Source organism: Haladaptatus litoreus (assembly GCF_900156425.1).
Lineage (GTDB): Archaea > Halobacteriota > Halobacteria > Halobacteriales > Haladaptataceae > Haladaptatus > Haladaptatus litoreus.
In genome coordinates this window covers 1,944,143-2,000,901 of sequence record NZ_FTNO01000001.1, presented here as the reverse complement: position 1 = coordinate 2,000,901, position 56,759 = coordinate 1,944,143, and the positions used below count along the sequence as shown (strand labels likewise).

Below are 56,759 nucleotides of genomic sequence, written 5' to 3'. Positions count from 1 at the left end.
GCGATTCCGTTCGCGGGTTCGACCGTCGTGAGATGTGAAACGCGGTCTGCCTCGTAGCCCGTCTCTTCCGTGAGTTCCCGGTGCGCTGACGCTTCGAGGCTCTCGTCTTCCGGTTCGACGCCGCCGACGGGCAGGCCGCGCGAAACGCGCGACACCGCTTGTCGCCACTCCTCGATGACGACGACGTCGCCACCTTCGGTGAACGGGAGGACGACGACGCTCTCGGATTCGGAGAGATAGTCGAAATCTGTTTTCGTTCCATCAGGCAATCGAACATCCTCGTGGCGAATGTCGAAGCCGGGGCAGGCGTAGGCGACTTCCGAGTCGAGCGTCTCCCACGCGAGTGGGTCGTCTTCGGCCATGGTGAATCCTTTTCGACCGGCGGCAAAGGCACTCCGGTCTTCGTCTCGTTTGTCACCTGTGGATTCGGTAGGTGTGACGTACCCAATCCGTGTCGGTTCGTTGACCCAGTAATCCGACGTTGCTACCGAGTCATCGGGTCGAACGATTCTCGCGTTTTATCCCGGTTCATCTCGAATTTGGATGAACGACTCATGGAATCTCGCGTCAGTCGTCGCGGCGTCCTCTCGGCGACGGCGGGCCTCGTAAGCGTCGGCGGAATCCGGACGAGCGGACAGCAGACGAACCACATCGTCGTTTTCGGTGGCAGTCCGCGGAACGTCATCGAATACGCGGTGACAGTGAGCGGTCGCCTCGAAAAAAGCGAAGAGAGCGGTGGTGCACCAATCAGCGGCCGCCACGTTACCGTAGACGACGAGGATACGATTTCCCGCGACGGAACTCACGCGAGCGGGGCGATTGCCGGTGGCGGAGACGCCTATCGGTTCACCGGCCGAATCGTCCGATTCCGGGTTTCTTCGTCGGCGAGTCGAACGAACGACGTTTCGGTGTTTCTGAACGGTCGGCGGGTCGCACCCGCCGACCTCGGAGACGCCCCGGAAGCGGACACGCCAATCGAATTTCTGAACTGCACTACCGCACGCGTGACGGGGAATTTCCGCAGCGTCCGATTACACACGAGTTTTTGGGACGAGGACGGCCTCGGAACCAACTGGCTGTTCGACGGCCCGATTCGCGGAACGACGCTTCTCAATCCGCGAGCGGAACACGAACCCTATCCGTTCGCCATCGACTCCGTGAGCGTCGATACGCGGACGTTACGGACACCCGGACAGGCCGCGAAGTTCACCGCGGACAACCCCTTCGCGGGGCCGTGGTGTCGGGAGCGAAGTACGCCGGAGAACTCGCCAACTGAACAACCGCCAAACGGCGGCCTGCCGAACCATCTCGTCATCGTCGGCGGAGTCCCTCGAAACCCGACCCGATACGAGTTCGTCGTCGGGGGGCAGGTAGAAAAAACCGGAGACAGCGGCGGTGCGCCAATCGCGAACCGCCACGTCACCATCGACCGGACGGACCGGATTTCGGGCCGCCGCGTCCGCGGTGCGGTCGCTGGCGGCGGTGATGCCTACCGCTTTTCCGGCCAAATAGAACGATTCAGAGTCGGTCGCGGCGCGAGGGTGTTTTTGAACGGACAACGGATGAACCCGGACGATTTTGAAATGAACCAAGATAACGACGAGCAACCGATGAACGACGGTGAACCGACGGAAAACGGCGACGAATCGACAGAGGGCGACAGTGAACCGACGGAAGACGACCAAGGGAGTCGTATCGAATTTTTCGCCTGCGACCGAGCGCGGGTGACCGGCGAGTTCGAACGAATCACTATCAGCACGACGTGGTACGCGCCGGACGGCCTTGCGACTTCCTACAACGAAATCGGGCCGGTGAGCGGTCAAACCGAAATCGACGAATCGAACGTCGGCGACGTGGCGGGAGTCGCTGGCTTCGCAATTACTGAAATAAGCGCGTTCGAAGCGAACGCTACCGAACCGACGATTTCGAAGCGACCGCCGAATCTGGACACCTGTTTGCAAGAAGTTCGCCCGGACGACGGAACCGAGACGACGAGCGAAACGACAGCAGAGCAGGGAGGGAGCGAGCAGACGACGGCCGCGACGGACGAATCCGCTCCGCAAACGGAACAATCGGACACGACAGCGCGCCAGCCAGAAACCACTGCGGAACCGCCTGAAGAAACGTCGGAACCCGCGACGGAAGCGCCAGCGCCGACGACGGAACAGTCTCCAGCGACTGAACAATCGGAACCAACGCCCGAACCGGAAACCGATGCTGTCGAGAGCGGTGAAAACGAAACTGCTTCGGGGAACGAATCGGAGTAACTTCTGTCTCAGTTTTGCTGGCAAACCAACAGGCGGTTTCGTCTGGGTCTTCGAACGTGACGAGGGCTGTAATAATCAAACGCTGTCAGTAAGGCCGCCGTCCACACGAATGTTCTGCCCGGTCACGTAACTCGCCGCGGGGGAGAGAAGATATGCGACGGTGTCTGCGATTTCGGAGGTGGTCGCGGGTCGCCCCATCGGAATCCGGTCTCTCGTCTCGGTATCCACTTCGTAGCTGTCTACAAATCCCGGTAGCACGGCGTTCATTCGAATCCCGTGTTCTGCGTATCGGTCGGCGTAGAGTTTCGTGAAACTGCCGAGTCCGGCGCGAAGAACAGACGAAACCGGAAAGTCACTGCTTGGTTCGAACGCCGAAAACGTGGAGATGTTCACGAACGCGCCGCCATTTTGCTCTTTCATGAGCGGAGTGACCAAGCGCGCCATTCGAACCGTGTTCAACAGCACGAGGTCGAGTCCGTCGTGCCACTCCTCGTCCGAAATGTCCAGCAGATCGCCAGTTGCCGGGTGGCCCGTGTTGTTCACTACGGCGTCGATGCGACCGTATCGTTCGTTCGCGGCCTCTACGAGTGCAGAGAGGTCGTTCGGGTCGGTGACCGACCCTTCGAATCCAACGCCGCCCACGTCTTCCGCGACATCGACCGCCGAACCGGACTTCGATAGCAAAACGGGCGTGTATCCGCCGTCTGCGAGTGTTCGAGCGCACTCCGCGCCGATGCCGCGACCCGCCGCGGTGACGATTGCGACTTTTTGTTCGTCCATATCGGTGAATCGGTGGATGTCTGCTTGTTCGTTCGGAAACGGGCGAAAATCGGCCGTTTCTGATTCTGCCGTTCGAATCAGAGAGAAACCTTCGACAGGTCGGCCTCCAACTCGTCAACGTGGTCGTTGTAGGCCTCCACGAACCCCCTGAAATCGTCCGCGAGTTCGCGAACGTCCGGCGCGGACGGCGGTTCGTACTGCGAAACGAGGTAGGTGCCGCTCTGCCCGCCGACGCGGAGGTAGGAGACGGAACTGTGCTCGCGTTTCAACTCCCATCGTTGGCCATTGACTCGCGTGGTGAAGGTGCCGTAATCCACGCCGTCGTATCGGTGGAGTTCGCCAGCAATCGTGTCGGCGATGTCGCGGATTCGACCGACGATATGGTCGCGCTCCGAAACGACAGAATCGGTCGTAGAAACCGGCGGAAAGTCGGTTTCTACGCCGTCCAGCACGCCCTCTTTCGATTCGACGTGGCGGTTGTACGCCCGCACGAACGCCTCGTAATCCAGCATCGCCTCCGCGAGGTCGTCCGGGTCTGGCGGTTGTTTAGCCGAGACGACGTATGTTTCGCCGCCCGATTTGCCCTTGAATCGCAGGTATTGGAGGTCGCCGGCCTCGTATTTTACCGTCCACTCCCCGGCGTTCGTGTCGAAGGTCGCTTGGCCGTAATCGCCGCCCTGCAAGAGCGCGAGTTCGCGCGCGATTTCCCCCGCGTGTTGCGTAACCGCCGAGACGACCGCATCTCGTTCCTCGGCGACGCGGTCGGTTTCCACGATGTCGAAGTCGATTCCCTCGGTCATTCTGTTTGGATAGGAACCTGCGGGAGATAACGGTGGTGTCTCAGGTTGGGGGATTCCTCGCTGTCGCTCGTTAAATAGCGTCGTGAGGTAGAAATGGGCCGGCGCGAATTCGAACTGGGCAAGACGTTCCTGCTCACTTCCCTTCGGTCGTTCCGCGGGCGTGCGTCTTGCTGGCTCGAATCGCGTGCGACCCTTTCCCGCAACGCAGACTCCTCTCTGTCGTTCGTCGTTGTTGCGTTGCGGGAAAAGTGGGCCGGCGCGAATTCGAATCGCGGTTACGGCCACCCGAAGGCCGAAGGATACCAGGCTACCCCACCGGCCCGCACGTTTGAAATGGCGATAGCCGCCTTTAACGGTTCCGGAATTATGGCGTCTGTCGCCGGTATCGACTAGTAGTCGGCGTATCCCGCGGTGTCGAGGTAGTTGTGGGCCACCGTCATCGCGTGATTTCCGTGTAGGAGTTTCGACCCTAATCGGACGCGCTGGTCTGATTGTTCCGCCAGCAGGTCGGCCTCCTCGTCAGTGAAATCGCCGTGGTCGGAGAGAACGAACAGCGGGTTTTCGGGCGGTTCGACATCGACCACGGGACTGCCGTCCTCGTGCAGTTCGATGACGGTGGCGTTTTTGCCGGCCGTGTCCAAAACCGCCTCGAAATCACGCTTCGAGATGTGGACGCCGGGCGTGCTCTCGGCTTCCATGTGGCCGATAGCTTCCGATTTCGCTTCCAACGCTTTCCGAATCAGGGCCGCGGTGCTTCGCTCGTCGGGGTTGAGCCGGCGGAGTTCGCTCCCTTCGAATCGAATCGTCAGTTCGTCTTGGAGGACGAGAAAGAGACGCACGTCGCTACGGAAATCGTGCGAGAGGAAAAACGCGCTGTTGACGCATCGACAGAGAGCGTCGAGTCGTCCTGCCGAACCGGCGAGGTCGTCCAAGGAGAAATCGGGTGTCGTCGGGGCGTCGTGGCCGAGAACGATGAACTGTCGCATGGTCGAAGCCTGAACACGACAGCGTAAGTCGCTTGCTGAATCCGGGCTGGAAAGCGATTCGCGTCTACCCGTCGTCTTCGCTAAAGTGCTCGTACACCCATCCTGCCGTGGCGGAAAGGCGTTTCAGGTACGCGATGAAAAAGAGAAGGAGAAGTTCGTGCCACTCCAGCGATGCCGAGGATGTGACACGTTGGTAAAATCGAATCGGATGCGGCGGAAGGTAGTTTCGCGGATTCAACAAACTCGGCTTTTCGACACGTTCGGGATGGTATCGCTGCATCTGGGCACGACCGCGACCCAGTCGGAAATGTTTTTTCAGCAGTTCGGGAAGCGACGACCGGGCGGGATGGTACATCGTAATCGCAGGCTGATAATGCTGGTCGAATCCGGCGTCGTACACCCGATTGCCGAACTCTTGGTCTTCGCCGGAGAACAGTCGTTCGTCGAAATCGCCGACTTCGTCGAACACAGTATCTCGAACGACGAGACAACCGGTTCCGGAAAAATGCTGGTCTTCGATATACCGCCGAATCGGGAAGCCGAAAATCTGGTTGTACTTTGCAGTAAGCGTATCCTTGCCGTCTTCGATGTAGATTTCGACGTTACAGCCCATGTAGTCCCAATCGTTCGACTCCATCGACGCGACGGCGTCTTCGAGCCACGTCTCCTCGACGGTCATGTCGGCGTCGATGAACGCCAACAGCGACCCCTTCGCTTGCGGGATTGCGGCGTTGCGTGCGGCCGCAGGGCCTTGTACTTCGTCTTCGACCAGCAGATGAACGAGGTCGGGAAACCGTTCTGCGTATTTCCGAACGACATCTCTGGTGTTGTCAGTAGATCCGTTATCGGCGACCAGTATCTCGTACCCCTCGGAAGAATACGTCTGATTCGTGACAGCATCGAGAGTCATCCGAATCCCCCTTGGGTCGTTGTATACGGGGATGATGACAGAGACAAACGGCCGCTCGGAAGCCATATCATCAGACTGTTCTAGCACGCTTATAGCCCCTTCGGTTCCGCAAACACGCTACTCGTGACGCCTGATACGTGTCCTCTCGGCACACTGTCGTCCGAATGAACGTTTCGTGATATGCTGTCGTGTTCCTGTTGCTCATCGTCGATACGCTGGTTCCCGATTCGTCCGTCCTGTGTTCGTATCATGTAACACGCTACTGCACCGCAGTCGCTCTTCGATACCCGATTTCGACCCAATTCAGACCTGATTGTAGACGACGCTACTCCGGAACCGAGTATAAAAATTGTGGCAGGTAGCGGTCACTAATTGATGACTGTCGCCCGTTCTTCTACGGTTCCAGACACCGAAACTCCGGTGCTGATACGCACGCCAGACCCCACGAGCGTCCCCGGTTCGAAGCTTGCGTTGCCTCCGACGTGGACGCGGTCAGCGAGGAGCGCGCCGAGTTGTTGGTCTTCGTAGATGTTACCGTTCAAGCGAACGTCGGTGGGGCCGCCGGGTATCGTACATCCTGCACCGAGACGGACGCTGCGGCCGGTGACACAGTCTACGAGGGTTGCATTCGCACCAACTCGGGTGTCGCTATCGAGTACGGAATGGTGGACGACGGCGTTCGAACCGACTATCGAATGCTGCCCGAGCGAGACGAATGGACCGACGACTGCACCGGGACGAACGTCACAGTCGGAACCGACGACGACCGGCGGTTGAAGCACCGCCGAATCGTGAACTCGTGCAGTGTCCGCGACCCAAACGCGTTCGTCTCGGCGCTCTCCGTTTTGCGGGTCGCTCATCCGTTCGTGAACGAGCAGTTCCCTGTTTAGGTCGAGCAACTCCCACGGATGGGTTGTATCGACCCACAGACCGTCGGTTCGGACACCATGGATTTCGACATCCACGTCGGTGAGACGGGAAAGCGTGTCCGGAAGCGACACCTCGCCCGCGACGGTCGGCGTGGCTTCGATGGCGTCGAAGATTCGCTCGTCAACAGCGTAGACGCCCGAATCGAGTAGACGATGCTCGTTTCCCGGCGATTCCGCAATTTTCCGAACGCGCGTTCCATCCAGTAAAACGGCATCGTGTTCGCCGATGTCGTTGCGTTCTACGACGCCGACTGCAGCAGTCGAGTCGGCGCGCTCGAATGCATCGCGAACATCCGAAACGGTCTTCGAGTCGATTATCTTGTCTCCCGCAACGACGAGGAATGTGTCCTCGACCTCGTCGCGGGCGGCGAGAAGCGCGTGCCCACTTCCGAGCTGTTTGTCCTGTTCGACGTAGTTGATTCCCACTCCGCGATGTTCCGAACCGAAGTGGTCGCGCACACGATTTCCGCGGTATCCCACGACGAGATGGATTCGTCTCACTCCCGCCTCCACGAGCGCGTCGAGGACGTGTTCCAGTATCGGACGAGTCGCCGCAGGAAGCATCGGTTTCGGTCGATGTCGAGTCAGTGGTCGAAGTCGTTTCCCTTCCCCCGCCGCCAACACGACAGCAGAACTGGCTGTCATAGAGAACAACGTCAACGACCTCCGATTTCAGCGTTCGGGGCGCTCTCTCTCCGTGTTCGCGTTAAGATGGCATTAGAACGAGCGAAAAATCACGCCGCGACGATAAGCCCGCCCAACACCGCCAGCGTTCCGAGGCCGACACAAACACCCAGAATGCGAGTTGTTCGACCACCCGAAGCAGGCCGCCGATAGTGAGATAGCCGACGGCGGCACTGGAGACGATTGCGGCGACCGCTGCGGATGGGGCAATCGTTGGAACGCCGGAATCCAGTACCGCCAGCGCTCCTGCGACGAACGCGGCAGGAATCGAAAGGAGGAACGACAGCCGAAACGCCGACCCGCCGTCGAAGCTCCGGAAGAGGAGCATACTGGTGGTTGTCCCCGAGCGCGAAATGCCGGGTAAGATGGCGATTCCTTGCAGTCCCCCGACAAATACTGCATCAAGGAACGTGGGTGATTCGCGCTCCGGGGTGTGCCCACCACGATGCAGGTGGTACAGGTTCGGCTAAGGACGATTTCGGACCGAAAGCGAAGCGGACGGGAACGAAAACAAAATAGCGAACGAAAGTAGTCCAATCCGTCCAGATGACTGTCGTTTGCTAGTTCTTTTATAGTCGATTACGACTATTTCTCTGAAATGGACACTCCACACCACGCCGTATCCGTCGGACCTACTCGTCGTTTCGGGTCAGTTCGCTCGCGTCCAACTCGCCCGCGAGGTACGCTCTGCCCTCGTCGGTGACCTGATAGAGTCCGTTGCCGAGGTTCCGTAGGAGGCCGTAAGCCGCGAGGGTGCGACAGCGCCGCCCGACGTATTTCGGGTGGTAGTCCATCTCCGGGCCGAGTTCGGCCAAGCCGTCGGTAATCTGCGACGGTTGGTGGTTGCCGTAGTCGGCGAGAAACTCCACGATTCGCTCGTCGGCGTGTGCCATCCACTCCGCGTGTCGTCGCATACCCTCGACAGTGGGTGGCGGCAGTATCACTGTACCGACGGGGAATGTATAAGTTCCTATAAGTAATCCATAAGTTACCAACCTGTGAACAGTCGAATGCGGAGACAGGTCGTCGAGAGACGACATGGGAATGCACCACCACACCACTCAATCACAATCGGTGTCTGTCTCCGCGCGTGTCGTCTGTCCACCTGTCCATCCGGTACAGGAACAGACCGCCACACCCGCATCGGTTCGGTCGATTGAGGGCCGAGCCAAGCGACACTCGATGCGGGTACTTTCCTTGTGACGAACTATTTGACCAAGACGCCGATCATTTGAAGGCCAACTGAATCGGAAACCGGTTTATCGCGTGACTCCCACGGAAGCAACATGGACGTACTTTCCGCGGCGCGGCGAGTCATCGACGAGGGGCCGGTGTGCGACGCCTGCCTCGGTCGCCAGTTCGCAGACCGGAGTTTCGGCCTGTCGAACACCGAACGCGGCCACTCGCTCCGCATGGCGGTCGCGCTGGAGGACGACGAGGATTTCGAGGGCTTCGATGAATCGGGCGAAGAGTGTTGGGTTTGCGAAGGACTCACGAACGATTTCGAAAAATACGCAGAGCAAGTCGCAGCGGCCCTCTCCGGAATCGACTTCGAGACGTACCAAGTCGGGACGCGAACCCCGCCACTCATCGAGGAAAACGAGGCGCTGCTCCGTAATTTGGCCGACCTGCCCGAGGATACGGGCGAACTGTTCAAATCCGAGTACAACCGGGAAGTCGGCAAGCGCGTCGGCAAACTAACGGAAACCGAGGTCGATTTCGACCGCCCCGACGTGCTCGCCCTCCTGAATCTGGAACGCGGCGACGTGGACGTACAAATCAATCCCGCCTTCGTCTTCGGGCGCTACCGAAAACTGGAGCGCGACATCCCACAGACCGAGTGGCCTTGCCGAGAGTGCGGTGGGTCGGGCAAACAACTCGCCGAAGGCGGCGGCGAGGAACCCTGTGACTACTGCGGCGGCGACGGCTACCTCTACAGCAAGAGCGTGGAGGAACTGACGACGCCCCCGGTTCTCGACGCGATGGAGGGCAAAGAGGCTCTGTTCCACGGTGCGGGCCGAGAGGACGTAGACGCCCTGATGCTCGGAACGGGCCGCCCGTTCGTCATCGAAATCAAGAAGCCGAAACAGCGTACCCCCGACACAAAGACGCTCGAAACAGAAATCAACGAGTTCGCTGACGAACAGGCCGAAGTCGAGGGGCTTCGCCTCGCTACGCACGAAATGGTCGAACGCGTGAAGGAACTCGACGCGAGTAAAACCTACCGCGCGCAGGTTGAGTTCGACGCACCCGTCACCGAAGGGGAACTCGACGACGCAATCGCAGAACTGCGGGGTGCAACTATCGAACAGTACACCCCGAACCGGGTTGACCACCGCCGAGCGAACCTGACTCGCGTGCGCGAAGTGTACGACATCGACGGCCATCTGGACGACGAAACCCACGGCGAAGTCGAGATTCACGGCGAAGGTGGCCTCTACATCAAGGAACTCGTCAGCGGCGACGACGGCCGGACGGAACCGAGTTTGGCGGGGCTGCTCGGTGTGGATACCGAAGTGACCGCACTGGACGTAATCGGTGTGGAAGGCGAAGACGAGGCGTTCGACGAGGACGAATACCTTCGAGAGTAGTCTAAAAGACAAAAAGAAAAATTGGGTCGATTCCGGAACGAACGGTCTTCGACGTGACCTACGTCGTTACAGTTCGTTGAGTTTTCGGAGCAGTTGGCCTTCGTACTCGCGGTCGCTCTGCACGCCTTTCAGTTCGAGGACGTTGCGTTCGAGCGTATCGCGGGCGACGTTGAATCCCTGTTCTGCGCCGTAGCCTTCGCCCGACCCGGCGACCTGTCCGCGGTTGGTTCGGAGGCGAATCTTACATTGGATGAGCGGCGTGCCACGGAGTTTCTCCTTGTGTTCGTGGAATCGAACGTGTGCGTGGCGCACCTGCATATCCTGATATTTGTTTGTGATTTCCTGGATGCTCTCTCGGATGGTCTGTCGGGAGATCGTGTCGAGGAGGTTGATGTTCGTGATTTGCACGTCCATGTGGTCTTCCTCGGTGTAGGTGAGCGCGCGAAGCACGTCGGTTTTCGTGACGACGCCGCCAACCACGCGGTCGTCGTCCGGCGTGACCACGAGTCCGGCGTAGTTCATCTCGAACATCTTCCTGACCGCGTCCTCGACCGTCGTATCGAGCGAAATGGTTTCGACGGGACTGTTCATCACGTCGTACACCGGCAGGTCCAACATTCGGTCGCTGTCGCCGGTTCGCTCGCCCGTCGTCGGCTTGTCCTCGTTTCGGGTGACGAAATCCACGATGTCGTGGGTCGTCACCATCCCGGTGAGGAAACCGTCGTCGTTCACGACCGGGAGGCGGGAGACGCTGTGTTCGCGCATGAGGTTGATGACGCGCCCGAGGGTTGCGTCCTCCGGAATCGTGACGGGGTTCTCGGAGTAAATTTGCTCGACGGTGAGCGCGTCTAAGTTGTCGAGAACGCCGTTGAGAATCATGTCCTCGTCGATGATTCCCCAAAGTTTGTCTCCCTCGAAGATAGGTGCGACCTTGCTCCCGCCTTCGACGAGGGCGCGAGCGACTTCGCGCACGTCGTCGTGTAGGTCGATTTTCGGTGCGGGTTTCGTCAGCGTCGCCACTTTGGTCTGGTCTTCGATATGTGACTGCAAAAGCTGTTTCTGCGTAATGACGCCTTCGTACTCTCCCGCTTCGGTGACCACGATGCCCTTCGGGTTTTCTTCTTCGAATATCGAGCGCGCTTTCCCGAGTCGCTCTTCGGCCTCGATTTCGAAGTAGTCAGTGGTCGCAATGTCAGAGATATCCATCGGCAGTTTCCATGACGCGGTCATTGCTCTTGAACTTTGTCGCAGAACGGCCATTTCTGGTGGCTTTTTGGAGATACAACGCGTAGGGATTTCCTGTGTTTCCTGACATTGGTGCGGTGTTCGGTTCGTACACCTACCTCGCCACCGAGGTCGTTTTCGGGTCGGTTGCGCTCTGGTTACTCCTTCGGGCCGACGCTCTGTCCCGTGCAGGCAAGACGGTTATCGCGTTGTATCCCCTCGGCTACGTTTGGGACTGGTACACGCTAACCATCGGTGTCTTCTCCATTCCGCTCCGAACTGGCATCGAAGTAGCCGGGATTCCGCTCGAAGAACATCTGTTCATCATTGTAGTGCCCGCGCTCGTCATCGGCGTCCACGAAAATCTACACCGGGTAACGGAACGGGGAGAAACCGGTCAGTAATTGGTGGTTACCGCCAGACTGCGGCGAGATACGAACGGAATGCTGGCTTTCGTAACCACCCGTTTACGGCTGGTAAATGGTGAATAACAAAGAACAAACCCGGCAATGTTCTAATCCATGCTGGGTTACGAGCAAGGGGTGGCGAAGTAATGAGCACAATCGGTGACTCCTCTGGCACGGGGAGCAGTGACGCCGATAATCAATCGAGCGAATCGGACTCAACGGTGGCCGAACACGTTTCAGACATACTCGAATCGAACGGGTCACGGGAGCAACGGGATGCTCCCCTCTCCCGCGATATGGTCTTCGACGTACTGAAAAATCAGCGCCGACGGTACGCCCTGCACTATCTGAAGCAGGCCGAGGAAACCGTCCAGTTGAGCGACCTTGCGGAGCAGGTCGCGGCGTGGGAAAACGATACCACAGTCGATGCCATTTCCGCCGCCGAGCGAAAACGAGTTTACACTGCTCTTTACCAATCCCACCTCCCGAAACTGGATGATGCAGGAATCGTAGATTACAACCAAAACCGGGGAATCGTCGAACTCGCCACTGCCGCCGAACAACTCGACCCCTATCTCGAAACCAACACACGGGACGACATCTCGTGGTGCAAACGATACCTCGGAATCGCAGTCGCCGGATTTGCCGTGCTTACCGGAGCATGGCTCGAACTACCGCTTCTCGCCGGAATCGCCGACATCGCCCTCGCCTTGCTCGTGGTCGTCGCATTCACGCTCGTCGCAGTTGCCCACACCTACGACGCCCGACATGCGCCCTCGACAGGCGAACAGGCACCGGATATTTCGGGCGAATAGTTCCTCGAATCTCTTTTTATAAAATCGTGTCCGGAGAGCGGCAGCTATTGCCTGAGTGAAGTGTAGCCTAAACGACTGTCCAGAATGGAAACCACTCTGCAAAATCGTGCTCCCAGTGAACGCTAATAATCAGTAGTGGAATTCTCACGATTCGGCGATATATATTCGATTGTACAAACGACTTGCTTCGCTCGTCGGTTAGTAGCGCGGAAAAGTATGGGTTTGGGCAGATTTGAACTGCCGGCCTCCTCCATGTCAAGGAGGTGTCATAACCAACTAGACCACAAACCCAGTCGGCCTCTGTGCGCATTTCTTCGTTGGCCGCATGGGTAATTGAAGGTTTCGAAATCGAACGCCGTAACCCGGTTTTATTTCGCCCACGGCTGGCGACAGCTTTAAGTGAGTGTACGAATTTGTGCATTACAACACGAATCAGTTCATTGGTGTTCCACTATGCAGGACTACATCGAACACGTCACCACCGGACACGACCTCACACTCACACAGGCCCGAGACGCGGCGAGCGCCGTCTTCGGCGGCGCGACCGACGCCCAAATCGGCGCGCTCCTCACCGGACTGCGCGCGAAAGGGGAGACAGAAACCGAAATCGCGGGCTTCGCGCAGGGCATGCGCGACGCCGCGCGGACGATTTCCCCCGACCGAACCCCGCTGGTGGACACCTGCGGCACGGGCGGCGACGACTACGATACCATCAACGTCTCCACAACCTCCGCAATCGTCGCCAGCGGCGCGGGCGTCCCGGTGGCCAAACACGGCAACTACTCGGTTTCCTCTTCGTCCGGCAGTGCTGACGTGCTGGACGAAGTCGGCGTCGTGGTTGATTCGGAACCGCCAGCAGTGGAACGCGCAATCGAAGAACAGGGAATCGGCTTCATGCTCGCGCCCGTGTTCCACCCCGCGATGAAGGCCGTCATCGGCCCGCGAAAGGAACTCGGCATGCGAACCCTGTTCAACGTCTTGGGACCATTGACGAACCCCGCCGGGGCCGACGCGCAGGTCGTCGGTGTCTACGACCCCGACCTCGTTCCCGTGCTAGCCCGTGCGCTCGCTCACATGGACGTTTCCCACGCTCTCGTGGTTCACGGGTCGGGAATGGACGAAATCGCCATCCACGACGAAACGACGGTCGCGGAGGTCGAAGGCGATGAAATCAACGAGTACACGCTCACGCCCGAAGACCTCGGGGTCGGTCGCTACGACGTGTCTGCGGTTTCGGGTGGCACGCCCAAGCAGAACGCCCGCGACCTCCGCGGCATCGTGGAAGGCACAGTCGGCGGCGCGAAACGGGACATCATTCTGGCAAACGCCGGGGCCGCGGTGTACGTCTCCGGCCGCGCCTCGTCCTTGGAGGACGGCGTCGAGCAAGCCGAGCAGGCAATCGACTCCGGTAGCGCGGCGGAAAAGCTCGACCTGATGACGAGGGCCGTCTCGGCATGACTCGAGCGAAAATCTGCGGTCTGACGGCGGAAGACGACCTGCGCGCCGCCGTCTCCGTGGGCGCGGACGCAATTGGTTTGCTTGTAGACGTGCCGGTCGATTCGCCGCGGGAAATCGACCCACTGCAGGCCGCCGAACTCGCACGGGAAGTTCCGCCATTCGTGACGACGGTGCTCGTGACGATGCCCGAAACGCCCGAACGAGCGGTCGAACTGGCCGAGATTATCGAACCCGACGCCGTGCAGGTTCACGGGATGGGCGTCGGCGACCTCGCCTATCTCTCGTCCAGCATCGACGGGAACGTCATTCGCGCCATCGACGCGAAGACCGAAAATCCGGAACGCTACGACACGGTTGCCGACGCACTCCTCCTCGACGCCGGGAAAGCGGGCGGAACTGGCGAAACCCACGACTGGGAGCGCGCACGGGAGTTCGCGAACTCTCTCGATTCTCCTGTCATTCTCGCGGGCGGGTTGAACCCCGACAACGTCGCCGATGCGGTTGAGGCGGTCGAACCGTTCGCCGTGGACGTTGCGAGCGGGGTCGAATCGGGCGGCGGCCAGAAAGACCACTCCGCCGTCGAATCGTTCGTCAGGAACGCGAAACTCCAACAAATGAAATCGGGGCCAGTTCTACAACGATGAATCGAGACGAGTTCGTTGCCCACGCCGACAGCGACCGGTCGGTCGTGGTTCACGTCGAAACCGAACTGGACGTGGACATCGACCCGCTGACCGCCTACTCCGCACTCGGCGGAAACGAGTACGATTTCCTCCTCGAAAGTGCCGACAAGGTCGCGTCCTCCGACCCGGACGGGGCGTTCGAACCCACCGGGACCGCAACCGCGGACCGCCGTGCACGCTATTCTTTCGTCGGCTACGACCCGAAAGCGGTCGTGTCAGTCGAATCGAACGAAACAGAGATGCAGGTGTTGGACGAGGACTGGAACGATGTGGTTGCCAGCGGCCGAGATGACGAGGGCGATATTCTCGACAGACTTCGGAACTCGCTCCCCGACGTTGAACGACGAGGATTCCCGAATCGGGACGGCTTTTCGGGCGGTCTGGTCGGTTTTCTGGCCTACGACGCGGTGTACGACCTCTGGCTGGAAGAACAGGGAATCGAGCATCCGGAGACGGAACTGCCCGATGCGCAGTTCGTCCTGAACACGAAAACCCTCGTTTTCGACCACGTCGAAGACTCGCTCTCGCTAGTGTGTACCCCCCTCGTCTCCCCGGAAGACACCTCGGGCGAGGTGTACGACGAACTGGTTGCGGAAGCGAACCGCATCGCCGAGACGCTCGAATCTGCGTCTAAACTGAACTTCGGCGGGTATCGACCGGAAGAAGAGACTGCCGGGGCACAGGACGAATACGAGGACGCGGTTCGCCGGGCAAAAGAACACGTTTCCGCTGGCGACATCTATCAGGGTGTCATCTCACGAAAACGGGAAATCCGCGGCGAAATCGACCCGCGAGGGTTGTATTCTGCTCTGCGCGAAGTGAACCCCTCGCCGTACATGTACCTTCTCAGCTACGGGGACAGAACCGTCGTCGGTGCGAGTCCGGAGACGCTGGTGTCGGTTCGGGACGGTAAAATCGTCTCGAACCCCATCGCCGGAACCAGTTCGCGCGGCGGGAGTCCGATGGAAGACCGGCGACTCGCGGGCGAACTGCTCGCGGACGAAAAGGAGCGGTCGGAACACGCGATGCTCGTGGATTTGGCCCGCAATGACGTTCGACGGGTGGCGGAATCCGGAAGCATCCGCGTCGAAGAGTTCATGAACGTCATCAAGTACAGCCACGTTCAGCACATCGAAAGCACCGTCACGGGAACCATGGCAGAGGACTGTGACGCCTTCGACGCAGTGCGGGCGACCTTCCCCGCAGGTACCCTGACCGGCGCGCCGAAAATCCGCGCGATGGAGATAATCCACGACCTCGAAGAAACCCCGAGAGGCGTGTACGGCGGCGGCGTCGGTTATATCTCGTGGACTGGTGACGCCGACTTCGCTATCGTCATCAGAACCGCGACGATTGAGCACGGGCAAGCGGGCGAGCGGGATACAGTCACGGTACAGGCGGGCGCGGGAATCGTCGCGGACAGCGACCCGACCGCCGAGTTCGAGGAAACCGAACAGAAGATGGGCGGCGTGCTATCCGCGCTGGAGACGATGGAACGCGAGCCGGAATCCCAACAAAAAATGGAGGTGTCCCGGTGACTCGCGTACTGTTCGTGGACAACTTCGATTCGTTCACCTACAACCTCGTAGAGTACGCCGAAGAAGCGCTCAGGGCACAAGAATCCGGTGCGGATTCGGTTTCAGCAGTCGAAACCGAGGTCGTGAAAAACACGACCTCGCTTGACGATATTCGAGACAAAAATCCGGATGTAATCATCATCAGTCCCGGCCCCGGACATCCGGAAAACGAGCGAGACGTGGGCGTTACGAACGACGTTCTGCGCGAACTGTCGCCCGAAATCCCGACGCTGGGCGTCTGTCTGGGCTTGGAAGCCGCAGTACACGTCTACGGCGGGACGATTGGACGCGCCCCGGAACCGATTCACGGCAAGGCGTTTCCGGTCGAACACGATGGAATCGGCGTGTTCGACGGCATCGAACAGGGATTTCAGGCGGGACGATACCATTCACTCGTTTCGACCGCCGTGCCGGACTGTTTCGAAGTAAGCGCGACGACGACTCACGACGGCGACGAACTGGTGATGGGTGTTCGCCACCGCGAACACCCAATCGAGTGTGTCCAGTTCCATCCGGAGAGCGTTCTCACTGCGTGTGGGAGGGAAATAATCGAGAACTTCCTCGTGCGTTACACCAACACGCCCGCCGCGTAGAGCGCGGCGACGACGAGGAGGGCGATGACGCCGAGACGCCAGATGAGCGCGACGGCGAAGCGAACGGCGACGATGAGGAGAATGATTCCGATGACCACAGCGGCGACACCGACTGGTTCGATTGCGAGAGGTATCATATCCGAAATGACTGCGTACTGAGTGGTAAACGTATCGGTGGTGTCTGGTTCGATTGTAGTGGAAAATCACAAGACTGCAGTTGTGTAGGCACTCCTTACTATGGGAAATTCAATCATATCGGTCACTTTCGCTCCGGTCTGAACACTCTTATAGTCCTTGGCGTCTTACTCTGTAACAGGCGAAAAACGGAGTGTAGAGGCGTCACTATGCAAACAAACTTGGGATAGGGAAAGTAAAGTTAATTGGGGATGGGACAAATGGATTCTTCGTTACGAATGAAACGGTTCTACGCACACGACGAGTGGCGAATCGCCACGCAGAGTAGTGAAACAGCGGTGGTGACGCTCGTATGAGCGGCGCGCACGAGACGGACGCCGACGAAGTCACCCTCCCGGTCAAACGAACAAAGGGCGACACCCTCGAAGACCGAATGACGGGGAACGCGTACCAGAACATCCTCCCGGCGCGCTATCTCCGCAAGGATGCCGACGGCAATCTCGTTGAGTCGCAGGAAGACCTGTTCCCGCGCGTCGCGAAAAACATCGCGCTCGCGGAAGCAGTCTACGAGGCCGAAAAGCAGGACACCGAAATCACGGTTACGCCCGAGCAGTTGAAACCCGGTCACCCGCGCCGCGACGAACTCGCCGCCGAAGTGTTCGGCAAGGGAACGACCACCGAGGACGACGCCGAAACGGCGCTCTCGGTCTACAACGTCAACAAGTTCGCCTACGAGACGGTCGTTCCGGAACTTCCTGAGGACATCGCGGAGCACGTCGAGTCGGTGCGAGACGAGTTCGACGACCTGATGGAAAACTTGTCGTTCATCCCGAACTCGCCCACGCTGATGAACGCTGGCGACGAACTCCAGCAGTTGTCGGCCTGTTTCGTTGACTCGCCGGGCGACGACATCACGGACATTCACCAGACCGCGAAAGAGGCCGCAGAGGTCTTCCAGTCCGGCGGTGGCATGGGCTACGCCTTCTGGAAACTCCGACCGTACGGTGACGCAGTCGGTTCGACGGGCGGTATCGCCTCCGGCCCGATTACGTTCATGCGCACCTACGACCAGATGTGCGAAACCATCGCGCAGGGCGGTGCCCGACGCGGCGCACAGATGGGCGTCATGCGCGTTTCACACCCCGACGTTATCCAGTTCATTCACGCCAAAAACAAGGACGTGAGCCTCGCCAACACGCTCCGCCTGAACGACCCCGACGACTACACGCACACGTCGTTTAAGGACGCGCTGGCGGAAGCCCGCGAACTCATCGACGAGGATGGACGCGTCCCGAAACACCTCCGCAACGCCGCCGAGGGCCATCTCTCTAACTTCAACATCTCCGTCGGCGTCACGGACGACTTCATGGACGCGCTCTACAACGACGAGGAGTTCGTCTTCACCAATCCGCGCACGGAGGAACCGCACGTCGCCACCGCACACACCGAGGAAATGTACGACATGTTCGGCCTCGGCGACTACGTCACGCCCGGCGAAGTGCTCTCGATTCCCGCCGACGTCATCTGGAACCGCATCGTGGAAGGGGCGTGGGAGAACGGCGAACCCGGCGTCATCTACCTCGAACGGGTGAACAAGGAACACTCCTTCGACGTGGAGGAGCATCCAGACCACCGGATTCTGGCGACGAATCCGTGCGGCGAACAGCCGCTCGAAGAGTACGAAGCCTGCAATCTCGGCCACATCAACCTCTCGACGCTCGCCGACACGGACGCCCCGGACTGGCGCGTCTGGTACGAGCAGAACGGCGACAGCTACGGGTCGCTGTCGGAAGCCGTGGACGCCTTCCTCCGCGACGCCATCGACTGGGACGAGTTCGACTACCGCATCGACTACGGCACACGATTCCTCGAAAACGTCGTCACGATGTCCGACTTCCCGGTCGAGAAAATCGAACAGAAGGTTCGAGATATGCGGAAAATCGGACTGGGCATCATGGGACTCGCCCAGTTGTACATCCAACTCGGCGTTCGCTACGGAAGCGACGAGGGCAATGAAATCGCCCAGCAGTTGATGACTCACATCAATCACGAATCGAAGTGGGCCTCCCACGAACTCGCCGAGGAACGCGACTCGTTCAACGATTGGGGCGATTCGAAGTACGCGAACCCGACGGAGTACCCCGAGTGGTTCGAAAAGCAGACCGGACTCAATCCAGAAAAATGGAAGGACGGTTTCTCTGTTCGGAACCACAACACGACCACCATCGCGCCAACAGGAACCACCTCGATGGTCGGCAACACCACGGGTGGCTGTGAGCCGATTTACAACGTCGCCTACTACAAGAACGTCTCCGACGACGTACAGGGCGACGAGATGCTCGTGGAGTTCGACGACTACTTCCTCCGCACATTGGAGGCGAACGACATCGACGTGGATGCCGTCAAGCAGGAAGCCCAAGAGCAGATGGCGACCAACCAGTTCTCGGGCGTCGAGGGACTCGAAACCGTCCCGAACGCTATCGGCGAACTGTTCGTCGTGACGGGTGACCTCACCGGCAAACAGCACGCTGCGGTGCAGTGTGCCTGCCAGCAGGGCGTCGACTCGGCAATCTCGAAGACTTGTAACTTCCCGAACTCCGCCAGCAAGGCGGACATGGACGAGGTGTACCGCTACATCTACGACCACGGCGGAAAAGGCGTCACGGTGTACCGCGACGGTACGCGCTCGAAACAGGTTCTCACCACGCGCGCCGACAACGCCGAGTTCGCCGACGAGGACGAGGCCGCGGAAACCATCGCAGAGCAGATTGAAGCGGTCTTCGGCGGCATCGAAGGCTTCATCGAGAACGAAGAAGTGCAGGCCGCACTCGGCGACGAACTGTCCAGTCTGACCGAAGACGGTGTCACCGGCGGAGCCTACGCCAAAGAGCGTCCGCGTCCGGACGTACTTCACGGCGTCACGCAGCGCATCGACACTGGCTACGGCAAGATGTACGTGAACATCAACGAGGACGAATCCGGCGAACCGTTCGAACTGTTCGCAACCATCGGCAACTCCGGTGGGTTCACCAACTCCTTCACCGAGGCGCTGGCGAAGGTCATCAGCTACGCCCTCCGGAGCGGCGTTGACCCGAACGAAATCGCGTCCGACTTGCAAGGCATTCGTAGTCCGAAAGTTGCGTGGGACAAGGGCGAGCAAATCAACTCCATCCCGGACGCAATCGGCGTGGCGATGCGGCGTTACCTCGACGGCGAAATCGAGCGCACGAGCATCCCGCAGCAGAAGACGCTCGAAGAGACGGCGGACGAGGGTGAAACCGACGGCGGCGCAGTCGAGACGGAAAAAGACGCCTCTCAATCGCTCATCGACGCGGGTGAGAGTCCGGAATGTCCGGAATGTGGGTCGCTCTCGCTTTATTTCTCCGAAGGCTGTAAGACCTGCGAGTCCTGTGGCTGGAGCGAGTGCTCGTAAACGGCGTGTAGGGTCTTTCTAACCGATTTCGCGTATTCTGCTGTTTCTGTATTTTACCGGTTTGGGTGTATTCGAGACGGCCGGAACCCACAAGTGTAGAGACATTGTCTGAAAGAGAGTTACACGGGGGACGAATGCAGGGGAACGGAATGGATGATATTTCGAAGACGGTGTCAGAAGCGAGGAATGTGGAATGAAATCGCGGAGTGATTTCCGGAACGGCCTCTTTCTCGTCCTATCTGGCGTTCTACTCGTCGGATTGGCGTTCGGGGCGAGTTGGGCACTCGCCCCGAACACGAGCATAACAGCTCCCGATTCGAACGCGACGACGACGCTCGTCGGCGTGCAAGGGCCGGGATGGGGCGGAAGTGTAGTCGAACTCGACAGCAACGGAACGAGACTGTGGCGAATCGGGAACGCCATCAGCTATCAGGACGTGTCGATGCTCGACAACGGAACTGTGCTGGCGACCCACGCGGACGGCAATTACCAGCGGTGCGGTCAGTTTCCCGCACCCTGCAAACGAACCGGCGTCAGGTTCATCGACCCAGACCCAAATCCGAAAATCGTCGGTGAGTGGAGCTACCCGGTTCGAACCCGGAAAGACAGCGAGGTTCACGACGCGGAGATGACTCCATCGGGTGAACTGCTCGTCGCGGATATGGAGTACGAAAGCATCTACACGTACAACTTCTCGACCGGAAAGCGGTCGTGGACCTGGAACGCGAGTCAGTACTACGACGAACCGCCCGACCCGACCAGAACCGACTGGCTCCACATCAACGACGTGGATAGAATCGGCGACGGGCGCTACCTCGTTTCGGTTCGAAACACGAATCAACTGCTCGTCATCGAACGCGGAGAGGGCGTGGTCGAAGTAATCAACAAAAACCGCGACCCGGACGTGCTGAACAAGCAACACAATCCGCAGTGGCTCGGGGACGGTGCAGTTGTCGTCGCGGATTCCGAAAATCACCGCATCGTCGAACTGCACAGAAACGAATCGACCGGCGAGTGGGAAACAGCGTGGATAGTGTACGAAGCGGGCGGGATTCACTTCGACTGGCCGCGCGATGCCGACCGTCTGCCGAACGGGAACACCCTCATCACGGACAGCCGGAACAATCGCGTGGTCGAAATAACGCGGAACGGAAGCGTGGTTACTAGTTACAACGTTCCAAATCTTCCTTACGAAGCCGACCGCATTCCGTTCGAGGAATCCGCGGGACAACCGTATCAAAGCGGGAGCAGAAACGTGCTCGGCGACCGCAACGCAGACGTTCCAGTTCTCTCCACGCTTCTTACGGGAGCGCGACACGCTGTCGCGCTCCCGTTCTGGGTTTCGGAACTCCACGTTCTCGTCGTCCTCGTCGCAGTCATCCTGTGGTGTGTTGGCGGTCTGCTGTTAATCAAATCTCGATGGTCATCATGAGGGGAAACAGTCAAATCGGTCGAATCCGGTAGTTCTCCTATGGCAGAAAAAGCGAACGGACGACCCTGCCCGCTCTGTGGCGAGTCGATGTCCCACCGCCACTGCAAGTACGTCTGTCCGCAACACGGCGTCGTCTACGACTGCTCTGACACGTTTTACTGATTTTGCGGTTTCACGGCGTTCATCCGGCATCTCTTCATTTATCCTTGAAATGCCGGTACGCTGGCCCAGCCAACAGGAGGAGCGCGACGAGTCCCAGCGCCGCAACGAGGGGCCAGTTCTTCCCGAGTTCGTTCACCGAAAGCGAATCCAAGGAACTTCCGGCGAGTACCGCCGCAATCATCCACGGCGCTTCTCCGATTGTCGTCCCGATGACGAACGCCCGTGGGGAGACGTTGGACAAGCCCGCCGTCGCCGAGATAGCGTCGGCGGGCACTGGGGAGAGTCGAGAGACGATTATTCCCCGCAGGTCGCCGGTCGTCTCGAAAAAGCGGCCGCCGGACTTACCGATGCGTCCGAACATTCCGCCCTCGATGCCGAAATACCGCGCACCTACGAACGGAACGCAGGAACTCATGGTCGCGCCAACGAGCGCGACAGGAATCCCGACGACCGGCCCGTAAACGTAGCCGACCGCCGCCGCAACCGCCGTCGTCGGCCACGCGAAAAACGGGCGGACGAGGTAGACGACGAGAAAGAATCCGCCAGCGAGGAACGGGTTTTCGGTCACGCGCTCGACCTGCTCGAAGACGACCGTCGGCGAGAGCAAAACGCCAGCCAGAGCCACCAGCCCGACGACTGCGAATGCAGTGAGATGCCGACGACTCTTCGTGAATGCCATTCCCCCGTAGGTAGCAAGGGAGGGGGCTAAGGTCTTTCCACCCGAGCGCGCAACGTTTAATCCGCTTCGTGTGGGATTCGTAATCGATGGACGAGGACACCGTCGCGCTGGGGGTGGAACTGTTGAGCAAACTGGAACATCCCGAACTGTCTGTTGCGGAAGCGGTAGACCGCATCGAGACGGTGACAACCAATCCCGCCCTGACCCGGACGATTTTGGACGAGGCCGAAAAACGCGGCGTCATCGAGCGCGAAAACGGAATCATCCGACCGCAAGGCGGTGGCTACCTCCGATTCGAGAGCGACGTGGTGACCAAGGAAGGTGACTTTTCCTGTCGGCGCTGTGGCACCGGGATTTCGACGGGCTACTTCATGAAACTCGATGCAGGCGAACACGGGCCGTTCGGCTCGTCTTGCATTCGAAAGGTGACGGGCAGGGAGTGAGTTTTCGCGACAAAGAACCGTTATCGACCGTGAGACAGTTCCTCGATGAGTTGCTCGATAGTGTGTTGCTGTCGTTCGAGCAGTTCGTTCTGTCGCTCGACCACTTCGGTGAGGGCTGTTAGTTGTGCCTCCACCGGGTCGTCCAACCGCTCGCTCGCGGATTCGAAGCCGGAGTCGGCAAAACCGGTCGTGGCTTCGGCTTCCTGTGTGGCGGCTCCGCCGGATTCGGATTCCTGCGTTCGAGCCTCTCGTTGTTCGATTTCTAGCGCCTCGGCTTCCGGTTCGGCGACCGATTCGGTCGCCGAACCGGAGGAGGCTGGTCGTGACTCCGTCGTCGTTTCCGTCGATGCGACTCCCGATCCGGGCGTCGTGTGGTCTGTATCCTCCAACTCAGCGGAAACTCGTTCAGCTTCGCCCTCGCCGAGCGGGTCTTCGACGATTTTCCCACTGTCGTCGAGTTCGGGTGGATTCGCGTTGAGCGGTTCGACACCGCCCCCGAACACGTCGTCGTCCTCGGTAAACGAGACGTTTTCGTCGGCTTCCGGTTCGGGTTCCTCGGCGGGGGCGACCGTCTCCTCGAACTCGGCGTAACTGCCGACGTCGTGGTAGGCGAGAAGTGACTGTTCGATACGCTCGCGGACTTCTCGGGTTCGGTCGCTCGGGGTTTTGATTCGCTGTGGGCGACCGTTCGCCTCGATGATGATTTGGGAGGAGACGGTTCCTTCTTCGACATCGAGGCTGGTCACGTCGGCGAAGTGGAACTGCTCGAAATCTTGGTCCCAAATCGCTTCCCCGACGTGTTTGACGACGCGCGCGCTGGTAAGGACGAGAGTGAGTTCGCTGAACTGGTAGGTCTGGGTGACTTGTTCGTTCGCGTCGGTGATGCCCGCACCGTTCAGCACGCCCGCGATGACGGGATGCAGTGCATCGTGAAGTCGTTTCGACGGGATTTTGAAGGAATCCTCGCCGTCGATACCGTAATCGAGGGTGATGGTTGATTTCCGTCGTCCTTCGGCGACGGAAATCCGTTCTGCACTGTGTGGATACTCTTCGACCGATTCGTCGCTCAGCAGACCGTCGGCGCGGTAGATAAGTGTTCGAGAGGGCGTGACGAAGAGGGTATCCTCTCCGCCAAGCGGTACTTTTGCGGCGACGTGTTCGTCTCCGAGACTGGACTGGACGATTCCCGGTACGCTCATGCAGGGAACTGGTCAGGCCCGTATCTTAAAACCGCCGGGTGAACACGACACAGACAAAACCAGTAATAAATGTATCATTAAATGTGGCGCAAGTCGGGAGACGGTGTCGCCGTCGTGGCGTGTATCCCCGTGCCATCCGTCGGTCAAGATGAGAACTTTAAAGAGTGGCACATCCCTACCCGTAATTGAGCCCGGGTGGCTTAGCTGGACATAGCGCCGCACTCATAGGGTTCTGAGATTTGGCGCTCAGGCCTTGGAAGCCTCCCATGCGCCCGTGAGGCCCCGCCAGGCCTCGAACCTGGGACATGCGGAGATCGAGGGTTCGGAGCCCTCCCCGGGCATTTTTCATCCATTTAGTTCGATAGCAACGCCAGTATTTGGATATTCGGCGAGCGAACTGAGTCGAAGGCAAAACGGAAGTTCCTGCGGTAGAACTGCCACCTGTTTCTACTCCGACGGTGCGACTCTGCTTGTATCGAGGTTCGTGTCGGGGCGTATGTCGAAGAGAGTGAACAGACAACTAGGTGGCCAATACGAGAACTCCTCGATAATCCGAAATTGGAAATCCTGATTTTGGGGTCATGATACGCTGTCAGACACGTTCGAACCTTCCGTGTGAGAAAACGGCATCAAAATCGTTTGTAAAAGGTCTAAAGGTTTCTAAATGATTTATAAAATGTCGGCGAACCGAATCGGAGTGGTAAAATCGCGTGAATTTCACTGTATACTCTCCCCGTTATATGTCCCCTCCAGTCGTAGCGAGAGATACATCCCAGAGTAATCATGTCGGGTCCTCCAACGATACAGAACGACCGCGCATCGGATTTCGAACTTCCAGTCCCCCGCAACGCCGTCGAGAGTACGGCCCGAAAGCTGTTCGCCCCGGTTCAGTTCCTAAGCTTCTGGACTGCGGTGGCGCTTCCGTTCGCCTACCCACCACTGCTGTACCACGGTTACGTGTCCGCGACGACCGCAACCTTCGCCCTGCTCCTTGCCCTGAATATGGTCGCCATCGTCGTCGGCCACGGCTACAACCTCGACTGAGTCCCCGATTCGAGAAACCGCGTCGAGCGGAAGTCGCCCTGAATCCCCAAAATTCGTCGGCTGAAACCCGCGTTTTCGTTTTAGGTAGGCCAAAATAGTAGTATTTATGATAAGAACTATCTCCGCGCATACCCAACGACGACCATGGGCGTACTCGGAAACCTTTCGCTGGTGTTCGTTGCAGGGCTTCTCACGGCTTTCGCGACCGGCATCGGTGCTCTGCCTTTTTTTCTCGTCAGGGACGTGAGCGACCGCTGGAACGTCGTTCTCTGGGGACTCGCGTCGGGAATTATGCTCTCCGCGTCGGTTTTCGGTCTGATATTCGAGGGCATCTCGAACGCGAACGGCGGCAGTTTCGTCGGTGTCGGGGTTGGCTTACTGGTCGGTGCTGGACTCGTCGTCGTGAGTCACCACGCCATCTCCGGTATGGAAGTCAATCCAAGAAAGTACGAGGAAGCGGATTTCAAGAAACTGGTGCTCATCCTCGGTATTCTCACCGTCCACAGTTTTCCGGAAGGCGTGGCAATCGGCGTCTCGTTCGCCGATTTGAACCTCGGAACCATCGACGGAATCGCCTTCCTTGGGTTTTCGGTACCGCTCCTCGCCATCTTTATGACCGTCGCCATCTCGATTCACAACGTTCCGGAGGGTGTCGCAATCTCGATTCCGCTCCGTTCGATGGGGGTGAGCAACTGGCGCATGGTTTGGTGGTCGGTTTTTTCGAGTTTGCCCCAGCCAATCGGTGCAGTCATCGCGTTCTATTTCGTTCGAACCGCACGGGAGTTTCTTCCTATCGGGTTTGGCTTTGCGGCGGGAGCCATGATATATCTCGTCGTCTCCGAGTTCATTCCGGAAGCGCTCGAAGTCGGCAAGGAATTGCCGGGTGACGGCTACCGTGAACTCGTTTCGGGACTCTCCGCCGGGATTCTCCTGATGGTTCCGCTCGCATTCGTCTGAATTTCATTCTCCAAACTTATTCTGAATTTATCCCACATTCCGAAGAACCGACTCCAATTAAACGGCCTCAAAAACGGTTTTGAATCGTTTTGATGGTTTTTAGCCTGTGATGACCGAACGAACAGGTCTGTTCATTACCCGTGAACGATGTGAATTCATCCTAACGCTCTCTACGGTATAAGGTCGTCCCTGTCTACGACTTAGTCGGGCACGGGTGTGCTACAATGTCGGGAACTACCTCATTCGAAAACGACGGCGACGGTATCAGTCGCACCGCTGTTGGACGCGAGAAACTCACTGCGCTCCACGCAAAGTATCGAGAACACACGCTGACGACACCGCTCCAGTTCGTCAGTTTCTGGTCGGCAGTCGCACTGCCGTTTCTCTACGTTCCACTCCTGATGGACGGTCTCGCTGGCGCAGAAATCACGGTTTTCCTCTCCCTGCTCGCCTGTCACGTCGTCGCCCTCTTCGCCGGACATTCCTACGGACAGGAGTAGTCGCTCTACTTCGATACTTTTTCACTCTCTGTCTATTTTCGCCCCCTCTTCGGTCGATTTAACCTCTTCCTCGAAAACGAGTACACATGGGACTCGAAACAGTGTCGCTCGGCAGTACCGGCACGAAGGTAAGCCAAATCGCGTTCGGAACGTGGCGGTTCGGCCGGGAAAACGACGAAGGCAAAGTCGAAATCGGCGAGAAGCGCGCCCACGAACTCCTTTCCGCTTACGCCGACGCTGGCGGCAACTTCATCGACACTGCCGACATGTACGGCGACGGCGAGAGTGAGCGATACATCGGTAACTGGCTCGCAGACCGCGACCGCGAGGATTTCGTTATCGCGTCCAAAATCTACTGGCCGACCCGGAAAGACGACCCGAACGGAGGCGGTCTTTCGCGTAAACATCTGCGCAGGCAGATGAACCTCATTCTCGACCGTCTCGGAACCGACTATCTCGACCTGCTCTACATCCACCGCTGGGACGACGAAACGCCCGCAGAGGAGTTCATGCGCACGCTCGACGGCTTCGTCCGAGACGGAAAGGTGAACTACATCGGCACCTCGACGCTCGAACCGAACGCGTGGAAAGTCGTGAAGGCGAACGAGATGGAGTACGAACCGTTCCGCCTCGCCCAACCGCGATACAACCTCGTCAACCGCGAAATCGAGTCGAACTACCTGCCGATGTGCGAGGACTACGACATCGGACTCATCCCGTGGTCGCCGCTCGCGGGTGGCTTCCTGACGGGCAAATACTCGCGAGACGAAAAACCGCCGAAGGGAACTCGCGGCGCGAGCGACCAGCAGTTCCGCGATTCCTACCTGACCGAAGAGAACTTCGACGTGCTTGAAGAAGTCGAAGCCGTCGCGGAGGAAGTCGGAACGACTCCTGCAAAGGTCAGCCTCGCGTGGTTGCTGAACCACGACGCGGTGACGGCACCGATTGTCGGGGCACGGACAGTCGAGCAGTTGGAAGAGAACCTCGCCGCAACCGACGTTTCGCTTACCGACGAGCAGTTCGAACGACTGGCCGACGCGAAGTAAACGACGGTCTCGAACTTCCACCGCCGAGCCAAGCGTTTTTGACGGATTGCGAACAACCTCCTGCATGGACGAAATTTCACTCGTGGTTCCGGAGGCTATCATCGACTCACTTCCCGAAGACGGCGACAGCGCGGCGCGCGACATGCAAGAAGCCGTCGCGGGATGGGAGGCACGGCTGAATAGACTCGCCGAGGAAGAGTCGGACGAGGACGTTGCCAGTGCTGCGGTTGACGTTGTCGAGCGGTTCGAAACCCGCTGGGAGCAGTACGACGATTTCGTCGCCGAACTGCGCGCGTGGGGCCAATCGCCCATCTACGCGATGGCGTGGCGCGACCTCCACGCCGCGCTCGTCCAGCAGTTGTACGACAACGACGACCTCTCCACGCACATCGACCGGGAGCGAAACGCCCGCATCGTCAACGACGGCATTCGATTCGGGAGATGAGCGGCGACGACCCGCCGCTGTCCCGCGTTCGACGGGCGAAAAGTCAGCAGTCGGAAACCTCCCGCATCGACAGCGGCGCGATTGCGGTCGGAATGGTCGTCACGCTCGGTGCCCATCTCGTCCCGGCCCTGCTGTTGCTCCTCGAAACGTCGGCATCTTTCGTTCGTCTGGCCGCACTTGCCAGCACGATTGTGTTCCCGTTCGGGAGCTACATGGCCGGACGCTACGCCGGAACCGACTGGGAACGCGGCGGACTTCACGGCGTGTTTTCGGCGGGAGCCTCACTCGTCGTGCTCGGCGCGTCGGCGGTCGTCCTCGTCGGCGCAGACCGGGCAGTGGCCGAGTTCAGCCGAATGCTGGTCGGCGCACCCGAGGAGGGATTCGGGCTAATCGCCGGTTCGCCCGTGCTCGCGGGAATCGTCGTTTTCCTCCTGTTCGCCGGAATCGTCGGCGGGGCGTTCGGAGCGAACTGAACACGTCGAAAGCGTTCCGCAGTCTGAGCGTTTATAATCACAGCGGGCTATTTTCGCGTATGGAACTTACGCTCCGATTCTTTGCGAATTTCCGCGAAGACGTCGGACAGAAGGAACTCGAACGGGAGTTCTCGTCCGGGTCGAACGTTGGCGAGGTATTGGAATCCCTCTCTAAGGAGTACGGAATCGACGTGTTCGAGGACGGAGAGTTGCGACCGCACGTCTCTATCATGAAAAACGGAAAGGACGTTGTTCACCTCGACGGCACAGAAACCGCGCTCGCGGAGGGCGACAGGCTCAGTATCTTCCCGCCGGTCGCAGGAGGATAGATGCGACGCGAGAAATCCTTCCGGGGCATCAACGAACGACTCGCGCGCGTCTACCTCGAAAACCTCGGCGGCGAGGTGGGGGAGGACGGCGACGTGTCGGGCGACGACTGGCAGGCCTCGCTTTCTTCGGAGAAGGTCAGCATCGGGCCGACCGTCGAACTAACCGAAATCACGGTCGTGTTCGAAGGCGACGAGGAAACCCTCGATTCGCTCGTGGACGATTTCTCGCAGAAGGCGATGCGTGCGGGAGGATGACGCATTAGGAGATGCAATGACCGACGACGAACCGACCCATCCCATCGAAGGACAAATCGTGCTGATGGCGGGCGCGAAGGCCAGCGTCCCGCTCGAACGCCTCTCCGAACTGCTCGCCGAGACGCAGGCCGACCTCAGCGGGCGGATTGACGAGTACCGACAGCGGTACGAGTGCATCCACGAAACACCCGAGGAACGCGTCTTTCTCGTCGAGGAGGGTCACTGGGAAACCGTCGGCAATCGGCTTGGGTTTGGGCGACGAGAGTGGGATGGGATTCGGCGCGCACACGAACAACAACTGTACCGAATCGGGCGGCGCGAACGACGCCGGTCGGAGTTCGATAGCGCGCTTGAGATTCGGGACGCCGTCGTGATTGGAACCTGCGAGTAGCGTGTGAGTAGGGTTGTGTTTTTGGCGGGTGGTGTGCTCCGGTTGTTTAACTCTTGATGTGTTTTCTGGGTTTGGTAGTAATTGAGTCAACAAATCCCGACACCAATGAAACCGCAACCGCACCGCCACTGCACCCGACCACATTCCTCCCCAACCGACTGCGTTTCTCGGTCGCTTCACTCCCTGCGATACTCATCCCTCGCGTGATAGTTGACAGGCCTTCGAGACGCTCTCAGGCCTGTCAACTATCACGCGCCGAAGGGTTTGTTGTGATTCGTGCAGCACACCACAGACTCGAAAACAGTAGTCGAGGCACAGCACGCGAAAAGCAGTACTCAAAATACAAGACGGTCGTTTTCAACAGCTCCCTACTCCAAACTCTCGAAGGCGGATTCCAAGTCGGCGAGCAAATCGCGGGGATGTTCCACACCAACCGAGACCCGCAGGAGGGAATCAGAAATCCCGATTTCCTCGCGCTCTTCGGGCGTGAGCGGCGAGTGGGTCATGCTCGCGGGATGTTCGATGAGGGACTCCACGCCGCCGAGACTGACCGCCAGCGCGAAGTGGTCGAGTTCGGCCACGAATCGCTCTACGTCCTCCAGTTCCCCGTCGAGTTCGAAGGAGACGACGCCGCCCCCGCCGTCCATCTGGCGCTTCGCGAGGTCGTACTGGGGGTGGGATTCGAGGCCGGGGTAGTACACTTCCGAAACCCCTTCGTGTTCGTCCAGATAGGCCGCGATTTCGGCGGCGTTGGTTTCGTGCTGGCGCATCCTGAGCGGGAGCGTCTTCAGACCCCGAAGGGTCAGGAAGGCGTCGAACGGCGCGAGCATGTTGCCCATGCCGACCTGCTGGAGGAACCCGATTTCGTTCGCCAGTTCCTCGTCGCTAGTGACCGCCACGCCGCCGATGGAGTCGCTGTGGCCGTTCAGATACTTCGTCGTGCTGTGGATGACCACGTCCGCACCGAGTTCGAGCGGTTGTTGGAAGTAGGGCGATAGGAAGGTGTTGTCCACGCCGAGAGTCGCGCCGACCGATTCCGCGACGGAGGCGATTGCCTCGATGTCACAGAGGCGGAGGAGCGGGTTCGTCGGCGTCTCCATCCAGATGAGGGCGGTGTCGTCGCGCACGGCGTCCGAAACGGCGTCGGTGTCCCGAGCGTCAACGAAATCCACGGCCACGTCCAATCGCTCGCGGAACAGTTCCTTGAGCATCGTCTGGGTTCCGCCATAGAGGTCGTCGAACGCGACGATGTGGTCGCCGGGCGAGACGGAGGCGGTGATAGTGGCCACGATTGCGGAGGTTCCGGAGGCGAAGGCCATGCCGTAGTCGCCGCCTTCGAGCGCCGCGAGTCGCTTTTCGAGTGCGTGTCTGGTTGGGTTCGAAAGTCGCGAGTAGAGATATTGGTTTTCGTCTGGGTCCAAATCTTCGAGGGAAATATCGGGGTCGATGCCGCCGACCTCGTAGGTCGAAGCGAGGTGAATCGGCATCGTCACGTCGCCCGCTCGGTCGTCGTGAGATGGTTGCTCCGCGTGGGTCACGGCCATCGTTTCGAATTTGTCTGTGTCGCCGGGGCGGTCAGTCATGCCACCTTCACGTTCGATAACCATAGTTAGAAGCTTTCGATGCGACAGGCGTTGCCATGCGCTCAAAGAATGGTAGTCTTCGGGAAATTATTGTGGAACATTCTGATGAAATATTTCGAAGATGTTTCGGCTAAACTCAGGGTAAAAGCGGTGGGTATTGGGAGCAATTTTGCTCGCGCGCGGTCAGCGGCGGCCGAACGTGGATGAAGGGGGGGGTTGGAATAAAACTAGTTCTACACTGGCGGTGACAAATATCATACGAATTAGAACTATATTTGGCGATATTTTCGAATCGGCTTTGAACACGAGGGCTTTGTTCGGTTCTCGACTTTCAGTGTTTCTACGAGATGATTTCGGTAGCCGACTCCAATGAGACCGCACCGGCCACACGCCTCCCCACCTGACTCGCTCCTTTCAGTCGCTCATCCACCGCCAGAGACGAGCTCTGCCGAGCCGTTCGCTCACTCCTGCGTCGCTCACGAAGACCTCGCGTGATACTCGGCAGGCCTTCGGGACGCCCGCAGGCCTGCCGACGCACGCGCCAAAGTGTTTGTGTCAGTTCACGAAAATCCAAATTCCACATATGGCGCGCGCTGGCAGAGCGCCCGAGGATAACGGTCATTCGAGGGCGTGTGCTGAAGTCGCGCGAGGGATGATTGAGGAACGAAGTGACGAGGGAATCGGTTGGGGAGGGTGTGGTCTGCGGGGGCGGTGCGGGAGCGGCTATGTGGAGTCGTGATTTGCGAACAGCAAAACGATGGAAGCACAGAACACGGACAGTTCTCGCCAAGTTGTGGTTCGGTCGAAATCAACAGTAGCTAACGAGCAGATTCAAAAATACGAAATTCCGATCGTTCGGCTTAGTCGTCGCCCGATGCCGCGGCACCGCCGGAACTCACGCCGGTTCCCGGTCCGATGTCGATGCCGAGGTCGTCCAGTTTCTCGTCCGGAACCACGCCGTCTTCCCAGCCGCGAACGTGGTAGTATTCTTCTTTCATCTCGTCCAGTTCGGCGAGCTGGCCTTCCGAACCGCCCTCTCCGGGGATAGCGTCGGGGTGGCCCTCTACGAACCGCACGGGGAGGCTGTCGTCGTCGCCGTCGAAGCCGACGAGGTTGTTGTAATAGCGTTCGAGGTTGTAAATTCGCTCGCCCGCTTCCATCAGTTCGTCCTCGGATACGTCGAGGCCGGTCATGCCGTTGTACTGGAGGACGTACTCCTCGACACCCTCCGCAAAGGCGTTGAACTTGCAGATGTCGAAGGAGTCGCTGATGGCGTGCATGTCTTGGAAGGTGGCACAGAGTTCGCCCTTGCCTTCCCAGTCTGCCGGGTCAACCTTCTCCGGAATGCCGAGGAGTTCCGCGGCGGGGGTGTAGCCGCGCAGGTGACAGGCACCGCGGTTGCTGGTCGCGTAGCCGATTGCCATGCCCTTCATGGCTCGCGGGTCGTAGGCGGCCATCGTCTGGCCTTTCACGTCCAGCGCCATCTCCTCGTCGCCGAGTTCGGTGGCAGCGCGGGCCGCGCCCTCCGCGAGCAGGTCGGCCAGTTCGTCCTCGCGGTGGGCCACACGGTCTATCATATCGACCATCGTGTCCACGTCGCCCCATTCGAGTCCCTCGTCCAATCTGCCTTCCTCGGTGGCTTCCATCGCCATCGCCATGGTGTTGCCCATTTCGATGGTGTCGAGGGCAACGTCGTTACAGCGGTCTATCATCAGCGCGACCTTGTCCCGGTCGTCGGTCATCGAGTTCGGGCCGAGCGCCCACGCCGATTCGTACTCGTAGGACTCCATCCGGACGTTCATGTCGCCGCCCTTATGGTGAACCTGCACTTCGACTTCCTTTTTGCAGGCAACTGGGCAGGAGTGACAAGTCGGTTCGTCTACGAGGATGTTCTCGCGGACGTTCTCGCCAGAGACGTTTTCCGCGTCGATTTCGGGCTGTGAGTGTCCCGCCTTCGCCTCGCTGCTGGTGCTCGTGTGCTGTGCGTTCCGGGTCGGTAGGCCGTCCATCTCGTTGGTGACATTCATCAAGACGTTCGTGCCGTATAGCGACAGACCGCCCTCGTTCGGAGCCGTCACGTCGGATTCCTGAATGGCCTGCATCGCCTGCTTGTGGCCCTGCTGGAACGTCTCTTGGTCGGCGGGCTTCTGCATCTTCGTCGTGGATTTGATGACGATTGCTTTGAGTCCCTTCGACCCCATTACGGCACCAGTCCCACCACGGCCGGACGCCCGGTCGTCCTCGTTGATGATGCAGGCGTATCGAACTTCGTTTTCGCCCGCTTGTCCGATTGCCATCATCGAGAGGTTCTTGCCGTAGGCACCGTCGATTTCTTCTTCCAAGGTGTCACGGGTTTCGTGAACGCCCTTGCCCCAGAGGTGCGAGGCGTCGCGGAGTTCGACTTCGCCATCCTCGACAACCGCGATAACCGGGTCGTCGGATTTGCCTTCGAACAATAGACCGTCGAATCCGGCCCATTTCAGCCGTGCGCCCGACCACCCGCCGTGGTGCGAATCCGTCACGGTGTTGGTCAGCGGCGACTTGGTACAGACAGCGATTCGCCCGCTCATCGTGACTTGCGTCCCGGTGAGGGGACCGTTCATGAACGCCAAGAGGTTGTCCGGACCGAGCGGGTCAACGTCCGCCCCTTGGTCGAACACGTACTTTACGCCGAGGCCCCGCGCCCCGATATATTTCCTCGCGTCGTCGTCATCGACGCTCTCGTAGTTCACCGAACCGTCCGAGAGGTCGACGCGAGCGACGTGGTCGTGAAAACCGCCTAAATCGGTCATGGTAAGCTCCAACGTTTATATTAGGTCGCTATCGTGTTAGCGGTTGCCACAAAGATGTAACTGGTTTTGGTTACGCCATTGGAGAACGACGATGCCGAAAACGGAAGTCAGACAAAAAAGTCGGAGGAGTCGACGGGTTCAGTCGTCGCGACGGAACGAGTACACGTGGCCGCTTTCCGCTCGTTCACTGTACGGTGGGTAGATGAACGTCGCGGCGCTGGCGTAGATAGCGTCGTCCGTGATTGCCGGTTTGGCCCGCACGGTTCCCATCACTTCCCAGTGGTCGAGTTTGGTTCCGTCGTCCGTCGAGTAGGCGTTCACGCGTCGGTTGCTGCCGATGTAGATAGTGTCGTCGTAGACGACTGCCTCGGAAACTCGCAAGTGCGAAGTCGGGGAAATCGTCCATCGCTCGTCTCCGGTTTCCGCCTCCAGCGCGACGAGACGAGGCGGTTTTTCACCGAGTTCGCCCGAGTCATCGATGACCGAGGCATAGAGGGAACCGTCCGCGACAGTAAGCCCGTTCACATCCGTCGTATCCGGGATTTTCTTCGACCACAGCGTCGTTCCGTCACCGGCGTCGAAGGCGAAAATCTCGGCTGATTTGTCGCGGTTCTGTGTGAAGTATCGCTCGGTTGCGTAGACGATGCCATCGGACACGACGACCCTTGAGTCCCGCGTGAATCTGCCTTCGGAAACCTGCCACTCGACACAGCCGTCGCTCGCGCCGAGTGCCCAGAGGTTTTCAGTTTCCCCGAGGTACGCGATTCCGTTCGAGACGGCGACGGAAGTGCCCCTATCGCCGGTCGAATGGTCGCTACCGAACGTCCACTCGATGTCACCCGTCTCCGCGTTCAGCGCGTACAACAGCGTTCCCTCGGGCGCATACTGCTGTGAGACGTAGATGGTTCCATCGGCAACTTCGTAGTCGCCGACGTTTCCGTTGACTGCGGTTTTCCACTCGATGTTTCCATTCTCGCCGTCCACCGCGACGATGTGACGTTCCCGGCCGTCCCGGCTGTACGCGTAGACGGTTCCGTCTACGTAGGTCTGTTCATCGTACGAACCATCGATTTGCCACGTTTCTTCTCCGCTTTCGGGGTCGATGGCGTAGAGGCTCCCGCTTTCATCCACAACGTATAACGTGTCGTCACCGACCGTCGGTGCCGATTCGACAGTTTCGTCTGTAACGAACCGCCAGTTCGTTCGCTCGTTTGTCGCCGAAAAAGCGTAGAGGTAGCCGTTGTTGTCCCCAGCGTAGACGGTTTCGTTGACGACGGTCGGCGCGAATTCGACAGTACCACGAGGGTAGTACTGCCACTGAGCATCGCCCGAGGATGCGTCGAAAACGCGGACGGGGTCGCCACCCGTATAGATATTTCCACCTGCAATCGTGAGTGTCGCGGTATTTGCGAGGGTTTCCCACGAGCTCCAAACCTTGCTTCCATCGTCCGCATCGTACACGTATATCGACCCCGAGCGTCCGGAACCGGCGACGTAAACCTTGCCGTCGGCGACGGCAGGCGTACTCCCCCTGTCTAAACTGCTCTCATCGACTTCGACAGTCCACTGTTCGTTTCCGTCGTCGGTCGAGTAGGCGTGGAGTTCCGTATCGTTCACGATGAAAATACTCCCGTCTGCGACTGCTGGGGAACCACCGGATCTGGAGAGTCCGTCTATCCGCCACAGTTCGGTGCCATCTTCGGCATCGAGGGCGTAGACTGCGTTTCTTCCACGGAAATACGCGACTCCGTCGGCGACCGCCGGAACGTTTGCCCGCGGCTCGTTCGGTTTGAACTCCCAGCGAACAGACCCATCTGCGAGGTTGAGCGCGTAGCATTTTGTTCCGGTTCGATGTGCTGTCGCGTATACAGTACCATCGACGACAGTGACCGAAGGAGTACGTTGTGAGTCAGCCTCGAACTGCCACAGGTTGCTTCCGTCTTCCGCATCTTGCGCGAAAACCATTCCTTCAGCCGTCGTCAACACCGTTCCATCTGCGACCGTTGGCGGAGAACCATAGGAGTACAGCTCACCATCTGCATCGGGAGTCGCTCGCCAGAGTACTTCGCGTGTCTCAATGTCGAACGCAATGGTTGTCGCAGTTGCGTCAGCAACGTAGGCAACGTCGTCAACGACAGCAGGGTTCGAAATATCCTCCTCGCTCAACCGTTCGCTCCACCCCAATGGTGGTTCGGGAACGCCGTCTCCCGGCGGGTTGCTCGTATTCGCGGCGTCGTACAGGAACGTAGACCAGTCCTGTCCGGCGAGTGTGGAGGGGTTGTCGGATGCGGTTACGTGCGTGCTATCAAGTGCTCCAGATGCACCTGCGACGCTCGCGCCACCGACGGCGAGACCGACCGTCTTCAGGAACGTTCGTCGTGTATCCTCGAACATGCGACTATGCAATGTGAGGGGACGGTATTTGCTATCAGGTTTCTAATTCGTTTTCGCTTATTTTCACTGGTTTCATTGGTCATACAACTAACAATTGAAGGGCGGAATTTTGAACCAAATTGTGTCTAACTACCGGCAGGTGTGACTTTTGTGGACGTATCCGTTTTCATCCATTCAGAAAATCAATTTACACTGACTAATTTTCCGAATCGAAATTCGCTTTGAACGAGTTGACACGATTCTGTTCGACGCAGACTCAATTAGTTATCCGATAAAATAGAATAGTTGGGTGGGAATTACTCGTCGCGGTCGAACGAGTAGACGTAGCCGTACCGATTCGTTCTGTCGTCGAAGGCACTGTCAGCGTAGACGGCATCTTCGGTCACTGCAGGAGCCTCGATTATCGGGTACTCCGCGTCCCAACGGGCACTGACGCTCCCGTCGTCGCCATCCAACTGGTACACGCTCCGATTCGCACTGAAGTAGACGTTGCCGTCGTAGACCGTGTGAGAGTGTTCGATGACTCCCTGTTCCGTTGTGTTCGCCACGCCGGTTTCGTCCACTTCGAACGACCAGTGTTCGGTACCGTCGTCCCCATTGAGCGCGACGAGACGGGTCGGGTCGTGGACGTAAGAGACGACGTAGACGCGACCGCCACCGACTTCGATTTCGTCCGCCGTCGAGAGGCCGGACACGTCGGTAGACCACCGTTCGGTGCCGCTGGCGGCGTCGAGTGCGACGAGGTTGCCGTCCGCTACGCACGACGACCCGTCGCTGAGACCGACATAGACGGTGTCGTCCGTCACTGCGAGTGCATAGAGGCTGAACTCGTTGGGACGGAGCGCCCACTCGACGCCACCGTCGTCGGCGTCGAGTGCCCAGAGATTGTTCCCGTCAACCACGTAGGCGTTTCCGGCGGTGACCAACACGTCGTCCCGTGGATGACCGAGCGGGTCGCAGTCGCCTGTGAACGTCCACTGCACGTCGCCAGTGTCCGTGTCGAGGGCGTACGTCGTGCTGTGGGTGAACGACGCAAAGTAGAGCGTTCCGTCCTCGACGGTTGGTGTCGTGCGGACGCCGCCGGACACGAAGAACGACCAGCGTTCCTCGCCGGTCGCCGCGTCAACGGCGTACAGTCGCGTGTCGTCGCCCGAATTTCCTGCCACGTAGACCGTCCCGTCGCAAAGGACTGGCCCGACGGTGCCCGCTGGATCGTCGTCGCCAGTGACCTCGAACCGCCACCGTTCAGTTCCCGTCTCTCGGTCGATAGCGTACAGGTATTCGCCGTCTTCTCGTGCGTACACGGTCTTCTCGCCGACCGCTGGCGTATGTCGGAACGGCGAGTGCGGTCCGAACCGCCAATTCACGTCGGACGTGGTCGCGTCGTCGCAGTGGTGAGACTCGTCACTCTCGGCGAACTTGTCAGTCTGGCGTGCGCTTGCACCAGCGACACCGACGCCACCGACTGTCAGTCCGACCGTCTTGAGGAACGTTCTGCGTGTATTCTTCGACATGCGGATAGAAAATGTGACACAGTTATATTCACTATCCGTTTCATAATATTCTTTTTAGCCGTTTTTCGTGATTTCATAGGTCAGAAAGACCACATCACGTCCAAGCGACCAATATCGCTATAGCAACCCTAAAGATGGATTTCGGTCCTCTATATGTCGGATAATAAATTATTTAATGAGTAGATTCTGTACTGTATTTCATAGAATTATATCCGGTCAGCAAGCTTCGTGATACTGGACATACCACTGTCAGACAATCGGCAACCGTCGCCCTTTACGCCACCTGCAACAATTTGGCGAACGAATGTCCCTCTCCCTCGATAAACCGACCATGCGAAACTGGGCCGCCGTCCTCGCCTTCGCGGTCGGTATCTGCTACTTTTCCGTGTTCTCGACTCCCGACGCTGGCGTTTCCTCCTTCGGCCCGCTCGGAGTGGTCGGAATGGACAAATGGTATCACGGGATTGGCTACGGCGTTTTCAGCGTGTTACTCGCGGTCGCGCTGTCGAGTGGGACCAAGGAGGCTGATAAAGCCACCAGCGCGATTGCAATCGCGCTGGTGGCCATCGCGGGGGCGACCGGCTTCGGACTCCTGATGGAAATCGCTCAGACGTTCGTTCCGGTTCGCCACGGCGGAATCGGGGACGCAACTGCGAACGCGTTTGGGGCGACGATTGGCGTTGGACTCTGGTGGCTCGTCGCCGGACGAGACGAAGGCGATTTACGCGCGTAACCGCTTGTTCCGAACAATGAGTACGCCGACTCCCGAGAGCTACGAACGGGGCAAGGGGATGGACGCCCACAACTCCGTGATGCGCGATATTCGCGCGAAAAAGGAGAAGCATTACGACCCACACGAACCGACGCGTGTGTGGTTGGACGAGGACAATACGCCTGACGGCGTCTACAAAAGCCTCACGATTATCCTCAACACTGGTGGCTGTCGCTGGGCGCGGGCCGGTGGCTGTACGATGTGCGGCTACGTCGCCGAATCGGTCGAAGGCGGAAGCGTCGGCCACGAAGCCCTGATGGACCAAATCGAGGTCTGTCTCGCCCACGAGCGCGAGAATGCGGACGAGAAGAGCGGCCTCATCAAAATCTACACCTCCGGGTCGTTTTTGGACGAGCGCGAAGTCGGTGCCGAAACCCGACGAGCAATTGCGGAGACGTTTTCCGACCGCGACCGAATCGTCGTCGAGAGCCTACCGGATTTCGTAGAGCAGGAGAAGTTGGAGGACTTCACTGGCATCGGTCTGGAAACCGACGTGGCAATCGGGCTGGAGACGGCGAACGACCGCGTTCGCAAGGACTGCGTGAACAAGTACTTCGACTTCGAGCAGTTCATCGAGGCCAGCGAACACGCCGAATCGGTCGGTGCGGGCATCAAGGCCTATCTGCTGATGAAACCGCCGTTCCTGTCGGAGGCCGACGCGGTGCAGGACATGAAGGAGTCGATTCGGAAGTGCGCCGAGTACGCCCACACGGTGTCGATGAACCCGACGAACGTTCAGCGATACACCATGGTAGACGACCTCTACTTCCGAAACGGCTACCGACCGCCGTGGCTCTGGAGCGTTTGTGAAGTGCTACAGGACACGGCCGACGCACCTGCAATCGTCATTTCCGACCCTGTCGGCCACGGCTCCGACCGCGGCGCGCACAACTGCGGCGACTGCGACGACCTCGCTCAGAAGGCAATCAAGGATTTCGACCTCCGGCAAGACCCCTCCGTGTTCGACGAAGTGACCTGCGAGTGCGAACACACGTGGGAAGCCGTCATGGAGCGTGAGAAGAGCTATAGTCTCCCACTGGCGCGGTAGTCAGGCCGGTCTTATTTCGGCTACGGCGCGGATAACTAAGGACGTATCCGGCAATCGGACGGGTAGGGTGAATGGACACGGACGACCGTCCCGAGCGATGACGAACGCATGGGGGCAGTGCGAGACGATACTCTGTCCGAATGGGTGGGTCGAGATTCGGAATCCGGAGCGTGCGGACCAGTGGATTGCCATCGACGCGCCGACAGAGGTGCGTCGATGACTGTCGCAGGGAAACTGGCAGTCGTCGCGCCGGTTGCGGTTGCTGGCCCTGTCATCCTCTGGCCGCTTCTCCTGCTGTTTCTCGGCGGCTTGTTGTTGAATGCGATGTGGTCGCTACTTCGTGGACGACGCGGAAGCGAGTGACAAAAGGGGTTTCGAGAGGTGATAATTTCTAGTTGTGAGCAATGGCAAAGGATGCGACTACCGTGTTTGCAGTTGTCGAATCCACGTCACGCCCGAACGCGGTCAGTCACTCGTGGTTTCGCCACTCGTTCTTCCCACGGCCGCTCGTTCCCACCGGAAGAGACAAGCTTTTCCAAGCTTCAAAATCGCGGAGCGATTTTGAAACAGCCAAATCCGCCAAGTAACTGGACGAACTGGCCACAGCCTTCGGAACAATGAACTTGCATTCAAAACCGGCAGGCCAAGTTTGGTTTGGGCGGGCAGACCACTGGCCTGCCCGCCCCGTGGTTGGGCCGGGGGAAATCGAAGATTTTCTCGGCCGCGAAAGACGCCGTCTTTCGCAGGCGTGGCCTGCGACTCGTGTTAGTAACCGACTCTTCCACCGATTTCAGTAAATTGAATTTCCACCCAAAACCTCCGGTCAGCACGTCCCAGAAATCGGTTTCGCGGAAAGGGTACAAAGAAATGGCGCTGTTAAACTTATTGGAATTTAACAAATATGGTGTGCTGAAGAGTGAGAGTGTATTCATCCTGCTCATCAATCACGAAATTTCAGATATATGTGCGAACCTCACGCTCTCGGTTCGGTGTCTTCTGGCTATGAAATAGCAGTCGCTCGTCGTTGTTAGAGTGACGGGGTAGGCCAGCCAGCGGTAACTACACGTGGAAACCACGTGAGTTGAAAGGTAGCTGACTGACCGTGCCGTCTTCTCTCTGTTTCTGCTATCGCTATAAAACCTCTCCGGTACTCAGATACGGCGCATATCGAGATGTTTGAGAAATATCGATCTGTGAGCTACGTCTTCCAGGTCAAACAAATTCTGCCTCGGTTCGCAACCGATACACGCCCGTATTCAGCACGATTTCGTAAATTGTCAATATAATGGCGCAGTGAGTTCAGAGAAACCAAACACCCGAAAACCCTCCCGTTAGAGCTTTCGAGCCATCATCACTTCGTCAACGAACTCGTCGCCGACGAGATAGTGGTCGTTTCGAACGGCTTCAGTTTCCCAACTGAAATCTTCGAGGAGGTCGATTGCCGTCTCGTTCGTCTCGGGAAGACTCTGGTAAACTTTCTGGTATCCGGCGTCGTTCGCCCACGCCATCGCGCGTTCCAGCAGTCGGCTTCCGATGCCGTGTTTGCGGTACGGGCCGCGGACGCCCACGGTCAGTTCGGCGGTGTGGCGCAGTTTGTCGAGTTCCGGCGCGTCCAAGTGAACCCATCCGATGACTTCCCCCTCGTTCTCGCTACCGCTCACGGTTGCCACGTAGAACATCCGCGAACGACGGTCGTTGTTGCGGAGCAGGGCACCCTCGTCGTCGATGTCGGCGGCGACTCGCTCCGCGGAAATCGACGCGCCCTCGTCGGCGACTTCACGAATCGCGGTTTCGATGCCCCGGCGGTCGAACTGGTGGGCTTGTCGGATTCGGTACGAGAGGCCGTCTTCTTCGTACTCCTCCACGTCGTTGTCCAGTGCGAGGTGTAGTTCGCCTTCCTCTTCGATGAGGTGGCCCGCGTCCAACAGCGCGGAGACGTACTGCTGGAACTCCTCCGGCGGAATCCGAACTTTCGGTTCCGCGGTTCCGGAGCGCGCTGGTTTCGACCCGGACGGTGAGTCGATTCTGACTTGGTCGCGGACTTCCTCGACGGAGACGGAGCCGTTGCGTTCGACTTCGTCGTAGATGCGCTGTTGAATCGCGTCGTCGAACTCGATGGTGGCGGGTACTCCCATACTGGTGTGTACCAACGCGGAGAAGGTTATTATTTATCGCCTAATTTCGCCCCACGGCAGAGCGACTTCGGATTTCGAATTTATCGGGTGGGTAATTTCGTCGTTGTCCGTAGTTCAGTGGTGTCCGTATTTCACCGGTGTCCTTACTTTTCCTCGACGTGGCGCACGTCCGCCGAGACGCCACGCGTCGATTCTACCATCTCCGGCCCGGACATCTCGGCGCGACCGATGGCGAACGCCTTTGGCCCTTCGATGACCACTTCGTCGCCGACCCGAATGTCGTCGTCTGCGTCCACGATTCCCGGCGCGAGGACGCTTCCGTGCGGTGCGAAGGCGTCGATTTCGACCCGTTTTTCCGGCACGTCGCTTTCGACCCACTGGTGCGCCCCGGCGAGGGTGAACGAGAGTGTTCCGTACTGTGGAACCATCGCGGCCAACTGCTCGCCGTCGTCGTCGTGAACCCGGAGTTTCGGGTACCTGCTCTCGATGTTGATGGACGAGAAGAGTTCGTCGCCCGCACCGTCGCCGAACTGGTAATCCGCGATACCGCGAACCGTGTTGTGCTGGCGTTCTCGCTTGCCGTACTTCAGTTCGCCCGAGAGCGTACTGGCGAGGTTGGCGAGCGATTCGGTATTCGTCGGATGCCCTTCGACGGTGTACTCGAACTCCATATCGAGGGCGTCTTCGACTCGCTGGCAGACGTCGCGGTAACCTTCCTCCGGAACGTGCGCGATGACGCGGGGATACTCGTTTCGCTCCAGATAACGACGCAGAACTTCGGCCACGAACTGTTTTTCATCCTCGCTCCAGCGACCCGTGACGACGGAATCGTAATGCTGGGCGGGGTAGGTCAGTTCGAGTTCCTGCGGCACGACGCCGATGGGACTCGTCATCGAGACTTTGTGCGCGCGGAACTGAATCGCGTCGTGATATTGGCCGTGGCTTTGGGATTCGCTGTAGGGCTTCTTTGCCGAGCAAGGGAGCAGTACCAACGGATTGTCGAATCGACCCTGATAACGCGTCGTCACGCGGTTGGCGAACCGCTGAATCTCGACCCTGCGCAGGGAGTCGGATGTCGCGGCGGCGAGTTCCGTGTTTCGGAGAACCGGGGTTCGTTCTTCCACGTAACTCCACTGTTGGTCGAACTCGCGGAACGCGGCGGTAAGCCACTGCTCGTGGCGGGTTTGGCCCTCGATGTAATCCCGAAGTCGGCCCGCACGGATTCGCTGTCGGACGACCGCCAACTCGGCTTGGAGCGCGTTCACGTTGTGGTCAACGCAGTCCTCGCGGGTGAACTCGTCCACCGGACGCTGGCAGGCCGGACAGGAACAGGGAAGTTCCCGGAGGTCTTCCAGATGATATTCGCCTTCCGTCGTCAGGTACTTTCCTTGGGTTCCCTTGACCACGGCGCGGTCTGCGTCCACGAGGTCAACCCCCGAATAAACGAGCGTAGCGACGTTTTTCGGCGTGGCGACACCCGACAGAAACAGCGCGCTATCGGACGGAATCGCCTCGCGCGTTTCGATGATTGCGTCCTTGAACCCTGCGCCGTGGCCGACGACGCCCTGTGCGCCCGAGAGGACGTAGGCGTCGGTGCCGAAATCCTCCGCCGTCTCGGGTGCGATTACGGCGGCGCTCGGAAAGTCAACGTCTGGGTAGTCCACCGCGAAGGACTCCATCACTTCCTCGTCGGTGCCGCGCGGAAATGCCCGGTGGGGTAGAACGGTCAACTGCGATTCGTCGCCCTCGGGCATCTCGCGCTCTTTGAACCAGAGACTTCCCGCGTCGGAGACGACGTCGCCAGCGAGTTCCGGCGTGGTCACGGATTCGGAAAGGCGGAGTTCCCCAATTCGGGCCGCCCCATCCCGGTCGTGAACCTCGAAATAGTCGGTCATACCCGTGTTTCGGGGGAGCGGATTCAACTATCTTGCGTAACTCCGTGAGTTTCGAAATGGAAAATTGGGGTATCGTTGCGAACTCGGCGGGCGAGTGCGCCGCACTCGCCCGCCCGGTGATTGAGTACCACCCTTCGCTCAAGAACATGGACGACGGTCACAGCAATTCCGAACCGAAAAATGAATCCTTAAATTCTCCCTCAAACCGTCTCTTCCGTGCCTTCCAATCCGGAGTCCGTGATACGGAACTGGGCGCGTTCCCCGGCGGGTTTCGACCGGTGCTTTTCGAGGGTTGCCCGGCGGTTGCCACCGCGGAAGCGGTCTACCCGGAGGACGACGCCAGTCCAGTGTTCTAGCGTGTGCCCGCCGAGTGGTCGGGTGCCGTCCGAATCCGGGTCGGTGTACACCTGATTCGTCAGGAGAACCCCGAGGTCGTGCTTTCGCGCCAGCGAAAGCAGATGGGTCACTTGCCGGGCGACGCTTCTGAGCGCTTCCCCACCTTTCGTGTCCTCGCTCCGTTCGAGGCGATAAAATCCGGTCGCGCTGTCGAGGACGACGAGGTCGGCGCGGTCGGCGAACTCGCTCACATCCTTGACTGCGGCCTCCTGCTCCGCGAAATCGAGGGCTTCCTTGATGATGATTCGGGACGCGACTTCGTCCACGTCGCTCACCCTCGCCTCGGCGACTTGCTCGAATCGCTCGACTGAGAGGCCCTCGGTGTCGATGTAGACGACGGTGCCGCCGTCCCGCGCGGTTTCGACTGCGGTTCCAAGCGCGACGTTCGTCTTTCCTGCCGCGGGCGGCCCGTACACCTGCGTCACGGTTCCCCGTTCGAGTCCCCCTCCGAGTAGGTCATCTACGGGCGGACACCCGGTCGTCAGTTTCTCGGCGTCGGTCACATGCAGTCTTGACCCTTCTCACGCAAAAACTTCCGGTTTTAGCCCGACTGTGACGCGCTTTCGACCGTGGCGATTTTGTTCCACCCCTGCGAAGGGGAAGAAGTGACAGTCGTCGTTGCGACAGCGGATTTCGAAGTGTACCACGACGTGGTGAACGAACTGCGCGATAGAGGCGTCCGATTCACGACCATCGAACCGGACGACGACCTTCCCGAGCACGCCCGAATCTGTATTCGGGGAGAAGGGGACGACATCAATCCGGAGGCCGACCTTCCCGTCGTCGTCGCGGAGTCGGAACATCCCCGAAAGGCGGTCGAGGAGGCGCTCGCCATCCTTCGCGGCGAGTCTGGGAGAACCATTATCGGTATCGACCCCGGAACGCGCCCCGGCATCGCGGTTCTCTCGGGCGACTTCGTCATCTCCGCGTTTCACGTCCCACTGGCCGACGCCGCCGAAATCGTCCGCGAGGAGGTCGAGGACGCCATCGATCCTGTGGTTCGAATCGGCGACGGCGCGCGCCTGCAAGGCGCGCACCTCATCCGCGAACTCGAAGACGTGCTGGTCGAACTCGTGGACGAAACCGGAACGACGCCCTACCTCGGCACCGGCGCACGCGGCATGGGTGACGTGCTCGCGGCGGTCAACATCGCGCGATTGGAGGGCGAAGTCGTGGAAGAACGCGACATCGAACCGACGCAGGGTGAACTCGGCGTCATCAAACGTCGCTCGCGCGAATACGCGGAGGACAACCGCGAAATCGACGAAGAACTCGCCCGCCGTGTCGCGGCGGGCGAGTTGACTATCGAGGAGGCGCTTGCCGAGCATCGCGAGGAATAGTCAGAGTTCTACTAGCACGGTGTACTGGTGCATCTCGTCCACCGGACACTGGAGATGTTCTTCCTTGACGATTGCCCCTGTCATTAGCTGTTTCCCGACTTTCTGAAACTTGTCGAGTTCGACGTAGCCCTTCTCGCGGGCGACGACTTCGCCTTCGGGGTCGGTTTCGAACTCACCCATTCCGTCACAGTCGTCGAAGGGACATTGAACTCGGACGAGAACCATAGTTTTCCTACGATTTGTCGTTAGTTATAGATTTTCGTGTATCTCTTTCTCCGCCCGGCGCATCACTTCACGAACCGCGACCCCGGTTTCCTGCGCAACCGAACCAGCATCATCAAATTCCGCACTCACGTCGTACACTGACCCGGATTCGTCGCTCGCGATTTTTACGGTCACGTCGTACTCCGATTCTTTGATTTCCAGCGTGACTGTCTTGAACTCCCGGCGAGCAATCCAGCGATGGCTTGCTCCCGAGGCGCGAACGCCGAGGGTTCCGGTTTCTTCGGCCAATTTCCGAGCGACTCGCTCGGCGTCCTCCGGTTTCGTGATGACCTTCACGAGATGACCCGGACGTGATTTTTTCATCGTCGCCGGGAGAACCGACACATCGCGCGCGCCTGCATCCGCGAGTGTATCTTGAAGTGCACCGAGCACTTCCGGCGGCGCGTCGTCCAGATTCGTTTCGAGAACCGTGATGTCGTCGCGGATAAGACCGCCGTCCTCCCCAGATTCGCCAGCAAGGACGCGGAGGACGTTCGGGTGTTCTGGGAAGTCGTACCCTCCTGCACCGTAGCCTGATTGTTCGACGTTCAGCGTTGGAACCGTTTCGACGCCCTCGGCGAAGTGTGCGAGAATTGCCGCACCGGTGGGCGTCAGCAGTTCGGCCTCGACCGGGCCACCAGCGAGCGACCAGTCGGCTTGTGTCGCAACCTCGACCACGGCGGGGGCGGGAATCGGGTAGATTCCGTGGCTCATTTCGATCTGTCCGCCGCCGGTTGCCAGTGGCGTCGTCACGATTCGTTCTGCCTCCACGTCGGCGAACAGCAGGCAGGAACCGACCACGTCCGCGATGGCGTCGTCCGCGCCGACTTCGTGGAAGTGCGTCGAGTCGAGGTCGGTGTCGTGCACGTTCGCCTCCGCTTCGCCTAAAATCCGGAAGACGGCTTTCGCGTCGGATTCGACCGCGCTATCGAGTTCCAGCGATTCCAGCAGGTCGATTACCTCGCGGTAGGTTCGCGCCGGGCCGGAACCTTCCGCGTGCTGGTGGTCGTGGGAATGGGCGTGAGAATGGTCGTGGTGGTGTTTGTGCTCGTGGTCGTGCTGATGTCCATCCTCGTGAGTATGCTTTGGACCGTGTTCGTGTTCGTGACCGTGTTCGTGGGGGTCGTGCTCGTCCCCGTCGTTCGGCGATTCGTCGCCCGGCGAATCGCCGGCCAACAGCACGCGAACCCGAGTCGAAGAAATCCCGTTTTTGACGGTTCGTTCGACCGAATACTCTACATCGAGCGCATTTTCGACTGGGTCGAGCGCGCTTCGATCCGCTCCGGCGTCGAGCAGTGCCCCGAGAATCATGTCGCCGCTGGCCCCCATTCGTCCGTCGAACGCAAGCGTCCTCATACGTCCCAAGGAGTGCCGGAACGCGAAAATCCCACCGGTCGTGTCGGCACCACTATCCCTTTGTACTGTTATCCCGTAGTGTCAACCATCGCACGCGGGCACCGCCCTACAATATCGGCAGACAGCGTGGCCGAAAACCCCGGTAGCAAAGGACTTATGCCCCGCGAACTATCACCCATAACCATCCCCGTGACTGAACAATCATGAACGAAGTGCAACTGGAGGTCGCGAAAGCGTATCCGAACGATTCGGGACGCGGCATCGCCCGTCTCGACCCGGACACGCTCTTGCATCTGAAGCTGAGCCCCGGAGACATCATCGAAATCGAAGGCGGCGACACAACGGCTGCGAAAGTCTGGCGCGCCGACCGGCAGGACTGGAACACCGACACAGTCCGTATCGACGGTTTCACGCGCCAAAACGCCGATGTCGGTATCGGCGAGCGTGTCGAAATCCGAAAGGCCGAGGCCGAAAAGGCCGACAAACTGGTGCTTGCTCCCCCGGAGGAAGCGAGCGTGCAGTTCGGAAGCGACGCCGCAGGTATGGTCAAGCGCCAGATTCTGAAACGCCCCGTGGTCGAGCGCGACATCGTGCCCGTCATGTCGAGTACGAACCATCCGTTCATGCGCTCGCCCGGACAGGCGATTCCGCTGATTGCGGTCGAAACCGACCCGCAAGGCGTCTGTCTCATCACCGAGGATACGGAAGTCGAACTGCGAGAAGAGCCGATTTCCGGCTTCGAGAAGACCGGCGGCGGAATCACCTACGAGGACATCGGCGGTCTACAGAACGAAATCCAGCGCGTGCGGGAGATGGTCGAACTCCCGATGAAGCATCCACAAATCTTCCAAAAGCTCGGCATCGAGCCGCCACAAGGGGTGCTTCTCCACGGGCCGCCGGGTACCGGGAAAACCTTACTGGCGAAAGCAGTCGCCAACGAAACCAGCGCGAGTTTCTTCTCCATCGCTGGCCCGGAGATTATCTCGAAATACTACGGCGAGTCCGAACAGCAACTCCGCGAAATCTTCGAAGACGCGGCCGAGGAGTCGCCATCTATCATCTTCATCGACGAACTCGACTCCATCGCGCCCAAACGTGAGGACGTGACCGGCGAAGTCGAACGCCGTGTCGTCGCGCAACTGCTGACGATGATGGACGGCCTCGAAGCGCGCGGACAGGTCATCGTCATCGCGGCGACCAACCGCGTCGATTCGGTTGACCCCGCACTCCGACGCCCGGGCCGCTTCGACCGTGAAATCGAGATTGGTGTGCCGGACGAGGAAGGGAGAACCGAAATCCTCCAGATTCACACCCGAGGCATGCCGCTTTCGGACGACGTGAACCTGCCGAGCCTGTCGAACGACACCCACGGCTTCGTCGGGGCAGACATCGAGAGTCTGACGAAGGAGGCCGCGATGAAGGCGCTCCGGCGCTATCTGCCGGAAATCGACTTGGACGAGGAGTCCATCCCACCGTCGCTCATCGACCGGATGATAGTGAAGCGCAAGGACTTCAAGGGTGCGCTGAACGAGGTCGAACCCTCCGCCATGCGCGAGGTGCTGGTCGAACTGCCGAAGATTTCGTGGGACGACGTCGGCGGTCTCGAAGACCCCAAGAGTCAGGTCAAAGAAAGCGTCGAATGGCCGCTCACGTCTCCCGAGAAGTTCGACCGAATGGGCATCGACCCGCCGTCCGGCGTCCTGCTCTACGGGCCGCCCGGAACCGGGAAGACGCTCATGGCGAAAGCCGTCGCCAACGAGACGAACGCCAACTTCATCAGCGTTCGCGGCCCGCAACTGCTGTCGAAGTGGGTCGGCGAATCCGAGAAGGCCATCCGTCAGACCTTCCGCAAAGCGCGGCAGGTCAGTCCGACGGTCATCTTCTTCGACGAGTTGGACAGCCTCGCCCCCGGTCGCAGTCAGGAGGTCGGCAGCAACGTCTCCGAGCGCGTGGTCAACCAACTACTGACGGAACTCGACGGCTTGGAAGAGAAGGGCGACGTGATGGTCATCGGCGCGACCAACCGCCCCGACATGATCGACCCAGCGCTCATCCGCTCGGGTCGCTTCGACCGCCTCGTCATGATCGGCCAACCCGACGAGGAAGGCCGCGAGCAAATCCTCAAAATCCACACCGAGGACACGCCGCTCGCACCCGACGTGAGCCTGCGCGAACTCGCGGAGATGACCGACGGCTACGTCGGCAGCGACTTGGAATCCATCGCGAGAGAGGCCGCAATCGAGGCCCTGCGCGAGGACGACGACGCTGAAGAGGTCGAGATGCGCCACTTCCGCGCGGCGATGGAGGGCGTGCGTGCCACCATCACCGAAGACCTGCTCGACTACTACACTCAAATCGAACAGGACTTCAAGGGTGGCTCGTCCGGACCACAGCGCCAAACTGGCGGCAGAATCGGTTTCCAATAGAACGTTTTACGACGGTCGAAGGTCAGTTCGTCCGCGATTTCGCGGACGAACTGACTGTCTCCCTGTAAAACGTTCATCAAAAGCACTCCTCCTTCATTTCGTTCCGACAGACTCGCACAGCGAGTCTGTCGGACTCCATTCAGTCGTCGGCCCGCTCACTTCGTTCGCGGTGAGTGTACTTGTCGCTGTGAAAAGCAGGCCTGTCTATCGCTCCTTCGTCACTCACGAGAACTTCGGTCACCAGCGTAGGATAGCGAGCAACGCGAGCGATAGGCCGGTGACACAACCGGCAAAATAAGCAGACCACACAACCGCTGGCGGCCAGTTTACTCTCCGGAAAATCGGAGATTTTCCGGGCCAAGGAACCTTCGACGGAGCGAGAAAACGAGCACCGCGAGTTTTCGACGCGACGGAGGAGGTGACGCAGTGTTTTTGGTGCAGATTTTTCCAGGGAGGTAGTCCGAGACGAACGCCGCGCGGCGTTCGTCTCGGCTCCCGACCGCAGAAAAAGGTGCTAGTAGATAAGTTCGTCGTCGTTTTCGACCATGTAGAACGTGCGAGCGGCGATGTTGACTGCGTGGTCGCCGATACGTTCCAAGTCGCGGATGGTGAGCAGGAGGCGGGAAACGTCTTGGAGGAGTCGTTCGATTTCCTGTTCGGTGTTTTCTTCGAGTTCGGTTTCGATGAGGTCGCGGACGACGAGCGCGCTGGCGCGCTCACAGAGGTCGTCCAAATCGTCGTCTTGGTCGGCGACGGCGTAGCAGGCGTCGGTGTCCTCCTCGTCGTAGGCGTCCATCGTCACTTCCAGCATGTCGAGGGTGACGTTGCCGAGTTCCTGAATATCGACTTCGGGGAACACGTCGTGGTCGGCTTGGAGCGTGTACTCGCCGAGGTTCACCGCGAGGTCGCCGATTCGTTCGAGGTCGGTGATGATTTTGAACGACGCGGCAATCATCCGGAGGTCGCTTGCAACCGGTTGCTGGAGCGCGAGCAGGTCGATACAGTCCTGTTCGAGTTCGAGGTAAAGTTCGTTCACCTCGTCGTCGCCCTCGATGACTTCGTGGGCGAGGTCGCGGTCTTTCTGTTCGAGTGCGTTGAGTCCGAGACGAAGACGCTCCATCACGACTTCGCTCATGTAGAGAACGTTTTCACGGAGGTCTAGCAGTTGTTGTTGGTAGCTTTTGCGTGCCATAGTTGTATTCGAGAGGTAGTGGTGTGTTTGAGAGTCGTCGGTATGAATCTTATCCGAATTTGCCGGTGATGTAATCTTCGACGCGTTCGTGTTCGGGATTCTCGAAGATTTTCTGCGTGTCGTCGAACTCCACGAGTTCGCCGCCGGTCAGGAAGACGGCCGTTTTGTCGCTGATACGCGCCGCCTGCTGCATGTTGTGGGTGACGATGACGACGGTGTAATCCTCCGCCAGTTCGGCGATGAGGTCTTCGACCTTCGAGGTTGCGACGGGGTCGAGCGCGCTCGCGGGTTCGTCCATCAGAAGCACTTCCGGGTCGGGTGCGATAGCGCGAGCGATGCAGAGGCGCTGTTGTTGGCCGCCGGAGAGTTCGAGACCAGATTCGTCCAGTCGGTCTTTCACCTCGTCCCACAGCGCGGCGCGCTTCAGTGACTCTTCGACGATTTCGTCGTAATCGCCGTCTTTGTCCTGAATGTTGAGTCCGTAGGCGACGTTGTCGTAGATGCTCTTGGGGAACGGGTTCGGCTTCTGGAACACCATTCCGACGCGGCGACGGAGCGCAACCGGGTCAACGTCGTCGTCGTAGACGTTCTTCCCGCGCAGGGAGAGTTCGCCTTCGACCGTTGCGGCGTCGATGAGGTCGTTCATCCGGTTGATACACCGAAGGAACGTGGATTTGCCACAGCCGGACGGGCCAATCATCGCGGTGACGCGGTTTTTCGGAATCTCCATGTCGATTCCTTGGAGCGCTTGGTCGTCGTCGTACCAGACCTTCACGTCCTTCGAGGTGATTATCGGTTGCGTGTCTGCACGACTGACGCTTCCCGAATCGACGTCGGTGTCGATGACCATGTCGTCTGACATCGAATTTGATGGCTCTTCCGCACGCGCTCTGTCGCTCGTTTCCTCGTTCTGCATGTTTTCTTGACTCATAGTTTATCCCTCCTTCTGATACTTGTTCCGCAGTGCAATCGCGACCGAGTTCATCGCCAGCATGGCGATGAGCAGGACGATGACGCCCGCCGGGACGACTCGCTCGAAGAACTCAGGCGTGGCGAACGTCCCTGCCCACACGTAGATTTGCATCGGCATCGCGGCGACGACCGATTCGAACGTGCGCGGAACGGGGGCGATGTTCGCCGCACCAATCATGATGAGCGGCGCGGTCTCACCGACCGCACGTCCCAATCCGAGAATCGTTCCGGTGAGGATGCCGGGGAACGCTCGCGGTAGGACAACGTTTCGTACCGTCTGCCATTTCGTTGCGCCCATTCCGTAGGACGCCTGTCGCATGTCGTTCGGAACTGCTCGAATCGCCTCCTGCGACGAGATGATAATGATGGGCAGGATGAGGAGCGAGAGTGCCAGTCCACCGACGACGATGGTACCGGAACCGAACAGGCTCCCGGCGACGTATACCGGCGAGAGGCCGAGCGGGTTCGCAATTGCCGGTGGAAGCACTGGAATACCGGGGCCAAGATACGTGACGAAGACACCCGCGCCGAGCAGGCCGTACACGACACTTGGAACACCTGCCAGATTCGAGACGTTGATTGTGATGATTCTCGTTAGCTTATTGTCCGGGGCGTACTCTTCGAGGTACACTGCGGCACCGACGCCGAGCGGGAACGATACGAGTGAGACGACGAACATCAACAGCACCGAACCGACGATTGCAGGATACAGACCCGCGTCTGCGGCAGTGCTTGAACTGTTGCCCGTGACGAATCCCCAGTCGAGCCACGACTGTGGCCCGGCGAACGACAGGACGTCAACGAGGAACGCCCCGAGGAGTGCGCCACCGATGATGGCAACTGGTAATGCGAGCCCAACCTTGTTTTCCGGCCGATGAGTGACCGTGTCGGCGACGTAGAGTCCGACCGGGACAAGGGCCATTGTCGTCAGAATCGGTGCGGCAACCGCCCCGATGCCGGTGAGACCACCGACAAACGACGACAGAATCGTCACGAGGAGGATGATTCCGGCCGCGATGTTCGCGGTTCGTTCCTCATCCCACCGTTTGCTAACGTAGCTTCTTCCGGCGAGTGCCGCCACCGAACCGAAGGTGAGCGCCATCGACATGCCGTTCGTCGGAATGTAGAGCAGGCGAAGGATGCCGTATGGCACGAGCGCCAACGATGCGCCAAAGGTGATCACCGTGATACCCAGCCAGCCGAGGAACGGGATTTCGAAATCGCTCCTGCTCAATCCGATGGCGAACGCGATGGGGACGGCGAACGCGACGAAGTACGCGAACCACATGAGCGGGTACACCACGTCGATGAAGACGGTCGAGATACCCGCCGCGAATATCGTCCCGACGAGGAGCATCCCGATTGTGGTTACCCCCGTTGAAAGTGCGACTCCGCTGGTTCGGTTCAGATACCAACCGACCGCAACAGTTGGTAGGACGAAAGTTGTGAAGAAGACGAGATACCATCCGGGGTCGGCCGTAAACGGTTGAATGGCGTCGTTTGCCACGTACAGCAACAACGCACCCAGCGCGATGATACCGACGAGCGTCGCGGCCAGCAGTGCGTACTTGAATATCGTTCCGGTCGTTTGACTGACCTGCCCGAATCCGCTGGTCTTCTCGTATTCGCCTGTGTCTGTTGCCATCTTAGTATTCCTCCCGGTAATGTTCCGCGATGAGGTCGCTGACGACGTTCATCAGGAGTGTGATGACGAACAGGGTGAGGCCGAGGGCGAACGCGCTCCGATATGCGATACCGCCACCAGCGAAGTCGCCCGTAAGCGAGCTCACGATTGCCGCCGTAATCGGCATGTTCGGGTTAGTGTATTCCATCGGGTTGAGCGGATTTCGGAGGAATGCGACGCTTCCTGCCGCGACAGTCACTGCCATCGTCTCCCCGATTGCGCGCGACAGCGCGAGAATGAACGAGGAAAAGATACCGGAAATAGCTGCAGGGATGACGATGCCGACAGAGACGTCGAGCTTCGTCGCACCCATTCCGTATCCCGCTTGTCGAAGCGAATCGGGAACGGCGCTCATCGCGTCCTCGCTGATGGACGCGACCATCGGAATTATCATGATACCGACGACGATGCTCGCCGATATCATGTTGAAAAACTGTACGTCGATGAAGATGTCCAGTAACGGTGTGATATAGATGAGTGCAAAGAAACCGTAGACGACGGTCGGGACACCAGCGAGGATTTCGAGTGCTGGTTTCAACACCGCCCGTGTTCGCGGGCTTGCGTACTCGCTCAGATACAGTGCAGTTGTAACGCCGAGCGGCAACGCGATGAGTGCAGAACCGATGGTTACCATGAGCGTTCCGGTGAGCGGCGCTAGAACACCGAACTCACCGCTACTAGGTCGCCACGTTGACCCAGTCAAGAAGTCGAATATCGATGTCGTCTCTCCGCTGACGCCGAGTATTCCCGCGGTTTCGCTGAAAAACCGCAGCGACTCGTTCAGCAGCAAAAGAACGATACCGACGGTCGTGATTATCGACAGGAGCGCGCACGTGAAGAAGAATAGACGCGCTAGCAGCTCCCGCGACGAATTGCCTGTTCGTCTTGTAAGATTTTGTGTTATCCGATCAGTACTCATTGTTCGTATTCCTCAGTCGTATTCGAAAAGGCCTTCGTTTACCGATTCAGTCGCTTTAGTTACCGTTCGCCTTCTCGATGGCCTCTTCGAGTGCATTCATCTGTTCTTCTTTCTGCGAGTCGTCGAGCGGGACGTATCCGACGCTATCCGCCACGATTTCTTGGTTCGTCGTCTGCTCAACCCAGAACTTCGCGAACTCGGCGATATGGTCTTCACTCAATGCCGACTGCGCTGGATAGGTGAACAACGGTCGCGAAAGCGGCTTGTACTCGCCCGACTTTGCGGTTTCGAGCGACGGTTTGACACAGCCGTTGCCGTTGTCGATGCCGAGCGCTTTCACTTCGTCTTTGGATTTGCTGTAGTAGGAGAAGCCGAGGTAACCGAGCGCGTATTTGCTCTCCTTGACGCCGCTGATGATGCTGTTGTCGTTTTCGCTCGCTTGATGGTCCATCCGGTGCTCGTTGTCCTCGCCGACGACGGCCTCGTGCATGTAATCGAGCGTTCCGGAGGCCTCAGTCGGACCGTAGAGCTGAATCTTCTCGTCCGGCCAGTCGGAGTTCACGTCGCTCCAGTTGGTGACTTTGTCGTTGCCACCCTGCCAAATCTGTTTGAGTTCATCGACGGTCATGCAGTCGACGAAGTCGTTGTTGTTGTTGACGACGACCGTGAGTGCGTCCGTCGCAACTTGGAGTTCGACGGGCGTCACGTCGTTGTTCTCACACGACGTCACCTCTTCCTCTTGAATCGGCCGGGACGCGTTATTGAAATCGCTTTTCCCCGGACAGAAGTGATTTGCGAACCCGCCACCGCTTCCGGTCGATTTGATGTTGATGCCCACGTCTTCGTATTCTTTATTGAACTCTTCCTGAATCGCCTGCGCCAGCGGAAACACCGTCGAACTACCGGAGATGCTAATCGACCCGCTCAGTCCGCCGCCATCGCCGCCGCCGGAACCTCCGGAACCGCCTCCCGCCGCGGGATTCTTCGTACAACCCGCAAGCGCGATTGCGCCCGATGCACCTGCTCCCATGAGGAATTTCCGCCGCGAAACGCCGCTTGACGACTTGTCTGACATCATCGAATTCGAAGGGCAGAACGTAATAATACGTTGCTATTATTTCTATATATTTCTAAGTATGCTATTGTTCTACGTTTGGTCATGTGTGTCATCCGGTGTTTGTACGACGCTAAATATCCTCTGTAGCGTATCTGGGGCGATAAGCTTCAATTTAGCTGAGGTATTCTCTTCCTAATTTTTCTCCCTTCTCGAAGTCATATTTTATATATCCATCACTCATATGAGCGAGGACCATACTATCCGTGAAGATAGTGGTTTTTCCGAATCTGTATATAGAGATGGGTGGATTTATGGTATACTCGGAACCATACGAACGTATGGAGACGCGCAAAGTCCAGGTCACCGGCGGTTCGACGTACACCGTTTCGCTCCCGAAAACGTGGGCAACCGATAACGGCATCGAAGCGGGAAGCGTCGTCGAATTTTATCCGGAATCGGATTCGCTACTACTCACTCCGAAGGACGAACGCGACCAGCTGGAAGGAACGCTCGACATCCGCGACCTACAGGACGAGGAGTTGAATCGCGCGGTCATGACGATGTACGTGAGCGGATTCGACATCATCACGCTCGAAGCCAATCGCATTACGACGGAACAGCGAAGAACCATCAGCTCGGCGACACAAGGGCTGGTCGGACTCGAAGTGCTCGAAGAAACCGGCAACAAGGTCGTCATTCAAGACCTCCTCGACTCCTCCGAACTGTCGATTCACAACGCGGTCACGCGCATGCGCCTCATCGCCCTCTCGATGCTGGACGACGCAATCACCGCCCTCGCCGAGAACGACGAGGACATCGCGCGCGACGTTATCACCCGCGACGAGGACGTTGACCGCCTCTGGTACGTCGTCTCCCGAATCTTCCGGGCCGCACTTCGCACCGCGAAAGCGACCGAAGAACTCGGTATGTCCCGCGAGGTGTGTTTCGACTACCATTCCAGTGCGCGCCAACTCGAACGCATCGCCGACCACGCCGCCAAAATCGGTCGGCTCACGCTTCAGATGTCGTCGGCACCTCCCGAGGAAGTGATGGAAAGTCTCGAAGAACTCCACGACGACGCCACCGACGTTATCGACACCGCGATGGACGCCCTCTTTTCCGCCGACACCGACGAAGCGACCGAACTCGCAAACGAAGCCCGGCAGGCGATTTTGGAAATCGACGAACACGCACGCTCCATCGACAAACTGCTCCGCGAACAAGACCCACAGCAGGCCCAGTCGCTCGGACTCGTTGTTGACTCACTCTCCCGATGTGCCGACTACGGCGGCAACATCGCCGAAACTGCGCTCCAGAAGGCCGCACCGCGACCATAAAATCGCCAGTTCGATTTCTGTCATTCTACATTCGACTCTCTCTCCTCGATAGCGCC

The 56,759-nt window shown here is 59.0% G+C and carries 54 protein-coding genes and 3 tRNA genes (1 of these 57 cut by a window edge); 29 read left to right on the top strand and 28 right to left on the bottom strand.

Annotated features, from left to right (window positions below):
* Positions 1-362: the 5' portion of an NUDIX hydrolase gene (locus BW974_RS10570; RefSeq protein WP_076430075.1), read on the bottom strand. 205 nt of this gene lie to the left of the window's left edge; 362 of the gene's 567 nt are visible here — the first part of the coding sequence; it begins with the start codon at positions 360-362; the stop codon falls past the left edge of the window.
* A 192-nt stretch (positions 363-554) separates the two neighbouring features.
* Between BW974_RS10570 and BW974_RS10565 the strand changes: the two genes are divergently transcribed.
* Positions 555-2,267 carry a hypothetical protein gene (locus tag BW974_RS10565; RefSeq protein ID WP_076430074.1) on the top strand — a complete coding sequence of 571 codons (1,713 nt, stop codon included), beginning with the start codon at positions 555-557 and terminating at the stop codon, positions 2,265-2,267.
* Positions 2,268-2,342: 75 nt separating this feature from the next.
* Here BW974_RS10565 and BW974_RS10560 read toward each other — a convergent pair whose 3' ends face one another.
* From BW974_RS10560 to BW974_RS10525, 8 genes are all read right to left on the bottom strand, one after another.
* Positions 2,343-3,047 carry an SDR family oxidoreductase gene (locus BW974_RS10560; protein ID WP_076430073.1) on the bottom strand — a complete coding sequence of 235 codons (705 nt, stop codon included), beginning with the start codon at positions 3,045-3,047 and terminating at the stop codon, positions 2,343-2,345.
* A gap of 77 nt (positions 3,048-3,124) precedes the next feature.
* Positions 3,125-3,847 carry a profilin-fold protein gene (locus tag BW974_RS10555; protein WP_076430344.1) on the bottom strand — a complete coding sequence of 241 codons (723 nt, stop codon included), beginning with the start codon at positions 3,845-3,847 and terminating at the stop codon, positions 3,125-3,127.
* A 249-nt stretch (positions 3,848-4,096) separates the two neighbouring features.
* A tRNA-Pro gene (locus BW974_RS10550) sits at positions 4,097-4,169 on the bottom strand.
* 67 nt (positions 4,170-4,236) lie between these two features.
* Complete coding sequence (gene trmY / locus BW974_RS10545; protein ID WP_076430072.1) at positions 4,237-4,833, bottom strand: tRNA (pseudouridine(54)-N(1))-methyltransferase TrmY; 597 nt, start codon at positions 4,831-4,833, stop codon at positions 4,237-4,239.
* Between the two features lie 64 nt (positions 4,834-4,897).
* Entirely contained in the window at positions 4,898-5,809 is a 912-nt protein-coding gene (locus BW974_RS10540) for a glycosyltransferase family 2 protein (protein WP_084186229.1), read from the bottom strand.
* A gap of 302 nt (positions 5,810-6,111) precedes the next feature.
* Positions 6,112-7,317 carry a sugar phosphate nucleotidyltransferase gene (locus tag BW974_RS10535; protein ID WP_076430071.1) on the bottom strand — a complete coding sequence of 402 codons (1,206 nt, stop codon included), beginning with the start codon at positions 7,315-7,317 and terminating at the stop codon, positions 6,112-6,114.
* A gap of 61 nt (positions 7,318-7,378) precedes the next feature.
* On the bottom strand, positions 7,379-7,729 hold the full coding sequence (locus BW974_RS10530) for an undecaprenyl-diphosphate phosphatase (protein WP_368275038.1): 351 nt from the start codon (positions 7,727-7,729) through the stop codon (positions 7,379-7,381).
* A 259-nt stretch (positions 7,730-7,988) separates the two neighbouring features.
* Positions 7,989-8,270, bottom strand: a complete 282-nt coding sequence (locus BW974_RS10525) for a phage repressor protein (RefSeq protein WP_076430069.1) — start codon at positions 8,268-8,270, stop codon at positions 7,989-7,991.
* A 372-nt stretch (positions 8,271-8,642) separates the two neighbouring features.
* Here BW974_RS10525 and BW974_RS10520 point away from each other — a divergent pair, with 372 nt between their 5' ends.
* On the top strand, positions 8,643-9,947 hold the full coding sequence (locus BW974_RS10520) for a tRNA pseudouridine(54/55) synthase Pus10 (RefSeq protein ID WP_076430068.1): 1,305 nt from the start codon (positions 8,643-8,645) through the stop codon (positions 9,945-9,947).
* A 66-nt stretch (positions 9,948-10,013) separates the two neighbouring features.
* On the opposite strand, the gene BW974_RS10515 is transcribed toward BW974_RS10520, so the two are convergent.
* On the bottom strand, positions 10,014-11,153 hold the full coding sequence (locus tag BW974_RS10515; RefSeq protein ID WP_076430342.1) for a CBS domain-containing protein: 1,140 nt from the start codon (positions 11,151-11,153) through the stop codon (positions 10,014-10,016).
* 95 nt (positions 11,154-11,248) lie between these two features.
* Between BW974_RS10515 and BW974_RS10510 the strand changes: the two genes are divergently transcribed.
* On the top strand, positions 11,249-11,575 hold the full coding sequence (locus BW974_RS10510) for a lycopene cyclase domain-containing protein (RefSeq protein WP_076430067.1): 327 nt from the start codon (positions 11,249-11,251) through the stop codon (positions 11,573-11,575).
* 149 nt (positions 11,576-11,724) lie between these two features.
* Complete coding sequence (locus BW974_RS10505) at positions 11,725-12,393, top strand: DUF7344 domain-containing protein (RefSeq protein WP_076430066.1); 669 nt, start codon at positions 11,725-11,727, stop codon at positions 12,391-12,393.
* A gap of 217 nt (positions 12,394-12,610) precedes the next feature.
* Here the strand turns inward: BW974_RS10505 and BW974_RS10500 are convergent.
* Positions 12,611-12,684 (bottom strand) — tRNA-Val (locus BW974_RS10500).
* A 162-nt stretch (positions 12,685-12,846) separates the two neighbouring features.
* On the opposite strand from BW974_RS10500, the gene trpD reads away from it, so the two are divergent.
* The 4 genes from trpD to trpG are packed head-to-tail and all read left to right on the top strand — an operon-like array spanning position 12,847 to position 16,704.
* Positions 12,847-13,851, top strand: coding sequence for an anthranilate phosphoribosyltransferase (trpD, locus tag BW974_RS10495; RefSeq protein ID WP_076430065.1), 1,005 nt, complete (start codon positions 12,847-12,849; stop codon positions 13,849-13,851).
* Positions 13,848-14,495 (top strand): phosphoribosylanthranilate isomerase, encoded by a 648-nt coding sequence (locus BW974_RS10490; protein ID WP_076430064.1) that lies wholly within the window; start codon positions 13,848-13,850, stop codon positions 14,493-14,495. Before trpD ends, BW974_RS10490 begins: the two co-directional genes overlap by 4 nt.
* Entirely contained in the window at positions 14,492-16,072 is a 1,581-nt protein-coding gene (trpE, locus tag BW974_RS10485) for an anthranilate synthase component I (RefSeq protein WP_076430063.1), read from the top strand. Before BW974_RS10490 ends, trpE begins: the two co-directional genes overlap by 4 nt.
* Positions 16,069-16,704, top strand: a complete 636-nt coding sequence (gene trpG / locus BW974_RS10480; protein ID WP_076430062.1) for an anthranilate synthase component II — start codon at positions 16,069-16,071, stop codon at positions 16,702-16,704. The genes trpE and trpG overlap by 4 nt, the downstream gene beginning before the upstream one ends.
* Here trpG and BW974_RS25605 read toward each other — a convergent pair.
* Positions 16,680-16,841 carry a hypothetical protein gene (locus BW974_RS25605; RefSeq protein WP_175609663.1) on the bottom strand — a complete coding sequence of 54 codons (162 nt, stop codon included), beginning with the start codon at positions 16,839-16,841 and terminating at the stop codon, positions 16,680-16,682. The genes trpG and BW974_RS25605 overlap by 25 nt on opposite strands.
* Positions 16,842-17,191: 350 nt before the next feature.
* On the opposite strand from BW974_RS25605, the gene BW974_RS10475 reads away from it, so the two are divergent.
* The 3 genes from BW974_RS10475 (at position 17,192) to BW974_RS26960 (ending at position 21,866) form a co-directional block, all read left to right on the top strand.
* On the top strand, positions 17,192-20,272 hold the full coding sequence (locus BW974_RS10475) for an adenosylcobalamin-dependent ribonucleoside-diphosphate reductase (RefSeq protein ID WP_076430061.1): 3,081 nt from the start codon (positions 17,192-17,194) through the stop codon (positions 20,270-20,272).
* A gap of 193 nt (positions 20,273-20,465) precedes the next feature.
* Entirely contained in the window at positions 20,466-21,704 is a 1,239-nt protein-coding gene (locus BW974_RS10470; protein ID WP_076430060.1) for a hypothetical protein, read from the top strand.
* Positions 21,705-21,743: 39 nt separating this feature from the next.
* A complete protein-coding gene (locus BW974_RS26960; protein ID WP_281247673.1) occupies positions 21,744-21,866 on the top strand; it encodes an HVO_2523 family zinc finger protein in 123 nt (40 codons plus the stop codon).
* A 34-nt stretch (positions 21,867-21,900) separates the two neighbouring features.
* Here BW974_RS26960 and BW974_RS10465 read toward each other — a convergent pair whose 3' ends face one another.
* A complete protein-coding gene (locus BW974_RS10465) occupies positions 21,901-22,545 on the bottom strand; it encodes a TVP38/TMEM64 family protein (RefSeq protein ID WP_076430059.1) in 645 nt (214 codons plus the stop codon).
* Positions 22,546-22,631: 86 nt separating this feature from the next.
* Between BW974_RS10465 and BW974_RS10460 the strand changes: the two genes are divergently transcribed.
* Positions 22,632-22,988, top strand: a complete 357-nt coding sequence (locus BW974_RS10460) for a DUF5830 family protein (RefSeq protein WP_049969790.1) — start codon at positions 22,632-22,634, stop codon at positions 22,986-22,988.
* Positions 22,989-23,008: 20 nt separating this feature from the next.
* Here BW974_RS10460 and BW974_RS10455 read toward each other — a convergent pair whose 3' ends face one another.
* A complete protein-coding gene (locus BW974_RS10455; protein WP_076430058.1) occupies positions 23,009-24,187 on the bottom strand; it encodes a DUF7115 domain-containing protein in 1,179 nt (392 codons plus the stop codon).
* Positions 24,188-24,376: 189 nt separating this feature from the next.
* Here BW974_RS10455 and BW974_RS25600 point away from each other — a divergent pair.
* From BW974_RS25600 to BW974_RS10410, 10 genes are all read left to right on the top strand, one after another.
* Positions 24,377-24,528: transfer RNA gene (locus BW974_RS25600), tRNA-Met, on the top strand.
* 442 nt (positions 24,529-24,970) lie between these two features.
* Entirely contained in the window at positions 24,971-25,231 is a 261-nt protein-coding gene (locus BW974_RS10450; RefSeq protein ID WP_076430057.1) for a DUF8028 family protein, read from the top strand.
* Positions 25,232-25,375: 144 nt separating this feature from the next.
* Positions 25,376-26,188, top strand: a complete 813-nt coding sequence (locus BW974_RS10445; protein WP_076430056.1) for a ZIP family metal transporter — start codon at positions 25,376-25,378, stop codon at positions 26,186-26,188.
* 224 nt (positions 26,189-26,412) lie between these two features.
* Positions 26,413-26,688, top strand: coding sequence for a DUF8028 family protein (locus BW974_RS10440; RefSeq protein WP_076430055.1), 276 nt, complete (start codon positions 26,413-26,415; stop codon positions 26,686-26,688).
* An 86-nt stretch (positions 26,689-26,774) separates the two neighbouring features.
* Positions 26,775-27,734 carry an aldo/keto reductase gene (locus tag BW974_RS10435; RefSeq protein WP_076430054.1) on the top strand — a complete coding sequence of 320 codons (960 nt, stop codon included), beginning with the start codon at positions 26,775-26,777 and terminating at the stop codon, positions 27,732-27,734.
* A 64-nt stretch (positions 27,735-27,798) separates the two neighbouring features.
* Positions 27,799-28,179 carry a DUF7971 family protein gene (locus tag BW974_RS10430; RefSeq protein ID WP_076430053.1) on the top strand — a complete coding sequence of 127 codons (381 nt, stop codon included), beginning with the start codon at positions 27,799-27,801 and terminating at the stop codon, positions 28,177-28,179.
* Positions 28,176-28,652 carry a hypothetical protein gene (locus BW974_RS10425; protein WP_076430052.1) on the top strand — a complete coding sequence of 159 codons (477 nt, stop codon included), beginning with the start codon at positions 28,176-28,178 and terminating at the stop codon, positions 28,650-28,652. Before BW974_RS10430 ends, BW974_RS10425 begins: the two co-directional genes overlap by 4 nt.
* 59 nt (positions 28,653-28,711) lie before the next feature.
* Positions 28,712-28,981, top strand: a complete 270-nt coding sequence (locus BW974_RS10420) for a ubiquitin-like small modifier protein 1 (protein ID WP_076430051.1) — start codon at positions 28,712-28,714, stop codon at positions 28,979-28,981.
* Positions 28,982-29,236 (top strand): MoaD-like domain-containing protein, encoded by a 255-nt coding sequence (locus BW974_RS10415; protein ID WP_076430050.1) that lies wholly within the window; start codon positions 28,982-28,984, stop codon positions 29,234-29,236. It begins immediately after the preceding gene.
* A gap of 16 nt (positions 29,237-29,252) precedes the next feature.
* Positions 29,253-29,627 (top strand): DUF8048 family protein, encoded by a 375-nt coding sequence (locus BW974_RS10410; RefSeq protein ID WP_076430049.1) that lies wholly within the window; start codon positions 29,253-29,255, stop codon positions 29,625-29,627.
* 368 nt (positions 29,628-29,995) lie between these two features.
* Here the strand turns inward: BW974_RS10410 and BW974_RS10405 are convergent, their stop codons facing one another.
* The 4 genes from BW974_RS10405 to BW974_RS10390 all read right to left on the bottom strand — a co-directional run bounded on the left by BW974_RS10405 (position 29,996) and on the right by BW974_RS10390 (position 37,910).
* The gene (locus BW974_RS10405) at positions 29,996-31,210 is read right to left on the bottom strand and encodes a trans-sulfuration enzyme family protein (RefSeq protein WP_076430341.1); all 1,215 of its coding nucleotides are present in this window, start codon (positions 31,208-31,210) and stop codon (positions 29,996-29,998) included.
* An 860-nt stretch (positions 31,211-32,070) separates the two neighbouring features.
* A complete protein-coding gene (locus tag BW974_RS10400) occupies positions 32,071-34,002 on the bottom strand; it encodes an aldehyde ferredoxin oxidoreductase family protein (RefSeq protein WP_076430048.1) in 1,932 nt (643 codons plus the stop codon).
* A 138-nt stretch (positions 34,003-34,140) separates the two neighbouring features.
* Positions 34,141-36,396 carry an outer membrane protein assembly factor BamB family protein gene (locus BW974_RS10395; protein WP_076430047.1) on the bottom strand — a complete coding sequence of 752 codons (2,256 nt, stop codon included), beginning with the start codon at positions 36,394-36,396 and terminating at the stop codon, positions 34,141-34,143.
* A gap of 296 nt (positions 36,397-36,692) precedes the next feature.
* Positions 36,693-37,910 carry an outer membrane protein assembly factor BamB family protein gene (locus BW974_RS10390; protein ID WP_076430046.1) on the bottom strand — a complete coding sequence of 406 codons (1,218 nt, stop codon included), beginning with the start codon at positions 37,908-37,910 and terminating at the stop codon, positions 36,693-36,695.
* 304 nt (positions 37,911-38,214) lie between these two features.
* On the opposite strand from BW974_RS10390, the gene BW974_RS10385 reads away from it, so the two are divergent.
* From BW974_RS10385 to BW974_RS25595, 4 genes are all read left to right on the top strand, one after another.
* The gene (locus tag BW974_RS10385) at positions 38,215-38,643 is read left to right on the top strand and encodes a VanZ family protein (RefSeq protein WP_076430045.1); all 429 of its coding nucleotides are present in this window, start codon (positions 38,215-38,217) and stop codon (positions 38,641-38,643) included.
* Between the two features lie 16 nt (positions 38,644-38,659).
* Positions 38,660-39,730, top strand: coding sequence for an archaeosine biosynthesis radical SAM protein RaSEA (locus tag BW974_RS10380; RefSeq protein ID WP_076430044.1), 1,071 nt, complete (start codon positions 38,660-38,662; stop codon positions 39,728-39,730).
* Positions 39,731-39,827: 97 nt separating this feature from the next.
* Positions 39,828-39,950: a hypothetical protein gene (locus BW974_RS26955; protein ID WP_281247672.1), complete on the top strand. Its 123-nt coding sequence runs from the start codon at positions 39,828-39,830 to the stop codon at positions 39,948-39,950.
* Positions 39,947-40,093 (top strand): hypothetical protein, encoded by a 147-nt coding sequence (locus BW974_RS25595; protein WP_175609662.1) that lies wholly within the window; start codon positions 39,947-39,949, stop codon positions 40,091-40,093. The genes BW974_RS26955 and BW974_RS25595 overlap by 4 nt, the downstream gene beginning before the upstream one ends.
* Positions 40,094-41,061: 968 nt before the next feature.
* On the opposite strand, the gene BW974_RS10370 is transcribed toward BW974_RS25595, so the two are convergent.
* The 3 genes from BW974_RS10370 to radB all read right to left on the bottom strand — a co-directional run bounded on the left by BW974_RS10370 (position 41,062) and on the right by radB (position 44,659).
* Positions 41,062-41,865, bottom strand: coding sequence for a GNAT family N-acetyltransferase (locus BW974_RS10370; RefSeq protein ID WP_076430042.1), 804 nt, complete (start codon positions 41,863-41,865; stop codon positions 41,062-41,064).
* Positions 41,866-42,008: 143 nt separating this feature from the next.
* On the bottom strand, positions 42,009-43,760 hold the full coding sequence (arcS, locus tag BW974_RS10365; RefSeq protein ID WP_076430041.1) for an archaeosine synthase subunit alpha: 1,752 nt from the start codon (positions 43,758-43,760) through the stop codon (positions 42,009-42,011).
* Positions 43,761-43,960: 200 nt separating this feature from the next.
* A complete protein-coding gene (radB, locus tag BW974_RS10360) occupies positions 43,961-44,659 on the bottom strand; it encodes a DNA repair and recombination protein RadB (protein ID WP_076430040.1) in 699 nt (232 codons plus the stop codon).
* A gap of 102 nt (positions 44,660-44,761) precedes the next feature.
* Here radB and BW974_RS10355 point away from each other — a divergent pair, with 102 nt between their 5' ends.
* A complete protein-coding gene (locus tag BW974_RS10355) occupies positions 44,762-45,496 on the top strand; it encodes a hypothetical protein (RefSeq protein WP_076430340.1) in 735 nt (244 codons plus the stop codon).
* Here the strand turns inward: BW974_RS10355 and BW974_RS10350 are convergent, their stop codons facing one another.
* Positions 45,497-45,721, bottom strand: a complete 225-nt coding sequence (locus BW974_RS10350; protein WP_076430039.1) for a hypothetical protein — start codon at positions 45,719-45,721, stop codon at positions 45,497-45,499.
* Between the two features lie 24 nt (positions 45,722-45,745).
* Positions 45,746-47,116, bottom strand: coding sequence for a nickel pincer cofactor biosynthesis protein LarC (gene larC / locus BW974_RS10345; protein ID WP_076430038.1), 1,371 nt, complete (start codon positions 47,114-47,116; stop codon positions 45,746-45,748).
* Between the two features lie 203 nt (positions 47,117-47,319).
* Between larC and BW974_RS10340 the strand changes: the two genes are divergently transcribed.
* Positions 47,320-49,542: a CDC48 family AAA ATPase gene (locus BW974_RS10340; protein WP_076430037.1), complete on the top strand. Its 2,223-nt coding sequence runs from the start codon at positions 47,320-47,322 to the stop codon at positions 49,540-49,542.
* 514 nt (positions 49,543-50,056) lie between these two features.
* Here the strand turns inward: BW974_RS10340 and phoU are convergent.
* From phoU to BW974_RS10315, 5 genes are all read right to left on the bottom strand, one after another.
* A complete protein-coding gene (gene phoU / locus BW974_RS10335; protein ID WP_076430036.1) occupies positions 50,057-50,734 on the bottom strand; it encodes a phosphate signaling complex protein PhoU in 678 nt (225 codons plus the stop codon).
* A 49-nt stretch (positions 50,735-50,783) separates the two neighbouring features.
* Complete coding sequence (gene pstB, locus BW974_RS10330; RefSeq protein WP_245800013.1) at positions 50,784-51,584, bottom strand: phosphate ABC transporter ATP-binding protein PstB; 801 nt, start codon at positions 51,582-51,584, stop codon at positions 50,784-50,786.
* An 84-nt stretch (positions 51,585-51,668) separates the two neighbouring features.
* On the bottom strand, positions 51,669-53,351 hold the full coding sequence (pstA, locus tag BW974_RS10325; RefSeq protein WP_076430034.1) for a phosphate ABC transporter permease PstA: 1,683 nt from the start codon (positions 53,349-53,351) through the stop codon (positions 51,669-51,671).
* A 1-nt stretch (position 53,352) separates the two neighbouring features.
* A complete protein-coding gene (gene pstC, locus BW974_RS10320) occupies positions 53,353-54,309 on the bottom strand; it encodes a phosphate ABC transporter permease subunit PstC (RefSeq protein ID WP_076430033.1) in 957 nt (318 codons plus the stop codon).
* A 55-nt stretch (positions 54,310-54,364) separates the two neighbouring features.
* Positions 54,365-55,384, bottom strand: coding sequence for a PstS family phosphate ABC transporter substrate-binding protein (locus tag BW974_RS10315; protein WP_076430032.1), 1,020 nt, complete (start codon positions 55,382-55,384; stop codon positions 54,365-54,367).
* Positions 55,385-55,704: 320 nt separating this feature from the next.
* Between BW974_RS10315 and BW974_RS10310 the strand changes: the two genes are divergently transcribed.
* Positions 55,705-56,703, top strand: a complete 999-nt coding sequence (locus BW974_RS10310; RefSeq protein ID WP_076430339.1) for a phosphate signaling complex PhoU family protein — start codon at positions 55,705-55,707, stop codon at positions 56,701-56,703.
* Positions 56,704-56,759 lie beyond the last annotated feature (56 nt).

What these genes read in the sequence shown, in the direction of transcription:
- BW974_RS10565 (WP_076430074.1), top strand. Translation starts at nt 555, where the DNA reads ATGGAATCTCGCGTCAGTCGTCGCGGCGTCCTCTCGGCGACGGCGGGC.
- BW974_RS10560 (WP_076430073.1), bottom strand. Translation starts at nt 3,047, where the DNA reads ATGGACGAACAAAAAGTCGCAATCGTCACCGCGGCGGGTCGCGGCATC.
- BW974_RS10555 (WP_076430344.1), bottom strand. Translation starts at nt 3,847, where the DNA reads ATGACCGAGGGAATCGACTTCGACATCGTGGAAACCGACCGCGTCGCC.
- trmY (WP_076430072.1), bottom strand. Translation starts at nt 4,833, where the DNA reads ATGCGACAGTTCATCGTTCTCGGCCACGACGCCCCGACGACACCCGAT.
- BW974_RS10540 (WP_084186229.1), bottom strand. Translation starts at nt 5,809, where the DNA reads ATGGCTTCCGAGCGGCCGTTTGTCTCTGTCATCATCCCCGTATACAAC.
- BW974_RS10535 (WP_076430071.1), bottom strand. Translation starts at nt 7,317, where the DNA reads ATGACAGCCAGTTCTGCTGTCGTGTTGGCGGCGGGGGAAGGGAAACGA.
- BW974_RS10525 (WP_076430069.1), bottom strand. Translation starts at nt 8,270, where the DNA reads ATGCGACGACACGCGGAGTGGATGGCACACGCCGACGAGCGAATCGTG.
- BW974_RS10520 (WP_076430068.1), top strand. Translation starts at nt 8,643, where the DNA reads ATGGACGTACTTTCCGCGGCGCGGCGAGTCATCGACGAGGGGCCGGTG.
- BW974_RS10515 (WP_076430342.1), bottom strand. Translation starts at nt 11,153, where the DNA reads ATGGATATCTCTGACATTGCGACCACTGACTACTTCGAAATCGAGGCC.
- BW974_RS10505 (WP_076430066.1), top strand. Translation starts at nt 11,725, where the DNA reads ATGAGCACAATCGGTGACTCCTCTGGCACGGGGAGCAGTGACGCCGAT.
- trpD (WP_076430065.1), top strand. Translation starts at nt 12,847, where the DNA reads ATGCAGGACTACATCGAACACGTCACCACCGGACACGACCTCACACTC.
- BW974_RS10490 (WP_076430064.1), top strand. Translation starts at nt 13,848, where the DNA reads ATGACTCGAGCGAAAATCTGCGGTCTGACGGCGGAAGACGACCTGCGC.
- trpE (WP_076430063.1), top strand. Translation starts at nt 14,492, where the DNA reads ATGAATCGAGACGAGTTCGTTGCCCACGCCGACAGCGACCGGTCGGTC.
- BW974_RS25605 (WP_175609663.1), bottom strand. Translation starts at nt 16,841, where the DNA reads ATGATACCTCTCGCAATCGAACCAGTCGGTGTCGCCGCTGTGGTCATC.
- BW974_RS10475 (WP_076430061.1), top strand. Translation starts at nt 17,192, where the DNA reads ATGAGCGGCGCGCACGAGACGGACGCCGACGAAGTCACCCTCCCGGTC.
- BW974_RS10470 (WP_076430060.1), top strand. Translation starts at nt 20,466, where the DNA reads ATGAAATCGCGGAGTGATTTCCGGAACGGCCTCTTTCTCGTCCTATCT.
- BW974_RS26960 (WP_281247673.1), top strand. Translation starts at nt 21,744, where the DNA reads ATGGCAGAAAAAGCGAACGGACGACCCTGCCCGCTCTGTGGCGAGTCG.
- BW974_RS10465 (WP_076430059.1), bottom strand. Translation starts at nt 22,545, where the DNA reads ATGGCATTCACGAAGAGTCGTCGGCATCTCACTGCATTCGCAGTCGTC.
- BW974_RS10460 (WP_049969790.1), top strand. Translation starts at nt 22,632, where the DNA reads ATGGACGAGGACACCGTCGCGCTGGGGGTGGAACTGTTGAGCAAACTG.
- BW974_RS10455 (WP_076430058.1), bottom strand. Translation starts at nt 24,187, where the DNA reads ATGAGCGTACCGGGAATCGTCCAGTCCAGTCTCGGAGACGAACACGTC.
- BW974_RS10450 (WP_076430057.1), top strand. Translation starts at nt 24,971, where the DNA reads ATGTCGGGTCCTCCAACGATACAGAACGACCGCGCATCGGATTTCGAA.
- BW974_RS10445 (WP_076430056.1), top strand. Translation starts at nt 25,376, where the DNA reads ATGGGCGTACTCGGAAACCTTTCGCTGGTGTTCGTTGCAGGGCTTCTC.
- BW974_RS10440 (WP_076430055.1), top strand. Translation starts at nt 26,413, where the DNA reads ATGTCGGGAACTACCTCATTCGAAAACGACGGCGACGGTATCAGTCGC.
- BW974_RS10435 (WP_076430054.1), top strand. Translation starts at nt 26,775, where the DNA reads ATGGGACTCGAAACAGTGTCGCTCGGCAGTACCGGCACGAAGGTAAGC.
- BW974_RS10430 (WP_076430053.1), top strand. Translation starts at nt 27,799, where the DNA reads ATGGACGAAATTTCACTCGTGGTTCCGGAGGCTATCATCGACTCACTT.
- BW974_RS10425 (WP_076430052.1), top strand. Translation starts at nt 28,176, where the DNA reads ATGAGCGGCGACGACCCGCCGCTGTCCCGCGTTCGACGGGCGAAAAGT.
- BW974_RS10420 (WP_076430051.1), top strand. Translation starts at nt 28,712, where the DNA reads ATGGAACTTACGCTCCGATTCTTTGCGAATTTCCGCGAAGACGTCGGA.
- BW974_RS10415 (WP_076430050.1), top strand. Translation starts at nt 28,982, where the DNA reads ATGCGACGCGAGAAATCCTTCCGGGGCATCAACGAACGACTCGCGCGC.
- BW974_RS10410 (WP_076430049.1), top strand. Translation starts at nt 29,253, where the DNA reads ATGACCGACGACGAACCGACCCATCCCATCGAAGGACAAATCGTGCTG.
- BW974_RS10405 (WP_076430341.1), bottom strand. Translation starts at nt 31,210, where the DNA reads ATGACTGACCGCCCCGGCGACACAGACAAATTCGAAACGATGGCCGTG.
- BW974_RS10400 (WP_076430048.1), bottom strand. Translation starts at nt 34,002, where the DNA reads ATGACCGATTTAGGCGGTTTTCACGACCACGTCGCTCGCGTCGACCTC.
- BW974_RS10395 (WP_076430047.1), bottom strand. Translation starts at nt 36,396, where the DNA reads ATGTTCGAGGATACACGACGAACGTTCCTGAAGACGGTCGGTCTCGCC.
- BW974_RS10390 (WP_076430046.1), bottom strand. Translation starts at nt 37,910, where the DNA reads ATGTCGAAGAATACACGCAGAACGTTCCTCAAGACGGTCGGACTGACA.
- BW974_RS10385 (WP_076430045.1), top strand. Translation starts at nt 38,215, where the DNA reads ATGTCCCTCTCCCTCGATAAACCGACCATGCGAAACTGGGCCGCCGTC.
- BW974_RS10380 (WP_076430044.1), top strand. Translation starts at nt 38,660, where the DNA reads ATGAGTACGCCGACTCCCGAGAGCTACGAACGGGGCAAGGGGATGGAC.
- BW974_RS26955 (WP_281247672.1), top strand. Translation starts at nt 39,828, where the DNA reads ATGACGAACGCATGGGGGCAGTGCGAGACGATACTCTGTCCGAATGGG.
- BW974_RS25595 (WP_175609662.1), top strand. Translation starts at nt 39,947, where the DNA reads ATGACTGTCGCAGGGAAACTGGCAGTCGTCGCGCCGGTTGCGGTTGCT.
- BW974_RS10370 (WP_076430042.1), bottom strand. Translation starts at nt 41,865, where the DNA reads ATGGGAGTACCCGCCACCATCGAGTTCGACGACGCGATTCAACAGCGC.
- arcS (WP_076430041.1), bottom strand. Translation starts at nt 43,760, where the DNA reads ATGACCGACTATTTCGAGGTTCACGACCGGGATGGGGCGGCCCGAATT.
- BW974_RS10350 (WP_076430039.1), bottom strand. Translation starts at nt 45,721, where the DNA reads ATGGTTCTCGTCCGAGTTCAATGTCCCTTCGACGACTGTGACGGAATG.
- larC (WP_076430038.1), bottom strand. Translation starts at nt 47,116, where the DNA reads ATGAGGACGCTTGCGTTCGACGGACGAATGGGGGCCAGCGGCGACATG.
- BW974_RS10340 (WP_076430037.1), top strand. Translation starts at nt 47,320, where the DNA reads ATGAACGAAGTGCAACTGGAGGTCGCGAAAGCGTATCCGAACGATTCG.
- phoU (WP_076430036.1), bottom strand. Translation starts at nt 50,734, where the DNA reads ATGGCACGCAAAAGCTACCAACAACAACTGCTAGACCTCCGTGAAAAC.
- pstB (WP_245800013.1), bottom strand. Translation starts at nt 51,584, where the DNA reads ATGGTCATCGACACCGACGTCGATTCGGGAAGCGTCAGTCGTGCAGAC.
- pstA (WP_076430034.1), bottom strand. Translation starts at nt 53,351, where the DNA reads ATGGCAACAGACACAGGCGAATACGAGAAGACCAGCGGATTCGGGCAG.
- pstC (WP_076430033.1), bottom strand. Translation starts at nt 54,309, where the DNA reads ATGAGTACTGATCGGATAACACAAAATCTTACAAGACGAACAGGCAAT.
- BW974_RS10315 (WP_076430032.1), bottom strand. Translation starts at nt 55,384, where the DNA reads ATGTCAGACAAGTCGTCAAGCGGCGTTTCGCGGCGGAAATTCCTCATG.
- BW974_RS10310 (WP_076430339.1), top strand. Translation starts at nt 55,705, where the DNA reads ATGGAGACGCGCAAAGTCCAGGTCACCGGCGGTTCGACGTACACCGTT.